The following is a 57,671-nucleotide window of genomic DNA, read 5'->3' as shown; positions in this document are numbered from 1 at the left end:
TTCCGGGCGTCGCCGAGGAGGCCCACACGACGGAGGCGGCGAGGTCGGCCGACAGATCCTCCGAGAAGGTCTGGACCTGCATCGCGACGAACGCGTTCTTCTGCTCGTCGTCACGCACGAGTGCGGCGACGGCACCGGGGAGCACTGTCGCGAGAGTGAAGGGACGGTCGCTTCCCGTCACCGGGAGGGATGCCGACGCGGAGGCGACGAACTCGCGCATCGCCACGATGTCGCACTCGAAGGCGAGGCCCTCGAACGGCCGCACCGGCGCGGACGACAGCGCCTCACGCTCGGCTCTGCGCTGCTCCAGCAGCTCCGCGCGTCGACTGTCGGGCTTCGGTCCGCTGTTTCTCTTGCTCTTCTTACCCACGAGCGTCGAACCTACCGGGTGATGCTGTCGTCCAACCACGCGAGCGCCTGACCCGGATGATCGGTGGCGAGCCAGCGCACCCCGAGGTCGTGGCACAGATGCACGTCCTCCTCGGTGTTCACGGTCCAGCAGTACGTCGCTCGACCGGCCGCCGCGGCGTGATCGACCAGGTTCGGATGATCACGCAACGTCTTGATCGAGGGCCCGACCGCCGTGGCGCCCACCGTGGTCGCGGCGCCGCCGCCGATGTAGCGCGACGCGGTGCCGAGCAGCACGGTCGGCAGCATCGGAGCCGATCGCCGCACCCGCCACACCGCCGAGGGCGCGAACGACATCACGACGGCGCGGGACAGGGACGCCGACCCGGGTCGGCCGATGCCGAATCGGTGCAGTTCCGCCAGCACGGCGTTCTCGATCAGGCCTCCGTAGCGCACCGGGTGCTTGGTCTCGATGAAGATCTTGGCGGGCTTCGCCTTCCACGCCATGACCATGTCGATGAGGTCGCTCAGCAGCAGCACGTTCGCCGGATCGTCGGCTGTCCCGTAGTCGTGGCCGGACAGTGCCTCGTAGGTGAGGGCACTGACGATCCCGGTTCCCGACGACGTCCGGTCGATCCGTCGGTCGTGGACGCACACCACCCGGCCGTCGCGCGTGAGCCGCACGTCGCACTCGACGCCGTCGGCCCCCTCGCGCAGTGCCTGTTCGTACGCCACCAGTGTGTGTTCCGGCCGCGTTCCCGACGAGCCACGATGCGCGACGACGAGGGGTGTGGCCTCGTGTGCGGAGTAGATCATCGGACGTCGGCGAGCTGGTCGGGTGCGGTGTCCTCCGGGGCCGGGGTCGTGTCGGACACGGGGGTGGTCGGCAGGACCGTCCATCGCGTGAGGGTGCGGGTGTCGCCGCGGACGGTGCGGCCGTCGGCTCGGCGGATCACGGTGAGCGTGAGGGCGGCCACCCCCGCGGCGACCAGGTCGGTGATCGCGGTGAGGACCACACCGTTCGCCTGCGCCTGGATGCCGTCGACGGTGCGCCACGCGACAGTTGCCGCGATCAGCAGCCAGTTGCCGACCCAGGCCGCCCACCACCACGGCACCAGACGCTCGAGTCGGAGCCGGTGCTCGCTCGTGCGGGCCAGCTCCGTGAGGAAGACCCCGGGCAACAGCAGGGTGACGATCGGCAGCAGCGATCCGAGGTACAGGGTCCGCGTGCGCCGCGGATCGGTGAGTCCGTGACGGGCGTAGGCGCTCCGGCGCAACCGGACCACGCGGGCGACCGTCGCCACCGCGGCGACCAGACCGACTCCGAGGGACAGGAACGACAGGCACCACACGGCGGCGTCCGACAGTGCGAGGACCGCGGCGGGCATCAGTCGGTCGCGACTGACGAGCAGCACGACGTACCGGGCCAGCTCGGCGACAGCCGCCGCGACGAACAGGGCGACGGTCGCCGTGAGCAGGGAGGTCGAGCGCCGGGCCAGCCGGTCCGTGGCGCTCTCCGGCGCACTCGGGTGCGGGCGCGGCGCGATCGGCAGACCCCAGGTGGGCATGACGTCGTAACGGGGGGTGGGGGTCGGCACCCGGCGGACACGGCGCCGCGGCGCGGATCCGGGCGCGGAGGCCACCCAGCGGAAGTTACGACGGACGGCCATCGGCAACTGCCCGACCGGGGCAGTCGACTGCCCGACCGGCACCGGGGAGAGCAGGACCCCGTGGCAGACGGGACACCACTGCCGCGGCGACGGCCCCACGTCGATGCGCCGTGTGCAGCGCGCACAGATCTGGAACCAGGCCACCGGCCGAGGAGCGGTCACGGCGTCAGTACACGGTGGCCGGGCGACCGGCGTCGTCGACGACCGGGAGGCCGGCCTGCTGCCACGCCACCATGCCGCCGTCCACGTTCACCGCGTCGACTCCCGCGTGCTGCAGGTACTCGACGACGCGGGCCGAACGCCCACCCTGGCGGCACACCACGTAGAGGGTGCCGTCCACACTGATGTCGGCCATCCGCGACGGGACGTCGCCCATCGGGACGTGCAGCGCGCCGGGAGCGTGCCCGGCGGTCCACTCGTCGTCCTCACGGACGTCGAGCAGGGCGGCGCTGGGACCGGGCTCCGGGACGTCGGAGACGGACACGGACGGTACGGATCCGAAGCTCACGCACTCGATCCTGTCACGCCCCTCGCCCCGGTGCCACCGTCGATCACCAGTCGTTCTCGAACCGCCCGCTCTCGAACCGTCGTGCGCCGCGGGCCACCACCCACGTGGTCCCCACCTTCGCCGCGGGCAGGGTGCCCGCCGCGATCTGCGCGAGCACGGCCTGTCGGGAGATCGCCCGCTCCGCCGCCACCTCGGACACCGACGACCACCCGTCGGTGGGCGGCAGTCCGGACACCGACTCGTGGTCTCGTGCCGAGCGGACGGACAGCGACACGAGGTCGCGACCGCCGACGAGATCTCGCAGCAGAGCCGAGGCGAGGGTGACGGCCTGCGGCAGGCCGTCGGCCGAGAGTGTGACCACCAGGCGCGCGCGGCCGAGATGGCTCCGGGTGAGGCGTCCGCGAAACGGCGCGACCGCCGAGGCCAGCGCGTCGATCTCCGCGGCGTGCAGGTCGTCGAGCGCGGCGAACAGTTCGGCCTCGGCGGTGAAGTCCATGGGGAGCAGTATTGTCGATCAGCATCTTCGAATCCCTATGGAGGTTGCTGATCGACAATCACCATCCCCATCATCCACAGAAACATCCACAGAAACGGGACTCGATCCCGTTTCCTCCGCGTGTGTCGCACCCACGGTCGCTCCCCGACTCCGGCACGCCCTTCTACTGTCGAACCATGGACCTCAGAATCTTCACCGAACCGCAGCAGGGCGCGACCTACGACGACCTGGTCCGCGTGGCGCGCGCCGCCGAGGACTTCGGGTACGACGCCTTCTTCCGCTCCGACCACTACCTGGCGATGAGCACGGATGGTCTCCCCGGACCCACGGACGCCTGGATCACCCTGGCCGGCATCGCCCGGGAGACCTCCACGATCCGCCTCGGCACCCTCGTCACCTCGGCCACCTTCCGGTACCCGGGTCCCCTGGCGATCTCGGTCGCGCAGGTCGACGCGATGAGCGCCGGCCGCGTCGAACTGGGGCTCGGAGCAGGCTGGTACGCCGACGAGCACGCGGCGTACGCGATCCCGTTCCCGTCGGTGGGCACGCGCTTCGATCGCTTCGAGGAGACCCTCGCGATCGTCACCGGTCTGTGGGGCACTCCCGCGGGTGAGACGTTCTCGTACCAGGGCGACCACTTCACCGTGACCGAGTCACCCGCTCTGCCGAAGCCGGTGCAGAGTCCGCCGCCCATCATCATCGGCGGCATGGGGAAGAAGCGGACGCCGGAACTCGCCGCGCGTCACGCGACGGAGTTCAACCTCCCGTTCGCGGACACCGACGCGACGGCAACACAGTTCGACCGGGTGCGCGCCGCGTGCTCGGACATCGGCCGTGATCCGTCGTCGATGACGTTCTCGAACGCGCTGGTGCTGTGCTGCGGCACCACCGAGGACGAGATCGCCCGCCGCGCCGCCGCGATCGGACGGGACGTGGAGGAACTCCGGGCGAACGGCGCGGCAGGGACGCCTGCCGAGATCGTCGACAAGCTCGGAACGTACGCCGAGCTCGGATCGACCCGGTTCTACCTGCAGATGCTGGACCTGTCCGATCTCGACCACATCGAGCTGGTCGCCGCCGAGGTGATGCGTCAGCTGGCCTGAGGGCCGGAGGTCGGGTCACTCGAGGTCGGCTCGTTCGCGGTCGGGGCAGGCGTCCGCGGGTGCCCCGACCAGTGGCGGGCGATCCACCGTGCCGCCGGCGTCTCGACGTAGCGGTACACCAGATCCGAGAGCACACCGGTGATCAGCGCGAAGACGAGCACCGCGACGGTCGCACCGAGATGCGGCTCGACGAGCGAGTAGATGCGGTAGAGCACCAGAGTGTGGACCAGGTAGATCGTGTAGCTCCGCGTCGCGAGCCAGTGGATCACGCGCGAGCGGCCGAACGCGGTGTCGGTGGGAGCCACCAGCACCACCGCGACGACGAGCACCAGCACCGTCCACAGGTGACCCTGCTGACCGACGTGGAAGGCGTCCACCGTCGTCGCGTACCGGATGACGGCGAACTGGGCGAGACCCGCGAGAAGAAGGGCCCGCCACGACGCGAGCCGGGCGAACGCGAGATACACGATCTGGCCCAGGAAGACGGTGGGCAACGTCGCCGCGACCTTGTCGACCATGGGGATCGTGTACTCGTACGGCACCAGATCGGTGTAGAGCAGGATCAGCCAGCACACGGCCGCACCGACGATCGGAACCAGCACGGGGCGGGACGCGAGCACCCGGCGCATGCTCACCGCGTACACGTAGAAGACCCCCTGGACCACGAGCGTCCAGGTGACCCCGAGGACCACGACCTCCGGGCGCACGAAGAAGCCGCCGAGCACGAAGCTCATGGCGGCCTCGGCGTTGCTGATGCCCACGGTCTGCGAGAACATCCCGTTCACCCCGAGGCGAACCAGCACGATCGCGGCGAGGACCGACAGCCAGAACACCGGGAGCAACCGCGCTGCCCGCCCCACGAGGAAGGCGCGCGGCGAGTTGCGGACGACGGACGCGGTCGCGACCAGTCCGGTGAGGATCATGAAGAACGCGACGCCCACGAACGAGAGATGGTGGTTCAGACCGCCGTGCTCGACGAACACGAGGGTGACGACGTCGATGAGCCACCACGGTGTTCCGAGATCATCGACCAGGAAGTACGAGATGTGCGAGTACACGACGGTCAGGACCGCCAGCGCACGCAGGATGTCGACTCCGCCGAACCGGATCCGCGGCGGATCGGCCGCCGTACGGACGGAGACCACTCCACCGTCCGAGTCGGGCGTCGAGGAGGTCATCACCCCCGATCTTAAGGTTCTGTTCACCTTTCGGTCGAGTTCGCCCACGTCATCGTTGCGCGCGGGCAAGGGGACCACGGTCCGCATCGGCGTGTCTGCGCTGCACTCCGACTGCGCCGAACTCTTGCGCGAGGTGTACGAATGACGTTGGCTGGGTAACGCCAGCAGTCAGCTACAACAGATGCAAGAGAAGGGAAACACGTGTCCGAGTACACACTGCCCGACCTCGACTACGACTATGCAGCTCTCGAGCCCCACATCTCCGGGGAGATCAACGAGCTGCATCACTCCAAGCACCACGCCACCTACGTCGCCGGCGTGAACACCGCACTGGAGAAGCTGGCCGACGCCCGTGACAAGGACGATCACGGCTCGATCTTCCTGCAGGAGAAGAACCTCGCGTTCCACCTCGGTGGCCACGTGAACCACTCCATCTGGTGGAAGAACCTCTCCCCCAACGGTGGAGACAAGCCCGAGGGCGAGCTCGCAGCCGCACTGGACGACCACTTCGGCTCGTTCGACAAGTTCCGCGCGCAGTTCACCGCCGCGGCCAACGGTCTGCAGGGCTCCGGCTGGGCAGTGCTCGGCTACGACACGCTGGGCAAGAAGCTCCTCACGTTCCAGCTGTACGACCAGCAGGCGAACGTGCCGCTCGGCATCATTCCCCTGCTGCAGGTCGACATGTGGGAGCACGCCTTCTACCTGCAGTACAAGAACGTCAAGGCCGACTACGTGAAGGCGTTCTGGAACGTCGTCAACTGGGCCGACGTGCAGCAGCGCTTCGCCGCAGCCACGTCGCAGACCTCGGGTCTCATCTTCCCGTAGTCCCGCCGCACAGTCGTACCGCGAATGCCGCGTCCCACGAGGGCGCGGCATTCGTCGTCTCACCCGCCACATCTGGCACTCGTGACCACTTGTGTGCCAGCGCGATGGTGGTGTTCTCTTCCTCTACCCGACGTTGTGTGCCGATGGTCCGCGCACGTTCCGCGCAGGCCGTCCCGCTCGATGCCGGCCAGTGCGAGGAGAACGTCATGACCAGTCCCGATCGTCGCATCATCGGTGTGGCCCCGTTCCACGCCTCGGGAACCCTGCGCGGCTTCGTCATCTCCGGCCGGTGGCCCGACACGACGAAGGAATGGGCGCAGCTTCTCGCCTTCACGGTGCGGGTCGCCTCGACCCCCGGCCTGCTGGACACCAGCACCGTCTTCTGTGTCCGCGAGGAACTGCCCGACGACCCACACGAGGGGACCGTGGGCATCGTGGTGTCCGAGGGCCCCGTCATCGGGGACCACGCGGTGACCCCGGAGCGCTTCGCGCTGCATCAGCCGGCCGCGCTGATGATGCTGCATCCGCCGTCGGAGACGATGCCGACGCTGCCGGAGTGCGCCGGGGCCGCGTCGGGGTGCGTGCTGTTGCCGGGTCTGCCGCACCTCGGGCTGGACCATCGTGCCGCCTGGGTCGAGGCCGAGGCCGACGGCACCGTGACGTCGATGATCAGCCGTGTGGGCCTCGATCCCATCAGCCATCCCGATACGGCCGTCCTCGCGATGTTGCTCGCTGCATGACACGACAAATTTCGGGTAGCCGAACAGGTTTGTCGAAGTTGCAGAAGCCTGACCAGGGCTTTAGCGTGGAGATCAGCGAAGGGGAGTAGCCCCCGATCATCCAGTCGACATACTGGCGCGCACCGGTTCGCCGGAGCGCTCCCGGCTCGGTGAACCGAGCTGCCACCCACGTGGCAGCAGGTGGGCGAGACCTTTCGTCGACCGGCCGGCCTCCGGCCTTCCCGCACCGGTCCCGATGACCGCACGGTGCGCTGCACCGAGCGTCGGCCAGGTTCTCCCCTCGTGTCGGCCGACGCGCCCTGTCCTGGAGGTTCGACGTGCTCGCCGCCCTGCTGCTCAGCTTCGGAGTCATCTTCGTCGCCGAACTCGGTGACAAATCCCAGCTGATGGCCATGACGTTCGCCCTGAAGTACCGCTGGTGGGTCGTCATCGGCGGCATCACGGTCGCCACGACGCTCGTCCACCTCGTCTCCGTCGCCGTGGGCCACTACCTCGGTGTCGCGTTGCCCACGCACCTGATCGGCATCGTCGGCGGCGTCGCGTTCCTGGTCTTCGGCCTGTGGACGCTACGCGGCGATTCGCTCGACGACGAGGAGAAGACGAAGGCCGACCGGGTGACGAAGTCCGCCTTCATCGCCGTCGCGTCCGCCTTCTTCCTCGCCGAGCTCGGCGACAAGACGATGTTGGCCACCGTCACGCTCGCCTCCGACAACGACTGGGTCGGCGTGTGGATCGGCTCGACGCTGGGCATGGTCGCCGCCGACGCTCTGGCCATCGTCATCGGCGCGACCCTGGGCAAGCACCTGCCCGAGCGGCTCATCACCCTCGGTGCCGCGACCCTGTTCTTCGTCTTCGGCGTGTGGCTGATCCTAGAGGGGCTGCTTCCCGGCACACCCGTCGGACTGATCGCCGCAGCCGTGGTCCTCGCTCTCGGTATCGCGGCGACGAGCTGGACTCTCACTCGTCCGACGGCAGACCGGCATTCCGACGATGAAGTGACCGCATCTCCGCGCTGACCTCCGGTACGGGCCCCCGCACCCGGATCCGCGGCGCCACGTCGCCGATGGGCAGCGCGGCGACAGGGCCCGGCTCCAGACCCCACTCCGACCGCCACGCGGTGAGCTGAGCACTCGTCACCGCGACGACGATGTCGCCGAGCCCCACCCACGCGTGCGCCGCCGAACACATCGGGCAGTGCTCCCCCGATGTGTACACCGTGGTCCGGGCGCGCTCGTCGGCCGTCAGGTTCCGCACGGCCCACTCCACGATCGTGAACTCGGGATGGCGCGTCGAGTCCCCGCCGCCCACGCGATTGCGGTCCTCGAAGAGCACCTGACCGTCCGCGTCGACCAACACCGACCCGAACGGCTCGTCACCGGCGTCGAGTGCCTCGCGCGCGAGCGCGACACAACGCCGGACATGGACCTCGTCTGCCGAACCGGGGAACGTCATGTCCCGAGTCTGCACCCACCGACTAGGGTTCGTTTCAGTGAGCGGCCGGTAACCGAGTCGGCCGTCCGACGAGAGGACACGGCAGTGGAGATCGCGGGAACAGCGGCATTGGTCACCGGCGGCGCATCGGGGCTCGGCGCGGCCACGGCGAAGCGGTTCGCCGACAACGGCGTCACCGTCTTCGGCCTCGACCTGCAGCAGTCCATCGACAAGGCCGGTGACTCCGTACCGGACGGCGTGACGCTCATCGCCGCCGACGTCACCAGCGACGAGGAGGTACGAGCCGCCCTCGCACAGATCGGCGAGGCCGGCGTCCCGCTGCGCATCGTCGTGAACTGCGCCGGCGTGGGCTGGGCGGGACGCATCCTGTCCAAGAAGGGCGTGCACGATCTCGAGCTCTTCCGCACGGTCATCACCATCAACCTGCTCGGCACCTTCAACGTCATGCGTCTGGCGGCCGATCACATGCAGACGCTGCCGACCGTCGACGAGGCCGGACAGCGCGGCGTCATCATCAACACCGCGTCGGTGGCCGCGTTCGAGGGCCAGATCGGTCAGATCGCCTACTCCGCGTCCAAGGGCGGCGTGCACGGCATGACCGTCCCCGCGGCGCGCGACCTCGCCCAGGTGGGCATCCGCGTCAACACCATCGCCCCCGGCATCGTCGACACCCCGATGCTCGCCGGCGTCACCCCGGAGTACCGCGCCGGCCTCGAGGCGGGCGTCCCGTTCCCGTCCCGACTCGCTCAGCCCACCGAGTACGCGCAGCTCGCACAGATGATCGTCGAGCACGACTACCTCAACGGCGAGACCATCCGCATGGACGGCGCACTCCGGATGGCACCGCGGTAACTGCTCGAAAAAAAGATCTTCGTCACCACCCATCCACACCGGGTACTGGGACGAATCACATCTCGAGACGCTCGTCGTCGCTGCCAACCCCCGACTGGTAGCGATGGCGAGCGTTTCACTTCGTTGCACGACGGGGCGAGCGTGTCACTTCGTTACACGACGGGGCGAGCGTGTCACTTCGTCACAGAGGAACTTCCGCCGAGCTCGTCCGCAGTCGGAATCTCCCGCGCGGCCGCCCCGTCCATCCAGACCCGCAGCGCGCGGGTGGCCTGCACGTCGTCCTCGTTGTACTCGAGCAACCGCGTGCGTTGCGACGCGTCGACGTCTCCGTCGTATCCCACCGCGCGGCGGTACCAGGCCATCGACGCCTCGCCGCCCGCCTCGTCGTCCCGCCAGTGGAAGCCCGCGACCGGTGCGACCTTCTTGAGGCCCTTGCCCGACGGACACACGAAGTTCTGGGACACCGCGATGTAGATGTCGACCCAGTCCGGCCCGTCGATGAACTCCCGCACCTCGGCCTCGGTGGGGACACCGGGCATGCCGGCGAACCGCCGCGCGGATCCCAGCAGCCATTTGTCCTCGGCGGCGCGCGAGTAGCAGTAGGCCGCGAACGTCAGGCCCTCCGCGTGCGCGTCCGCACGCACGCCCTGCATCCAGGACCAGAACTCGCCGAACGAGCGCGCCTCGTCCATCGTGGGGACCGGTTCCCACGTCACGAAGGCGCGGTACTGCGGCTCGGCACCGTCCCGCCGGTCGAGGAGCGTTCCCCACATGTAGGCGCCGTGCTCCTGGTAGCTCTCCATGTCGACGTCCACCTCGACGTCCGCCCGCTGGACCGTCACGGTGTCACGGCGCCGGACGAGCGGCAGGTCGGCGATCCATGCACGGGCGATGACGACCGTCTCGTCGAAGTCGCCGTGCGGCCACTCGTCGGGCACGCCGCCCGTCCAGTCCGCCAGGTCGTCGATGGTGACGATGCCCGCGGACCGCAGGGCGTCCGCTCGCGACCCCGCCGCCACCAGCGAGACGTCCCGCGTGCGCCGCAGGGTCTCCCCGCACTCGGACCACCACGGACAGGACCGACATTCCGACACCTTCGACGGCGACGTGACGACCGAGCCCGACGCGATGGCCAGTCGGTCACCGAAGCGCGTGTCGTACTCCGCCTCGACCGCCGTCAGATCGTGCACGAGCATCACCTCGGCACCGAAGCCGATGACACCGGCTCGCGCCGACGCACCGGCCTGACCGATGCGGCCCAGGAGCCGATGCACGTGCACGGCCGCCAACTGGTCCCGTAACTGCGGTCGCACCTTGCGCGTGGGATCGAGAGCGGGGGCCCACGACGTGAACGGCGTGGTCACCGCGCCGCTTCCCGGATCGGTGACCTTGTGGTTGACCACCAGTACCGGGATGTACCCGCCGTCCGGATCGCGCACCAGCATGTCGCACCGGCCACGCCGACCGGCGTCCTCGTCGTCGAGGAAGGTCGCGTTCCAGATGCGCTCGACACCGGACTCGCACGCCGCGCGGGTGGCGCGGACCTGCATCGAGCGGGACATCGACGGGGAGACCACCACCCACGACTGCGGATCCGCGGCGACCAGGGTGTCCCGGATCTCGGCTCGGTACGCGGCGGCCGCCTCCCGGCGCATCTGCACCCCCGCGTCCTCCGCGGTGTCGACGAGCAGAGAGCGGTAGGCGGTGTCGAGATACACGCGGTGGCGGCACCGGGTGAGCGACGACGCGTCGATCAGCACGGAGGGGCCGGACGCCGGAGCGGGGGGCGGCACGACGTGGGACATTCTCGCAGCGTAGATCCACGGGCCGACACCTCACGCGGATGCAGCGCACCCGGAGCGGACCGATAGGCTGGCGGCAGGCATTCAGGCGCTCGTCGGTCATCCGGTCGGAGCGTTCTGGCGACGTAGTCGGACACGATAGGGGCACGTACACCATGGCTCTGCGCAAGAAGCGTTCTCGCCGTGCGACCCGGAAGGCCGAGGCCAAGGCCCTGCGCCACAAGGCGGGCCTCGAGGCGAAGTACACCGCCCGGAACGAGCGCAAGCATCTGAAGAAGCTGGCGAAGAACGACGCCAAGGCGCTGACCAGCCAACAGAAGGTGGATCAGGCGCACATCAGGACCCTGGCCGCACGGGAGAAGGCCGCGCGCGAAGGCAAGATCAACGCGGCGAAGGTGCGCAAGTACGTCGGCATCGGTCGCGTCCTGGCCCCCGTCCTCGTGCCGATCGCGTACCGCGCGGCGACCCTCCTGCGGGGTCAGCTCGACCAGTACCGGGCCGGCCGCATCGGCGTCGACGTGAAGGAGCTCGGCCAGTACACCGGACACGGCGCGAAGCTCAGCGCTCGCATCGTCGGTGCCGAGCGTTCCGTCGCCGAGGTCGCCGCGTCGCACCAGGACGCCGAGACGGGCGCCTTCGCCGATGCGATCCGGTCGCGCCTGACCGAGCTCACCACCGCGGTGCACGCCGCCGAGCAGATGCCGCCGTCGCGCCGCAAGCTGGCTCACGGCGCCATCTCCGACGAGCTCGACGGCATCGAGGCCGACATCCTCGCGCGCCTCGGCGTGCGCTGATCCCTGCCTGAGTCGACGATGGGGACCGAGCGCACGCGCGTGTGGCGTGGTGGTGCCGTGGGAGCACTCACGGCCACGCTCGCCGTCGCCGCGCACGGTGTCGGCGGTGGTGGCGTGCCCACCTCGTCCGCTCTCTCCCTGCTGCTCGCCGTCGCGATCGGTGCGGGCGTGCTCGCCGCCGGTGTCGGGACCGCCCGGACCGGCCCCCTCCCGATCCTCCTGTGGCTCGTGGGCGGACAGGTCGTCGCGCACGAGGCACTGGCCGCCGTCGCGGAACACGCCCACCCGCTCGACGCGTCGATGCTCGCGGCGCACGCCGTCGCCGTCGGTGTCGGCGCAGTCCTGGTCGCCTCGTCGGAGCGGCTGTTCGCCGCGATCACGTCGGTGCTGCGCGCACCGCAGCTCACGTTCTCGCCGCCGCGTCGCCCCCGACCCGTCACCGCCACCGCGCCGCTCGATCGGCCCGTTCCCGTACCCGTTCTGTCCGCCGTCTCCAGGAGAGGACCACCGCAGGTGCTCGTGCAGCCACTCACACCGCGGTACTCCCTCACCTGAACGGAAGACATCTGTCATGACCAGCTTCTCCACGCGTGCCCTGGGCACGAGTGTCCTCACCGCCGCCGCCCTCCTCGCCTCCGCAGGACTGGCGTCCGCCCACGTCGTCGTGTCCGCTCCGGACGCGGCACAGGGTGGATACGGCGTTCTCACCTTCCGGGTGCCGACCGAGTCGGAGGCGGCGTCCACCACCTCCGTCACCGTCCAGCTGCCCGGCCTCACCTCGGCCCGCACGCAGCCCATGCCCGGCTGGACGGCCGTCGTCGAACGCTCGGCGGACGAACTGGCCACCTCGGTCACCTGGACGGCGGATCCCGGCAACCCCGGTGTCGGGCCCGGACAGTTCGAGCAGTTCCAGCTCTCGGCCGGCCCCCTGCCGGAGGAGGAGAGCGTGTCCTTCCCGGCCCGCCAGACCTACAGTGACGGCGAGGTCGTGAACTGGGACCAGCCGACACCGGAGGACGGTACCGAGCCCGAACTGCCGGCTCCCACACTGGAACTCGCGGCGAGCAGCGGCGATCATCACAGCAGCCCCACGGTGTCGTCAGCGTCCTCGACCACCGAGGCCGCCGCGTCGTCGTCCGACACCACGGCCCGGTGGCTCGGCGGGATCGGCCTGGTTCTCGGAGCACTCGGTGCCGCACTCGGGATCGGCGCCACGGTGCGGAGTCGACGCTCGTGAGCCGGTTCCTCGCTCTGCTGCTCGCCCTCGCCGCGACGCTGCTGCTCGGCACCTCGACGGCGTCCGCGCACTCGGTGGTGGTGTCCAGCTCCCCCGAGAACGAGAGTTCCGTCGATCAGGGTCCGGCGGAGGCGACGGTGACGTTCAACGAGGCAGTGCAGTCGCAGTTCGCCTCGCTGACCGTCGTCGGTCCCGACGGCAACCTCTGGTCCGACGGTGACCCGCGCGTGTCGGGTTCCACCGTCGCGGTGGACCTCCGAGAGCTCGGGCCGACGGGCACATACACCATCGCGTTCCGCGTCACGTCAGCCGACGGCCACCCCGTGAGCGGTACGCGGACATTCGAGCTGACGACGGCCGGCACCGGGACCCCCGGTCCCGCGGCCGACGCCGGCGCGTCCTCGACCGAGTCGGGGGGCGGTGTGCCGCTCTGGCCGTTCCTGGTCGCCGCCGCGGTGGTGTTCCTCGGCGGTCTCGCGTTCGCTCTGCGGAAGAAGAACTGAGTCGTGGCCGGAACGACGACGGCGCGGTGGTCACCGCTCGCCGTCGTTCCGGCTGCACTGCTCGGAGTGATCGCCGCCCTCGTACTGGCGCCCTCCGACCTTCCGCTCGACTCCCTCGTGCGGACCGGTGCCGACGTCGCCGGTGCCGTGGTGCTCGGGTTCGGTCTGCTGATCCTGTGGGCCCGCGATTCCCGGCACGTCGACGACCACCTCGCGTGGCGCGGCGCCCTCGTCGCGGCCGCGTGCTGGGCAGTCTCCGAGGTCACGCTGCTGGTGCTGGGGGCGGCGCGGTCCGATGCCGTCAGCGCCACCGCGGTGTCGCTCGGCACGTTCACCGACTACGTCCAGAACATCGCGAACGGCCGGATCGGCTCCGCGGTCGTGGTCGTCGCGCTCGCGACGGCCGTGCTGGCGGCCACTGCCCTCCGCACCGATCTGGAAGTCTCCGGCATCGTCGTCGTCGTACCCACCGCCGTCGCCCTCATCGCTCGCCCGATGACCGGCCACATGGCGCAGCACGCCGTCGGCGCGCTGCTCGTCGCCGTGCACGTCGTGGCGGCATCGGTGTGGCTCGGGCTGCTGGTCGCGATGGCGGTGACCCTGCGGTCACGGACCGCCTGGGCGGATCTGCTCCCGCGCTACTCGGCGGCCGCGCTGTGGTGTGTGGTCGCCGTCGCCGTCACCGGTGTCGTCAACGCCGCCGTGCGGCTCACCTCGGTGACCGCCCTGGTCGACACCGACTACGGGCGGCTGATCCTGCTCAAGTCGGTCCTGCTGGTCGCCCTGGTGATCGGCGGGTGGTGGCGACGGCGCACGTGGGTGAGCGTCATCGGTGCCCACACCACGCACGCCACGGTCTCGACGCGGCGTGCCGTCGTCGAGACCGCGGCGATGGCCGCGGCGTTCGGCGTGGCCGCCGCACTGGCGACCACGGCCTGATCACGCGGGCAGCGGGTCCGCGCTGGGCAGCAACCGGACGAGCACGTCCGACATGGTGATGACACCGACCACCGCACCGCCGTCGCGGACCACCGCGAGATGGTTGCGGGTCTCCCGCATCTCCGCGAGCGCGACGTACACGGGCGCGGCGGCGTCGAGCTCGAAGGCCGGTCGCACGAAGTCGTCCACCGAGCGGGAGTCCTCCGCCTGCAACGTGTCCCGCACGTGGACCAGACCGATCACGTCGGCGCCGTCCCGCACGAGGATGCGCAGATGGCCCGTGCGCAGCGACGCCGCCCGCACGTCGGCGACCGTCGCCGTCGTCGCCACCGCGGTGGGCTCGGAATCGATGCGCACGAGGTCCGCCACCGTGAGCTTCTGCAGTTCCAGCGCACTCGAGAGCTGATCCGAGTAGCCCTTGTCCAGCGATCCGACACTCACCGAGTGCGCGACCAGCTGCTCGAGATCGTCCGGGTTCTGGCCCGACATCACCTGATCGGCCGGCTCCACACCGGCCCGGCGCAGCAGTGCATTCGCCATCCCGTTGAGCGACACCAGGATCGGGCGGGTGAAGAACATGAAGACACGCATCGGGATCGCGAGCATCGTCGCCGACTTCTCGGGATGCGCGATGGCCCACGACTTCGGCGCCATCTCGCCGACGACCAGGTGCAGGAAGGTCACGATGATCAGGGCCAGGACGAAGCCGAGCACGTCGGATGCCCAGTAGGGCAGACCGAGTGACTCGAACAGCGGCCGGAGCCAGTAGTGCACGGCGGGCTTGGTGAACGCACCGAGTGCCAACGTGCACAACGTGATACCCAGCTGCGAGCCGGCGAGCAGCACCGTGAGCTCGGTGGAACTGCGGAGCGCGGCGCGCGCCGACCGCGAATCGGCCGCCGCGTCCTCGAGCCGGTGCCGCTTGGCGGCGAGGAGCGCGAACTCGACGGCGACGAAGAAGGCGCTGAGCGCGATCAGGCCGACGGTGACGACGAGGAACACCAGGGGGTTGCTCACAGCGCATCCTCCGTCTCACTCATGGCCGGGACGTCGTCGGGAGTGCGCTCGACGACCTCGAGCGTGACCGACGACGGCACGTGGTTGTCGATCTCCTGAATCCTCATGACGAGGAACCGTCGGGGCGGTTCGGCGTCGGTCGCGAGGTCACCGGGGTCGATGGGCAGCTCCAGTTCGATGACGTCGCCGACCTCGGGAAGCGATCCGTGGACGCTTATGGCCAGTCCGGCGATGGTCTCGATGTCACCCTCCGGAAGTTCGCGGTCCAGAGCACGTTCCACCTCGTCGAGGTGGACGTCGCCGGCCACCGTCCACACACCGTCGTCGCCGGGCACGGGTTCCGCGCCGTCGGCGTCGTCGTGCTCGTCGGTGATCTCGCCGACGAGCTCCTCGGCCAGGTCCTCGATGGTGACGACACCGGTGAAGGAGCCGTATTCGTCGATGACGCAGGCGAGTTGGTTCTTCGACGCGCGAAGCTCCCCCATGGCGTCGGGGAGCATCTGGGTCTCGGGGAGCACCAGTGCGTCGCGGGACAGCACGGCGACCGGTGTGTCGCCGGGCAGGTCGGTGGCGAGCACGTCGCGCAGGTGCACGACGCCCTCGATCGAGTCGTCGGCATGGAGCACCGGATACCGCGAGTGCTCGACGCTCATGAGGGCGCGCACCTCGGCGATGGTGGAGTCGGAGCGCACCGTCGCCACCTTCGCGCGGGGGATCATCGCGTGACCCGTGGTCTGGGTGGGGAAGTCGAGGATGCGGTCGAGCAGTGTGGACAGCTCCTCGGGCAGGTCACCGGTGCCCCGGCTCTCGGCCACGATGTGTTCGAGGTCGCGCGGGGTCGCCGAGTGCTCGACGTCGTGGACCGGCTCGATCTTCAGCGCCTTCAGCAGCGCGTTGGACGAGGCGTCGAAGATACGGATGAGCCAGCCGAACAGCTTCAGGTAGATCGTCGTCGACAGCGAGAGCCATCGCGCGACGGGTTCGGGGCGGGCGATGGCGAAGTTCTTGGGGAACAGCTCGCCGAAGAGCATCTGCACGAACGTCGACACCACCAGCGCCGTCACCGCACCGACGGCGAGTCCGACACCGCTCGGAATGCCGACGCCGCCGAGCAGAGTCCCGAGGGACTGTCCGATGAGGGGCTCGGCGAAGTTACCGACGAGCAGGCCGGTGACGGTGATGCCCAACTGAGCGCCCGAGAGCATGAAGGACGTGCGCTTCGTGACGGCCAGGGTGCGCGCGGCGACGGTGTCACCCGCCTTCGAGCGCGCTTCGAGCCTCGACCGGTCCACGGTCATGTAGGCGAATTCCTGGGCCACGAAATAGCCTGTGCCAGCGGTGATTCCGACGACGACGACGATACCGAGGAGAAGCGTCAACAACTCGCTCATCTGCCGGTCACCGCCCTGGTCGCATCGGTCGATACGAGGGGGGCCATGACCGGCCCGGGTTTGTCGCTGTCCATTCGTCCTCTAGTCGCTGCGGGTGTTTCGCCCGATTCTACGGGATGCGCGCCGCTACCGTCCCGGCACGTACTTCAGCGCCCGGATGAAGATCGGCAACGTCTTCGCCCAGAGCTTCGGAGGCAGCCGTCGTCCGCCGAGGTTGATCAGGCGCGTCGTGGAGACGGTCTGCGACTCGGTGTACTTCAGGACGCCGTCCGGTCCGTGTCGACGACCGACGCCCGAGACACCCATGCCGCCCATCGGCGCACCGGTGCTTCCCCAGGTCGGCGCGTACCCCTCGTCCACGTTCACGGTGCCGGCGTGCAGTCGCGCGGCGATGGCCTCGCCCTGCGCCTTCGTCTTCGCCCACACGCTGGCGTTCAGTCCGTACTCGGTGGCGTTGGCCCGCTCGACAGCCTCGTCGACACTGGCGACGGGGTAGATGGAGACGAGGGGACCGAACGTCTCGGCTCCCCAGCACTCCATGTCGTCGGTCACGCCGGTGAGCACGGTGGGCTCGTAGAACAGCGGGCCGATGTCGGGGCGTGCCTTGCCGCCGGCGACCACGGTCGCACCCTTCACCCTCGCATCGTCCACGTGGTTCGAGATGGCCTTGACCTGGTCCTCCGAGATGAGGCTGCCCATCTCGACCCCGAACTCGTACGTGGCGGCCAGCGTCATGCGGCGCACCCGCTCACCGAACGCGGCGGTGAACTTGTCGGCGATCGACTTCTCGACGTAGATGCGCTCGATGGAGATGCAGAGCTGACCGGAGTTGGAGAAGCAGGCACGGACGGCCGCGTCGACCACCTCGGGGATCTTGGCGCCGGCGGCGACGATCATGGCGTTCTTGCCGCCGAGCTCGGCGGAGAACCCGATGAGTCGCCGACCGGTCTGCTCGGCGAGAAGCTGGCCGGTGGCGGTGGAACCCGTGAACATCAGGTAGTCGGAGGTGTCGACGATGGCGGTGCCCACCACCGATCCGGGGCCGGGAACCACGGCGAAGAGGTCACGGGGCAGACCGGCCTGGTAGAGCAGTTCGACACATGCGAGCGCGCAGTACGGCGTCTGGCTGTCCGGCTTCAGCACGATGCCGTTGCCGGCCATCAGAGCCGGGATGGCATCGGACACCGCGAGGGTCATCGGGTAGTTCCACGGCGAGATGATGCCGACGATGCCTTTGGGCTGGTAGTTGACCTGCGTCTTGGTCAGCACGGGAAGCATGCCCTTGACGCGCTTGCTCTTCAGCAGTTCGCCGGAGACCCGCGCGTAGTGCCGCGCCGTCATCGCGATGTCGAGGACCTCCTCCTGGGCGGCGGACCGGGACTTCCCGGTCTCTGCCTGCGCCAGGTCGATGAGCGACGCCCGGTGCTTCAACACGAGGTCGCGATACTTGTGGAGGATCTTCGCTCGATCTGCGATGGACGTCGTCGCCCACCGCTTCTGGGCTGCGCGGACCTTGTCGTTCGCCGCCAGCACGTCGTCGCGGGTGCCGACGGGGATGGTCGCCATCTCGCGGCCGGTGAACACCTCGATGACGGGCTTGGTCTCCCGGCCCGGTGCGACCGAGGCGAGGGCGACGAGTCGTGTGAACGTGTCTGCGGTCGGCGCTGACATGCGTATCTCCCAGTGGCGGATGAGTGTGACGACGGTTGACGGATACACCGTCGGTATCGACACGGTACGCCAGGAGTGCGTTCGGACACAGCCCCCGACCGGACGCCTCGGCGGATCGGGCCAAGATTGTGCTTGACCCTCACGCAACGGGAGGCAGGACAGTGACCGGTGTGAACGATGCACTGACCGTGGGACAGGTCGCCGCGCTGGCAGACGTCAGCGTGCGCACCCTGCACCACTACGACGCGGTGGGGCTGGTGGTGCCCGGCGGCAGGTCTCCTGCGGGATACCGCACCTACTCCTCGCAGGACGTGGAGCGCCTGTACTCCGTGCTGACCTATCGCGAACTCGGGTTCCCGCTGACCGAGATCAAGGAGATACTCGACGATCCCGCCGCGGACGCGCTCGAGCATCTCCGACGGCAGCGCACCCTGCTCGACCGGCGCATCGCTCACCTGACAGCCATGGCGAACGCCGTGGACACCGTGATCGAGAGGAAGACGATGGGTACGAACCTGACCCCGGCCGAGCAGCGTGAGATCTGGGGCGACGACTGGGCCGGCGAGAAGTACGAGGACGAGGCCCGCGAGCGCTGGGGAACCACCGATGCGTGGGCCCAGAGCACGGAGCGCACCGCCGCGATGTCGGCCGACGACTGGCGTGCGATCAAGGCCGACACCGAACAACTCGAGGCTGATCTCGCTGCAGCGATGCTCCGCGGCGTGGAGCCCGGTTCGGACGAGGCCGACGTCCTCGCGGAACGCCACCGAGCGTCGATCGACCGTTTCTACGACTGCGATCACGCGATGCATGTCTGCGTGGCCGGGATGTACACCGCCGACGAGCGATTCCGCGCGCACTACGACGGGCGGGCCGCCGGGCTGGCGGAGTGGATCGTCGCCGTCGTCGGAGCGAACGCCCGCGAGAACGGGGCCTGACACACGGACGGAGCACGAGGCCGAGAGGCCACGTGCTCCGTCGTCAGTACTGTCGGGGGCTCTAGACGAGGCCCGCGATCCTGCCCACGACACCGAGGACGATCAGCACCACGACGACGCCGACCGCGACCAGGAACACGATCGCGGGTGTCCGAGTGCGCTGGGGCGGTTCATGATTGGGACCCGCGGCCGACGTGGAGTCCGGCGGCGTGTCACCCGGCACGATGCTGCCACCGGGTTCGAGTCCTGCAGTCTCTGCGGGATCGGGGTTCTGGCCGGACATGGGGTGGTCCTCTCGGGTGGCGTCGCGCGCAGTCTCGTCACCGGTGTGACCGTCGTTGCCGTCGTGACTTGTACTCATGACGTGCGGGTTCCCCCGACCTGCACCGTCCAATCGACCTCGAGGGACCGAACCGCCGACGCACCAACCGCCGCCCCGGCGGGTGTCCCCGACAGCGTGACCCGACGTGCCGCAGGACTGCCGCTAGCCTGTGACGCCATGAGCACCTTCATCGCGACCGCCGATCTCGCCGACACCATCGGGCCGGACATCCGGAGCTGCGACACGCAGTTCCGTCAGCTCGGGGCCGTGCGGGAGTTCTGCGGACCCATCACCACCATTCGCTGCTTTCAGGACAACTTGCTGGTCAAGCAGACATTGTCGGAGCCCGGCAACGGCGGAGTCCTGGTGGTCGACGGCGACGCGAGTGTCCACACCGCCCTCGTCGGCGACATCATCGCCGGGCGCGGTGTGGACAACGGGTGGGCGGGCGTCATCGTCAACGGTGCCGTGCGCGACTCGGCCATCCTGACGACTCTCGCCATCGGGGTGAAGGCGCTGGGAACCAACCCGCGCAAGAGCACGCAGACAGGGTCGGGTGAGAAGAACGTCACAGTCGAGTTCGGCGGAGTCACCTTCATCCCCGGCGAGTTCGTCTACAGCGACGACGACGGTGTCGTCGTCGCGGCGCAACCCCTCCCGCCTCAGGGCTGACCGGCAGCTCAGGCCTGAGCGACGCGGGCGGACACCCCGCCGACGGTGACGGTGTCGCCCGCACGGAGCTGACGTCCTCGGCGCAGTTCGGTCTCACCGTTGACTTCGACGAGACCGTCCGCGATGACGGCCTTCGCCTCGGACCCCGACTCGATGAGGTCGGCCAGCTTGAGGAACTGCCCCAGCCTGATCACCTCGTCGCGGATCTCGACCGTTCGATCGCGGCTGTGATCCCGGCCGTCCTCCGGCCTTCCCGCATGACCCCGGCCGGCCTCCGGCCTTCCCGCAGTCACAGGAACGTCACCCCCTGGGCGAGCGGCAGCTCCGAGCTGTAGTTGACCGTGTTGGTGGTGCGTCGCATGTAGGACTTCCAGGCGTCACTGCCCGATTCGCGCCCGCCACCGGTTTCCTTCTCGCCGCCGAACGCGCCGCCGATCTCCGCGCCCGACGGGCCGATGTTCACGTTCGCGATGCCGCAGTCCGATCCTGCCGCCGACAGGAAGCGTTCCGCCTCGCGCAGGTCGGTCGTGAAGATCGACGACGACAGCCCCTGCGGTACGTCGTTGTGGAGGGCGATGGCCTCGTCCAGGTCGCTGTAGGTCATGACGTACAGAATGGGCGCGAACGTCTCACGGCGCACCACGTCGGTCTGCGCGGGCATCCGCACGATGGCCGGCTGGACGTAGACACCGTCCTCGGCGCCCGCCACTCGCACCCGCTCACCACCCGCGACGACGGTGCCGCCGTCCTTCCGCGCGAGCTCCAACGCGTCGGCGTACCCGTCGTGCGCGGCCTCGTCGATCAGCGGTCCGACCAGCGTCGACGAGTCGAGCGGCGACCCGACGGGCAACGACGAGTACGCGGTACCCAGTCGGTCGACGAGGGTGTCGGCGACGGACTCGTGCACGATGACGCGGCGCAGGGACGTGCACCGTTGACCGGCCGTGCCGGCCGCGGAGAACACCAGGCCGCGGACGGTGAGGTCGAGATCGGCGCTCGGACAGACGATCGCGGCGTTGTTGCCGCCGAGTTCGAGGAGCACGCGGCCGAACCGTGCCGCAACGCGGGGGCCCACCTCGCGGCCCATGCGGGTCGATCCGGTGGCGGAGACCAGGGCGATGCGCGGATCGTCGACGAGGGTCTCACCGACGGCACGGTCACCGACGACGAGTTGCGCCACCGCCGGCGACACCCCGGCACGGCGTGCGGCTTCCTCGAACAGCGCCTGCACGGCCACCGCGGTGACGGGCGTCTTCTCCGACGGCTTCCACACCACCGTGTCGCCGGCGACGAGGGCGAGCACGGTGTTCCACGACCACACCGCGACCGGGAAGTTGAAGGCCGTGATCACGGCGACGACTCCGAGTGGGTGCCACTGCTCCATCATCCGGTGGCCGGGCCGCTCGGTGGCGATGGTGTTGCCGTAGAGCTGGCGGGACAGTCCGACGCCGAAGTCGCAGATGTCGATCATCTCCTGGACTTCGCCGAGGCCCTCGCTGACGATCTTGCCGGCCTCGATGGACACCAGCTCACCGAGTGCGTCCTTGTGTTCGCGGAGCAGTTCACCCAGCTCACGCACCAGACCGCCGCGTACCGGCGCGGGAACGAGAGACCACGACCGGTAGGCGTCCGCGGCTGCGGCGATCACCGCGTCCACGTCGCTCGTGAGCGGCACGTGGCCCAGCACCGCACCGGTGATCGGGCTGGTCGCGGCCAGGCCGGAGTCGTGGTCGAGCGGCGCGGCCCCGACTGCGGCGAGCAGCTCGGACGTACGGGCGGACAGGTCGACGGTCGATGTCATGGATTCATTGTCTCCGATGGTCGTGACAGGATTTATTCCGGCCCAGCTGTTGTTTGACAGTATTTTATCGCGTACTTTCGCCTTCATGACGCAGGTACTGCCATCGCGGCCCACCACCCCCGTTCCCGCCGGTGCGCCGGAGTCGGTCCACGACGTGCTGTCGCGCCACATCCTGGCCGACGGCTTCGACATGGTTCTCGACCTCGAGCGGTCGCACGGCTCCACACTCGTCGATGCGCGGACCGGTGCGTCCTATCTCGACATGTTCACGTTCTTCGCCTCGAACGCGCTCGGGATGAACCATCCGTCGCTCGCCCGCGACGACGAGTTCCGGGCGGATCTGCTGACGGCCGCGCTGCACAAGCCGAGCAACTCCGACCTCTACTCCGAGCCGATGGCCCGCTTCGTCGCGACCTTCGCGCGCGTGCTCGGCATCCCCGAACTACCCCACCTCTTCTTCGTCGAGGGCGGTGCGCTCGCCGTCGAGAACGCCCTGAAGGTGGCCTTCGACTGGAAGAGCCGCTTGAACGAGTCCCGCGGTCTCGACCCTGCACTGGGCGGACGGATCCTGCACCTCGAGCACGCCTTCCACGGCCGGTCGGGCTACACCATGTCGCTCACCAACACGGATCCGATCAAGGTCGCGCGTTTCCCGAAGTTCGACTGGCCCCGCATCCCGTCGCCGTACCTGCGCGAGGGCGCGGACATGGACGCTCTCGAGGCGCGCTCACTGGCCGCTGCGCGGGCCGCGTTCGAGTCGTTCCCCGACGACATCGCCGCCGCCATCGTCGAGCCGATCCAGGGCGAGGGCGGCGACCATCACTTCCGACCGTCGTTCCTCCTCGGGCTGCAGGCTCTGTGCCACGAGTTCGACGCGTTGTTCGTCGTCGACGAGGTCCAGTCCGGGGCGGGCATCACCGGCACCGCGTGGGCGCACCAGCAGCTGGGCGTCGAACCCGATGTCCTCGCCTTCGGCAAGAAGACCCAGGTGTGCGGCATCATGGCGGGCCGCCGCGTGGACATGGTGCGCGACAACGTCTTCGAGGTCGGATCACGGATCAACTCGACGTGGGGCGGCGGCCTGGCCGACATGGTGCGAGCACGGCGGATCCTCGAGGTGATCGAACGCGACGGCCTCATCGCCCGCGCCGCGGAGAGGGGCGCGATCCTCGGCGCCGCTCTCGACGCACTCGCGGTGCGTCACCCGTCGATCTCCGACGTGCGGGGACGCGGCCTGTTCCGGGCGTTCTCACTGCCGGACACCGCGACTCGCGATCGACTGATCACGCGGCTCCTCGTCGACGAGCGGGTGATCATGCTGGGGTGCGGCTCGCGCAGCGTCCGGTTCCGTCCCGCGCTGACCGTGACCGAGGAGGCGCTGGCCGACGCCGTCGCGGCGATCGACCGGGTTCTCAGCTCATGAACGGATTGTCTGTGTACGCCGAGTGACAGGCACTGCGCCGGGCTCCGCTACCATCCGCCCATGACACTGCGCTACGACGTCGACGGTCACGGTCCCACCCTCGTACTGGTGCACGGAGTCGTTCACCGCCGCCAGGCGTGGGACGCGGTGCTGGACCTGCTCACGCCCTATCGGCGGGTCGTGACCGTGGACCTGCCCGGGCACGGGGAGTCGGAGCCGCTGCACGAGTCCGGTGAGAACGTGCTGCTCACGCTCCAGAACGAGGTCACCGAGTTCGTCCGCGAGATCGAGGAGCCGGACCACCAGGTGCACATCGCCGGCAACTCGCTCGGCGGCTACGTCGCGCTGTGTCTCGCCGCGCAGGGCGAGGTGGCGTCGGCCACCGCGCTGTCCCCCGCCGGCTTCTTCCTCAACCACACCGACCAGGCTCGGACCATGGTGACGTTCCGCGCGATGCGGACCGTCGCGCGCACGTTCGGCAAGGCCACACCGACGGCGCTCAAGATGCGGGCGGTGCGGTACCCCACGCTGCTGCCGTTCTTCGCGCATCCGAGCAGGGTGTCGTACGAGGCCGCCGTCGTCGACGCCTCGTCACTCACCACCAACGCGATGATCGACGCGGGCATCGACGCGCCGTTCGAGTTCCCGCCACTCACCGAGCCGCTGGTGCCGGTGACGGTGGCGTGGGGCACGCGAGACCTGATCCTGCCGCACTACCAGGTGCGGGGCGTCCGTCGCCGCTTCCCGCACGCCCGCGTCATCTCGGTCCCCGGGGTCGGCCATGTGCCGATGACGGACAATCCCGAGCTGATCGCGTCGATCCTCCTCGCGGGAAGTCAGGACCGGTCCCCGACCGCAGACCCGTCCTGAGGTTCTAGGCGGTCTCCATCTCGGCGACGATCCGCGCGACGATGTCCGCGGCCGGCGCGGCGGTCACCGAACGCCACCCGGTACCGGCCCACAGGTTGGGCACGTCCGCTCGGCCGGCAGCCGTCGCCGCGGTGCGGATCGGGCCCGTGATCGCGTTGACATCGGGATAGCCGGCCGGTGCGGAGGCCGTGAACTGCGCCGCGAACTCGTTCTCGAGTCCCCGAGCCGGTCGTCCCGAGAACGCACGCGTCACCACGGTGCGCCGGTAGCGACGGTCCAGCAGTGCGGCGCGGTGCACCGCCGAGGTACCGGCCTCGTCGGAGCACAGGAACGCGGTGCCCATCTGCGCAGCGACGGCGCCGAGTCCGAGAGCGGCCACCACGCCGGACCCGTCCATGATCCCGCCGGCCGCGATCAAGGGCACGTCGACCGACAGTCCGACGGCGAGCAGCAGGGACGGCAGCGACATCGCGTCACCGCCTCGAGGAGACGACGCATCGTCCGTGAAGACGCCCCGGTGTCCGCCGGCCTCGCTGCCCTGGACGACGAGCATGTCGGCCCCGTCCTCGACGGCCTCGCGGGCCTCGTCGACGGAGGTGACCGTCCCGATCATCAGGGCGCCGATCTCGTGCACGCGGGCGGTGAGCTCGGCGCCGGGTCGACCGAACGTGACCGACACGGCCGCCGGGCGGTGGGCGAGCACCACGTCGATCACCGCGTCGATGTCGTCGGGGCCGGGTGTCGCCGGGCCGGCTTCGACCCCGAACTCAGCGGCGATCGGGGCCAGCGCGGCGCGGTACGTCTCCATCTCGTCGGCGACCGCGATGTGCGCTGACGGGAGGAAGAGATTGACGCCGTACGGCGCCGACGTGAGGGACTCGATCTCGGAGAGCCGGCCGTCGAGCGCCTCCGGGCTCAGCAGCGCTCCGGCCAGGAACCCCAGGCCACCGGCATCGCTCACGGCGGCGGTCAGGGCGGGGGTGGACGGGCCTCCGGCCATCGGCGCGCACACGACGGGAAGCCTGGCAGGGAACACAGCGGTCATGCGGCCGATCGTACGTCGAGGGATGATCTCGGCTACCTACCACGAATACCCGATGTTTCACCGGTTTCGGGCCGACCAAACCGACTACACGTACACTACACTGGTCACCAGCAGGGACACACGCCGCGTCGGGGGTCGCATCGAGTTCGAAGGGATTCTCCACGCATGTCGCACCCGACCCGTCCGCCGGTCACGCAGCGCGTCCGCGCGTCCCGCGATCGCGCTCACCCGGGTCGACACAGCGGATCCCGGCGCATCCGCAACGCGCAACGCAGACCCCTCACCCACCGGCCTCGGGACAGCGCACTCGACGTCGTGCGTCGGTGGCTGACCACGCCGCACGATTTCGACTGGATCTTCGTCCATCACTCCACCCGGTCCATCCACGGCATCATCCGGCTGGTCTTCGCCGGCGCGGTGCTGCTCAACGCGACCGTGTCCATGTTGATGCTCGCCTCGCCCAACGGCCCCTCCGGCACGCCGGCGATCGTCTACGTCTTCCTCGTGCTGGCACTGCAGATCGCCGCGATGATCTGGGTGCTCACGGGACCGACGCCGGACACGAAGGCGCAGTTCCTCGGGTTCCTGATCTTCGGCGACGTCGGCATCACGTCCGTGATCCTGCTGGACACCCCGACGTCGGCACTGATCGGCACCTTCCTGTTCGCGATCAACGGCGCTCTCTGCACGTTCTTCCTCAGCCCACGAGTGCTGCTCGCCCATCTCGCGTTCACCAATGCCGTCATCGTCCTCATCGGCGCCCTGGCGTACGTCCAGAACCTGTGGGGGCCGTGGGACGCGATCGCCGCGGTGCTGGTGGCCAGCGGCGCGAGCAGTGGGGTGCCGGTCTTCGCGTCCATCGCGTGGTCACTCGTCTCGACGGACGCGAAAGCCTCGGACCTCGATTCGCTGACCGGCGTCAGGAACCGCCGCGGTCTGCAGAACTCGGTCGAGGATCTGTGGGAGACGGCACTCGCGACCACATCGCCCGTGGTGGTCGTGATGATCGACATCGATCGTTTCAAGAGCGTCAACGACCGCTTCGGACACGATCAGGGCGACACCGTGATCGTCCTGGTCGCGACCCGGCTCGCCGAGCTCTTCGACGGCCACGGGGTGCTCGCGCGTACCGGCGGCGAGGAGTTCGTGGCGGTCCTCACCGATGTGGACGGAGACGTCGAGTCGGTGGTCGCCCGTGTCACCGAGACGGTCCACGATCGACAGGACACCATTCCCGTGACCGCCAGCGTCGGCGTCGCCGTGTTGACTCCCGACTCGTCGCTGTGGAGTTCCGGACCCGGGGCGATCGACCGCGCGACGCGGGGTGCGGACTCGATGATGTACCGAGCCAAGGCCGCCGGCGGGCATCGGCTGCTCTCGACCTTCCTGTGACACCCGCCCTGCACCGGACCCAGACGAGGAAACCCACCCCGTGATCGACATCTTCCACGCACTCGTGGTCATGAACTCGCTGTTCGCCGCGTCGGCGTGGTGCCTGGCGCGGCCGAACGCCTGGTCGATCTCCGCGGTGGTGCTCGCGTCGATCGGCTGGCTGCTCTTCAACGCGCCGCTCGAGGGCCGTGTGCTGGTGGTGTTCTCACTCCAGCACGGATTCACCGAGTCGGACGTGCTGTCCATCGTGGGCATGATCATCGGGGCGGTCGGCGTCGTGCGCGCGAGGCGACGAGCCGACCGCCCCGAGATCAGGCGTCGAGACTGATCAGACGCTGATGCCGAAGTCGCGGGCGATGCCGGCGAGTCCGGAGGCGTAGCCCTGGCCGACGGCGCGGAACTTCCACTCCGCACCGTTGCGGTACAGCTCGCCGAAGACCATGGCGGTCTCCGTCGAGGCGTCCTCGGTGAGGTCGTAACGGGCGAGCTCGGTGCCGTTCGACTTGTCGATCACGCGGATGTAGGCGCCGCGGACCTGGCCGAACGACTGCGAGCGCGCGTCGGCCTCGTAGATCGAGACGGGGAACGTGACGATGTCGACGGTGGACGGGACCGCTGCGAGATCGACGTCGATGACCTCGTCGTCGCCGTCGCCCTCACCGGTCTTGTTGTCACCCGTGTGCTGGATCGAGCCGTCCGGAGTCTTCAGATTGTTGAAGAAGACGAAGTACTCGTTGCCGGGCGCCTTCTTGTCCGGGCCGAGCGCGATGGCGCTGGCGTCGAGATCGAAATCCGTTCCGGTCGTCGTGCGCAGATCCCATCCGAGTCCGACGGACACCGCGGTCAGATTCGGTGCGGCCTTCGTGAGAGACACGTTGCCACCCTTGGTCAGGCTGACGCCCATGTGAGAGATCCCTTCTCGTTTCGCCCGATTCATCCGTATTCGGATCGGTGCTGCCCGGCCAACGAACCCGACGTCGTTCCGGTTCCCGGCCCTTCGTGACGACCCGCCGCGCAGCACAGGGCGCGCGGCGGCATCGAACGCTGCATAGTTGTCTGTCACAGCCTGTGTCCTGCGGAGCACGGGCTCGTCCCGTCATCCACGGTCCCGGCAGGAGGCGCTCGATCATGGCCACACAGGCGACCCCGGCGGCATCCGCCGCGGGCACTGCATCACCGTCCCCGTCAGGCTTGTCCGACGCGTCCCGCGTCGCCCGCGCCGATCGCCGGTCGCGCCACAAGGGGCGCCTGCGGCAGGTGCCGCACCACGTCGGCCTCGTGCTCGGTGTCTACGCGACGCTGGTCCTCCTGTGGAGCCTGTCACCCGCGCTCCGAGCCCTCGTCCACGTACCCCGCGAGTGGCTCGACTCGTACGTCATCGACGCTCCCGACACGAGCCTGTCCTACGGCTTCGTGGTCGCGCTGGTCGCCGCGGCGCTGTCGACGCGCAAACGCGTCGCGTGGTGGATCGCTCTTCTCTACACGGCCGGATCCGCGGTGGTGAACGTATCGACCCTGGTGGACGATCCCGGCAGCGTCGGGTCCTGGATCGGACTCGTCCTGCAGGTCGCGGTGCTCGCACTGCTGCTCGCCTCCCGCACCGAGTTCGACACCAAGGTCCGACGCGGCGCCGGATGGAAGGCACTCGGTGTTCTCGTCACCGGTCTGATCGTCGGCATCCTCGCCGGCTGGGCGCTGCTCGAGGCCTTCCCGGGTTCGCTGCCGCGGAACGAGACCTTCCTGTGGTCACTCAACCGAGTGGCCGGCCTGGCACTGGTGGACAACGAGCAGTTCAGCGGCCGACCACACGGATTCCTCAACTTTCTTCTGGGACTGCTCGCCTTCGTCGCCCTCGCCGCGGCGGTGGTGACACTGTTCCGCTCGCAGCGTGCGAGCAATGCCCTCACCGGCACGGACGAGTCGGCGCTACGCGGACTCATCGCCCGCTCCGGCCACGACGACTCGTTGGCCTACTTCGCCACCCGCCGCGACAAGGCGGTGGTCTTCGCACCGAACGGCAAGGCCGCCATCACCTATCGCGTCGAGGTCGGAGTGTGCCTCGCCAGCGGCGATCCCATCGGCCTCGAGGAGTCCTGGCCTCACGCGATCGAGGCGTGGCTCGAGATGTCGTCTCGGTACGGGTGGGCCCCGGCGGTGATGGGAGCGAGCGAGACCGGTGCCGCCGCGTTCCGGCGGGCGGGACTCGCCGTGCTCGAACTCGGCGACGAGGCGATCTTGCAGACCCGCTCGTTCAGCCTGAACGGACCCGACATGCGCCCGGTGCGCCAAGCGGTCAATCGGGCGCGCGGCAAGGGCGTGACGGTGCGCATCCGACGGCATCGCGACATCCCCGAGGACGAGTGGCCGGGCATCGTCGAGCGTGCCGACCGCTGGCGTGACACCGAGACCGAACGCGGGTTCTCCATGGCACTCGGGCGCCTCGGCGACCCTCTCGACGGCGACTGCCTGCTCGTCGAGGCCGTGCTCGATGCGGACGACCGCGTCGTCGGCACCCTCTCCCTCGTGCCCTGGGGCGCGAGCGGAGCATCGCTCGACCTCATGCGCCGTGATCCCGCCTCACCCAACGGCACCGTCGAGCTCATGGTCTCCGAGCTCGCGTCCCGCTCGGACACCGTGGGCATCACCAAGGTGTCCCTGAACTTCGCCGTCTTCCGCTCCGTGTTCGAGGCGGGCGGCCGCATCGGTGCGGGACCTGTTCTGCGCCTGTGGCGTTCGACGCTCGTGTTCTTCTCGCGATGGTGGCAGCTCGAGGCGCTGTACCGATCGAACCTCAAGTACCAGCCCGAGTGGGTACCGCGGTACCTGTGCTTCGAGGACAACCGCGATCTGCCGAAGGTGGGTACCGCATCGGCCATCGCGGAGGGCTTCCTCACGCTGCCGGGCCTCGGTGCACGCACTCACACCGGCACCCGACAGGCTGTTCCCGCCGCGCTGCTGGCCGACGGCACGCTGCACGCCGACGGGAGCGAGCCCGACGACACACCCGTCGACACGCTGCCCGGCCGGCGACGGCCGGAACAGGTCCGGGTGCGGATGTCCAAGCTGGACAGGCTCTCCGCGGACGGCGTCGACGCCTACCCCGTCGCGCATCCGCCCACCCACACCGTGGACGCCGCGGCGAACGCCCCGGAGGGCACCACCGTGCGCGTGTCCGGTCGCCTGCTGCGCATCCGCGACTACGGCGGCGTCGTCTTCGGCCTCGTGCGCGACTGGAGCGGGGACCTGCAGATCCTCCTCGACAGCGAGCGCATCGATCGAGATCGGTTGCGACGCTTCACCTCCGATTTCGACCTGGGCGACCTGATCTCCTGCACGGGAGTGGTCGGTCGCAGTCGCACCGGAGCGCTCGCGCTGCTGGTGAGCGACTGGCGCATGAACGCGAAATCGCTGCACCCGCTGCCCGACAAGTTCCGCGGGCTCACCGATCCCGAGGCGCGGGTGCGTCAGCGCTACGTCGACATGGAGATCAATCCGCAGGCGCGCGCCCTCATGCGTGCCCGCAGCGCGGTGGTGAAGTCGCTGCGCGACACGTTGGGCGACCGCGGATACATGGAGGTGGAAACGCCGATCCTGCAACAGATTCACGGCGGCGCGAACGCGGCACCCTTCCTCACGCACATCAATGCCTACAACCTCGATCTCTACCTCCGTATCGCGCCGGAGCTGTACCTCAAGCGGCTGTGCGTCGGCGGCATGGAGCGGGTCTTCGAGATCGGTCGCGTGTTCCGCAACGAGGGCGCCGACTTCAAGCACAATCCGGAGTTCACGATCCTCGAGGCCTACGAGGCGCACAGCGACTACGAGCGCGCGATGGTGTTGTGCCGGGAGCTGATCCAGCGCGCCGCCGTGGCCGCGCACGGCCGCGAGGTGATCTACCGGCCGGCCGAGGACGGCACCATGACGGAGATCGACATCTCCGGCGAGTGGCCGGTGAAGACCATGCACGGCGCCGTCGCGGAGAAGATCGGTGCCGACGTCCGGCCCGACACACCGCTCGCGGAGCTGCAGCGGCTGTGCGATCTGCACGACGTCCCGTATCAGTCGACCTGGGACGAGGGGGCCGTGGCGCAGGAGATGTACGAGCACCTCGTCGAGGACTTCACCGAGTTCCCGACGTTCTACACCAATTTTCCCACGTCGATGTCCCCGTTGACCCGGCCCCACCGCAGCATCGCGGGCGTCGCCGAGAAGTGGGATCTGGTGGCGTGGGGGGTCGAGTTGGGCACCGCGTACAGCGAGTTGACCGACCCCGTGGACCAACGCGCTCGTCTCACCGCGCAGTCGATGCTCGCCGCGGGCGGTGATCCCGAGGCGATGGAACTGGACGAGGACTTCCTCCAGGCGCTCGAGCACGGCATGCCGCCGACCGGTGGCCTCGGAATGGGTGTCGACCGGGTGGTCATGCTCATCACGGGCGGGTCGATCCGCGAGACCCTCGCGTTCCCGTTGGCCAAGCCGCGGAGCTGAATGTTTCACATGAAACCGAACGGCGAGGTGGTCGTCGACGTACTGGGGACCGCCGTGCACGTGGTGGTCTCCCGTCCTGACGCGGCGGCGGCGCCCGCCCCGGTCGTCGTGCTGTGCGGGGGGCTCGCCTCGACGTGGCACGACTGGATCGACGTGTCCGCGCTGCTGGTGGCGGCCGGCCACACGACGGTGGCCATCGATCGACCGGGCTTCGGCGACAGTGAACCGCTGCCTCCGGACCGGGTGCCGACGGTGCACGAGGAGGCCGATCGCATCCTCGCCGTCCTGGACGCCCTCGCGATGACGGACCCCGTGGTCCTGGTGGGGCACTCGATGGCCGGCTTCTACGTCGAGGGCTTCGCGCGGTCGTACCCCGCGCGCACGGCGGCGCTCGTGCTGCTCGACTCGAGCGTCGAGAAGTCGCCGTCGGCCCTGGTGCCGCCGCGCATCCGCATTCCGGTGACCCGCGTGATCGCCCGCATCGTCTCGGCCGCCGGTCTGCAACGGTTGCTCGCCGATCCGGTGCGCCACGTCCTGACGCAGGCCGTTCCCCCGGACGGGTACGCGCCCGACCGGGTCGACGATCTCCGCCGCATCTACCGCGATCCCTCCTATCTGGAGGCCGCCGCGATCGAGTACGCGGTGTACGCCGACATGGCCCTCGAATTGAACCGCCTGCGCCGCGCGACGCCCGTTCCGTCCGTCCCCGTCATCGTGGCCGCCGCGCACACGGGACGACGGACCCCGTGGGGAGCGCAGTGGTTGCGGCGCCAGCAGCGTCTGGCCCGCTACCTCGGCGGCCGCTTCGCCGTGGTGTCCCCGTCGCACCACCACGCCATGATCGATCAGCCCCGGCGAGTCGCGGCGCTGGTGAGAACTGTCTCCACCGGCTGAACGCCGCGCGAGCGCACACTGGAGAGATGAATCCTCTGCGCACGGTCCAGACCCGAGTGGGCGAGACCATCTTCGCGCGGGTCGCGGGCGACGAGGGCCCCGCTCGACGCGACCGGATCCACCTGGCCGAGGGGCCGCGTCGGTACGGCCCCGATTCGGCGATCCAGCGCGTCCACGCCGATGCGTCGATGTTCGTCGGCGGAATGCGCGCCCTGCTCCTGCAGTCGTTGCACCCGCTGGCGATGGCTGCCGTGGACGAGTACTCCGGCTACCGCGGCGACCCGTGGGGCCGTCTGCAACGCACCAGCACGTTCCTCGCCGAGACCACGTTCGGCACCATCGAGGACGCGGAGCGCGCCGTGCGAATCGTGCGCGCCGTGCACAAGCGCATCACGGGAGTCGCGCCGGACGGGCGGCCGTACGCCGCGTCGGATCCGCACCTGCTGCGGTGGGTCCACGTCGCGGAGATCGACAGCTTCCTGCGCGCGCACGATCGTTACGGTGCCCGACCTCTCGATGCCGGCGGCCGCGACGCCTACGTCCGGGAGTCGGCCTGGGTCGCTCGCGGGCTCGGCGCCGAGGACGTGCCCGAGACGGTCGACGAGCTGAACGAGATGCTGGCGATGTACCGGCCCGAACTGCGCGGCACTCCCGCAGCACGTCGCACCGCCCGCTTCATCCTGCTCAACCCACCGATCCCGTTGGCAGTACGCCCCGCCTACGGTCTGCTGTCGTCGGTGGCGGTGTCGATGATGCCGCGGTGGACCCGCTTCCCCCTCCGGTTGCCCTACCTGCCGATCACCGAGGCCACCGCCGTGCGCGCGAGCGGCATCGCCGTCACCACCGCCATCCGGTGGGCACTGGGCGCGGGCCCGACGGCGCAGGACGAGCTGACTCGCACCACGGCGTGACGCAGCGTCCGAACCGTGTGCATCTCAGCGGTCGATCCGACCTGACCGCGACAGACCGGCCAGCGCTGGTACCGCGGCCTTCATCGACTGCTGGTCGTGGCGTGACGGGACTTCACCGGCGTCACGAACGCGCTCGTGTCTCAGGGTCATGACACTTCTCCTGGTAGCGGGAGAAGTGGCAGCTCGGGGAGCGGCGTGTGAGCGGGGCCGACGGCCTCACTTTCACTTCAGGTGCCGCCAGGCCAGCAGCCGGCGGACAGAGAAGGATTCCGCGACGTTTTCCTCACTCATCCTCGGGTATGCGCCCGCCACGCAGACCTGAGGAGTGGTGGACGTGAGCATCGTCGAGACAGCGCGCAACGCGGTGAAGGCGGCAGCCGAGACTGCGCTGCAGAACCCCGCAGTGCAGAAGGTGACCGGCCGCGGTGAGACCGAGTCCGCCGGGCCCGTGACCCTGACCATCGCCGTGGACGTTCCCACCGCGCGCGCCTTCTGGACGGACACCCCGCAGTTGTCCCGCGTCCTGGGCGACATCGCCTCGGTGTCGGACGACGGCGGGGACGTGGTCACGTGGACCGTCTCCGACGGGAACGACGTCGCCGTCGCGGTGGAGACCACGCGGTCGGCCGACGACCACGGAGTGCGGTTCACCCGCCGCGACGACAGCGGCGACCTCGCTGTCGTGCGCTTCGCCGAGGCTCCGCTCGACCTCGGGACCGAGGTGACGCTGGAGCTCGGTCTCCCCCTCCCCGACGTCGCGGCACGGGTCGCGGCCTTCAAGGTGCTCTATCGAGCCCGAGCCCTGCTGCAGACCGGCGAGATACCCACGCTGGTTCCCACCCCGTCCGCCCGACCGGGCGAGAAGTAGGAGACCGACGTGCGTGCACTCTGCTGGACCGGCGTGAACACCCTGTCCGTCGAGACCGTGGACGATCCTGTGATCGTCAATCCCCACGACGCCGTTCTGGAGGTGTCGGTGACGACGACGTGCGGGTCCGACCTGCACTTCCTGAGCGGCTACCTCCCCGGCATGCGGGAGGGCGACGTCATCGGCCACGAGTTCATGGGCCGTGTCGTCGAGGTCGGCGCGGAGGTGACGGCCACGAGTGTGGGATCCCGCGTGGTGGTGCCGTCGTTCATCGCGTGCAACAACTGCTGGTACTGCGACCACGACCAGTACTCGCTGTGCGACACCACCAACCCGAACGCGGATCTGCAGCGACCGATCATGGGCTATCCCACCGGCGGCATCTACGGCTATACGCATCCGTTCGGCGGCTACCAGGGGTCGCACGCGCAGTACATTCGCGTGCCGTTCGCCGATCAGAACTGCTTCGCCGTTCCCGACGGCGTCACCGACGAGCAGGCGCTGTTCGCCTCGGACGCGATTCCCACCGGGTACATGGGTGCGGACTTCTGCTCGATCACCGGCGGGGAGACGATCGCCGTGTGGGGAGCGGGAGGCGTCGGCCTGATGGCGGCGCGCAGTGCACAGCTGATGGGGGCCGGCCGCGTGATCGTCGTCGACCGGATTCCGGAGCGACTGGCCATGGCGCGCGACGAGATCGGTGCCGAGACCGTCGACTACACCGCCTCGGACAGCGTCACCGACGAGATCCGCGAGATGACCGGCGGCCGCGGACCCGACGCGGTGATCGAGGCCGTCGGCATGGAGGGCCACGGCACCGGTGTCGGCCAGATCTACGACAAGGCGAAGCAGGCGCTGCGCCTCGAGAGCGACCGCGCGACGGCGCTGCGGGAGGCGATCCGGACGGTCCGCAAGGGCGGCGTCGTCTCGGTGCTCGGCGTCTACGGTGTCACCGACAAGTTCCCCATGGGTCTGGTCATGAACAAGGGCCTCACGCTGCGCTCCGCACAGCAGCACGGACAGCGGTACGTCCCGCGCCTTCTGGACCACCTGCAGTCCGGCGAGCTGGACCCGACATTCCTGATCACGCACGACATGTCGCTCGAGGAATCACCCGCGGGGTACGCGATCTTCAAGGAGAAGGCGGACAACTGCGTCCGGGCGATCTTCCGGCCGTGACCGGTGGCATCATGCGGGAGTGACGCGTGACGTATCTGCCCACCTCGACGTGACCGTCGTCGACCCCAGCAACCTCGAGTTCCAGATCGCGGTCGCCGAACTACCGGGGACGACGGTCACCGAGTCGCTGTCGTTCCGGCTCGACGGCGAGGAGATCACGCCCACGGTGATCCGCGCGGAGACCGGCGGGCGCATCCACCGATTCGATTGTGGGCGTGGGCAACTCGTCGTCGACTACCGCGCCCGCGTGGAAGGCGAGGCGGATCCCGCCCCGGTGGTCGAGCGGGACCTGTCGGTCTACCTGCGGCCGAGCCGCTACAGCGAGTCGGACAAGTTCCTGGGCTTCGCCGAGACCGAGTTCGGGCGCTACACCTCCGACGCCGACGTGCTCGAGCGCGTCTCCGCCTGGGTCGGCCGCCGTCTGCGCTACGTTCCCGGCAGCAGTGACCCCATCGACGGCGCCACCGACACCCTCCTCGCGGGTAGCGGAGTCTGCCGCGACTACACGCATCTCGTCGTCGCGTTGCTGCGGGCGATGACGGTGCCGGCCCGCCTCGTCGCGGTCTACGCGCCCGGCTGCGACCCGATGGACTTCCACGCGGTCGCGGAGGCCTACGTCGACGGCGTCTGGCGCGTCGTCGACGCGACCCGGCTGGCCCCACGGCAGAGCCTCGTGCGCATCGCCACCGGGCGGGACGCGTCCGACACCGCGTTCCTCGACAACCACGACGGGTACATCGTTCTGGACCGCATGCAGGTCATGGCCACGGTGGACGGGATGCTCCCCTACGACGACGTGCACGAACTCGTGTCCATGCGCTGATCGTGATCACCTTCCGGCGGGTCACCGAGGACGACTTCCCGCTGCTCGCGCGCTGGTTGTCGCACCCGCACGTGGCGCGGTGGTGGAACCACGAGGTCACCGCCGAGGCCGTCGCCCGCGACTTCGGAGCGTCCGCCCGCGGCGAGGAGCCGTCCGAGGACGTGCTGGCTCTCGACGACGGAACCCCCGTCGGCCTGCTCCAGCGCGCCCGGTGGCACGACTACCCGGAGTACGTCGACGAGCTGGCGCCGTTCTGGGCGGTGCCCGCGGAGGCCGTCACCATCGACTACCTCATCGGCGAGGAGCACCTCGTCGGGCACGGCCTCGGCACCCGCGTGCTGATCGAGTTCACGGCCGACACGTGGCGGCGGTACCCGAGCGCGACGTGCGTCGTCGTGCCGGTGGCCACGGGCAACGTCGCGTCGTGGCGGGCGCTCGAGAAGGCCGGGTACCGACGTGTCGCCGAGGCCCACCTCACCCCGGACAATCCGATCGACCCCACCGACCACGTGGTGATGGCGATCGACCGCCCGGCTCGATGACGAGGGCCTAGTCTCCTCGGTCATGGAGCATCCTGTGCGATTCCGCGACAACGATCCGTTGTTGGTCAGGGTGCGGGAGCGAGCCCTACGCCTGCCCGGTGCCTCCGAGAAGGTCTCCCACGGCCGGCCGAACTTCCGCACCACGAAGGTCTTCGCGATCTACGGCGCCACGGTGAAGGGGGATCACCCCTCCACCCGCTGGGATCGGTCGCTGCAGGTCCTGCCCGACACCGACGAGCGAGCGGCGCTGCTGGACGACGAGCGATTCTTCGAGCCCGCGTACACCGCGGCGAGCGGCTGGGTGGGACTCGACCTGACGATCGGGACCCCCGACTGGACCGAGGTCGACGAACTGCTCGACATGTCGTTCCGGCGGACGGCGCCGGCACGGCTGGTGGCAGAACTCGGAACGCTCTCGTGACCGTGAGACAGTGGCCGCTGTGCAACTGCTGCTGATTCGCCACGCTCTCCCGCTGCGTTCCGACGCGGATGCCGATCCCGCCCTCGCACCGCTGGGACTCGAGCAGGCCGCGCGCGTGCCCGACGGGCTGCGCGCCCATCGGCTCGCGCGCATCGTCAGCAGTCCACAACTGCGCGCCCGGCAGACCGCGGAACCGCTCGCCGCGGACACCGGACTCCCGGTGGACGTGCTCGATGGTCTGGCCGAGTACGACCGCGACTTCCCGGGTTACCTCCCCATCGAGGAGGCGCGCGAGAAGTTCCCCGTCGAGTTCGAGCGCATCAAGGCCGGGCATCTGCCGAGCGCGGTGGACGCCGACGCCTTCCGCCGACGGGTGTTCGACGACATCGCCTCGGTGGTGCGGGACGCGGAGCCGGAGGACACGGTCGCGGTCTTCGCCCACGGCGGGGTGATCAACGTCCACCTGCAGGATCTGCTCGGCACCGCCATGCCTCTGACCTTCCCGATCGACTACGTCTCGGTCACGCGAATACTGTTCTCGCGCAGCGGCAGACGTACGGTAGCGTCGGTGAACGAGACGCAGCACGTGTGGGATCTGCTCCCCCGGAACCGTGCACGATCCTCACCGACTTCTTAATCGCGCAGGTCACCGGGCATTACGGGCGCGATCGGCGCTCGGCACGGTCCGTCGAGCGCGTCGGCACCGGTTAGCCTGAGCAGTATCATGACTTCTCCCTCAGCACACGGTGCCCCGCGTTCGGGTCTCGTCGCCACGTTGTCGCGGCCCGTGATCGTCGTTCTCGTGATCGCCCTCCCCCTGCTCCTGGCCGGCCTCTACGCGTCGTTCAGCGGGAACGACGTCGTTCCCCTGGCCTCGCAGAGCAGTTCCGAGACCACCACCTCGGCAGACGGTTCCGAGGCCACGGACGGCGGCACCCCCGCTGCGGGAGACCCGCTGGCGAAGACGCGCTCGGCTCTCACCCAGACGCAGTTGCCCCTGAGCCTGCTCAGCGGTGGACTCACTCAGCTGACCGACGCGGCGCCGCAGCTCACCGACGGAGTCACCCAGCTCTCCGACGGCCTCGGGCAGGCGCGCTCCGGGTCGCAGCAGCTCGCGGACGGCAACTCCCAGCTGGCAGGCGGACTCGTGCAGCTGCAGGGCGGAGTGGGCCAGCTCGGTGACGGCGCCGTGCAGATCAGCGGCGGCGTGAACCAGCTGACGACACCCCTGCTGGCGCTCGGCGAGAAGCAGGCTCAGGTCACCTCGTCCATCGCGGACGTCGCGAACCGCATCGAGGTGCTGAACAACCCGATCACCACCGACGCGGCACGGCAGCTGCGTGAGCTCATCGACACGCTGAACGCGCAAGGCATCGGCCCCGATACCGTCTCCCAGATCAACCAGCTGCGCGACGGCGCCGCCCTGCTCGCGTTCCAGCTCGACGATCCGTCCAGTGAGTTCGTCACCGGCGTGAACACCGCCGTCGACGGCAGCGCGCTGCTCTCCACGGGCGCCGGCCAGCTGAACGACGGCATCATCCAGCTCGACGACGGTGGCAAGCAGCTGAAGGCGGGCACCGACCAGATCACGACCGGCATCGAGCCGATCGGCGGCGTCGTCAGCAGCCTGCAGACCAACGTGAAGACCGCGCAGACCTCGCTGCCCGCGGCCAACGCAGTAGCGGCGACCACGACAACCGACGAGAACGGTCAGACGCAGACCACCCTCGTCGTGCAGGGAAGCACCCCGTCGAACTACTACCTGATCGCGGCACTGGTGGCCGTGGCCGCGGCTGCCGCGGTGAGCCTGATGCGCCTGCTGACGCGTCGGGACCGCGTGGCGCGCATCGCACCCGTCCTCGGGGCCCTCGCGGTCACCGCAGCTGCGGGTATCGCCTACTGGTTCGTCGGCGACGGTCTCAGCTTCGGCTCGCTCCTCGGCGGCATCGTCTTCCTGTTCCTGGGTTCTGCGGCGTTCCTCGCCGCGGCGGGCGCCGTGCAGATGGCGTTCGGCCGTGCCGTCGGCCAGTCGATCAACCTGGTGCTGCTGCTCGTCCAGCTGGTCCTGGCAGGCGGAGCCCTGGTGGGGTCGCCCGACAGCTCCGTCTTCGGCAAGGCCGCGTCCTTCACGCCCGTCGGGTGGCTCGCCGCCGGGCTCGAGCGCATCGCGGCGGACGCCATGGACTCGACCGGCTGGCTCGCCGTCCTCGTGATGGTCGCCCTGCTCGCGGTGTCCGGTCTCGTCTACTCGCTCGTCGCCCGGTCCGACCCGGAGGACGACCGCGCGGCCTACCGGGACGAACCGCGCCTCGCCTGACTCAGGCGGGCGTCAACGGGTGGATCGCCAGGGCGCCCAGCTTGGCGCCGTGGCGACCCATGACGTCGGCCATGTGCGGTGACGCCATGTGCCCGTCGAGGGCCGCCTGGTCCCGCCACACCTCGACGGTGACGATGGTGTCGGGCGCCGCGTTCGAGGTGTAGACGTCGTACTCCAGGCAGCCGTCCTCCTCGCGCGTGAGAACGGCGAACTGCCGCATCGCCTCCAGCACCTCGTCGAAGCCGTCCGTCACCGGAATGGTGGCCACCACGTGCAGATCACTCATCGTCGTTCTCGTCTCGCTCGTTCGTCATCGGTCCACCCGAACGTACGGCGAGGAGCGGCGGCGGGCGTCGGTTATCGCCCGACTGCCCGCTGACGACTCAGCCCTGGAACCCCTCGTCGTTCTCGAAGGCCGTGACGACGGCCGCCAGATCGTCGGCGCCGTGTCCCGCGACGCTCGCGTCCACGTACGCACTGCGCACGGCCTGCAGCAGGCGGGAGGTGCGCGGATCCACCGCATCGATCATCAGGTCGACGTCCTTGACCACGCCGTCGATCCCGAACGACGGGGTGAAGTCGCGCTCGATCATCGAGCGGCCCTTCATCTGTGTGTACGGCGCGTTGATCGGACCACCGTCGAGCGCCTCGAGGACGAGCGAGGGCTCCAGGCCCAGTTCCGACGCCATCGCGAGGGACTGCGCCGTGGCCGCCGTGAGCGTGGACACCATCGCGTTGCACGCCAGTTTGAGCGCACTCGCCCGGCCGGGTTCCGTCCCCGCGTTCACGATCTTCACCGTCATCGACTCGAGCACCGGGCGCACCGACTCGAGCGCCTCGGCGCGTCCGGAGGCCAGCGCCGTGAGCTTTCCCGACTCCGCCGGCTCCTTGGTCCCCAGCATCGGGCAGTCGAGAAAGGCGACCCCGTGGTGCTGCGCCAGATCGGCCAGCCGTCGGGCGCCGGCCGGACCGACGGTCGCGGACTGGACCCACACGGCGCCGTCCTTCACCGCTGACAGGAAGGTGGTGGCCGTGTCCGCGGTGGCCGACTCGTCGTAGAGCATCGTGACGATCACGTCGGCGTCGGCGACGCAGGCCGCCGGATCGTCCGCGACGGTCGCCCCCTGGTCCTTCAGCGGCGCCGCGCGATCGGCGTTGCGGTTCCACACCGTCACCTCGTGGTCGTCACGGAGCAAAGACCCCGCCATGCCCGCGCCCATCGTTCCGGTTCCCAGTACTGCCACCCGCATGTTCGTTCCCTCTCACCGGCTGGAGCGGATTCTTTTCCGACCCGCTCCGTGTGTTGCAATGCAGGGTGTTCCCCTCACGGAGCACCACCACACGCACTCTCGAACGGATCACGCATGACCAGCACCGACACGCCCGCCACCGAACGGGCGGGGCGTCGCGAGTGGTGGGGTCTCGCCGTCCTCGTCGTCCCCATCGTCCTCGTCTCGATGGACATGTCGGTCCTGTACCTCGCCCTGCCCTCGCTGACCGAGGATCTCCAGCCGAGCAGCTCGCAGCAGCTGTGGATCCTCGACATCTACAGCTTCATGCTCGCCGGCCTACTGGTCACGATGGGCTCGCTCGGCGACCGCATCGGCACCCGTCGGCTGCTCATGATCGGGTCGCTCGTCTTCGGCATCGCGTCCGTCGCCGCCGCCTTCTCGCACACCCCGGAGGCCCTCATCGCCTCGCGGGTGCTTCTCGGAATCGGCGGCGCCACCCTCGCGCCGTCGACACTGTCGTTGCTGCGCAAGCTCTTCGTCGACCCCGTGCAGCGCGGTGTCGCCATCGGAATCTGGACGGCCGGATTCGCCGGCGGTGGCTCGTTCGGCCCGGTCATCGCGGGCGCGTTGCTCGAGTACTTCTGGTGGGGCTCGGTGTTCCTCATCAACATCCCGATCATGGTGGTCCTGCTGATCGCCGCGCCGGTGATGCTGCCCGAGGCGAAGAACCCGAACCCCGGCCGCTTCGACCTGCCCGCCGTCGGCGCCTCGATCGTCGCGATGCTCGGTATCGTCTACGCGCTCAAGCACGCCGCGCAGAACGGCCTCGACTGGCAGGTGGCCGCCGCGCTCGCGGTGGGGCTCCTGGTCGGCTGGTGGTTCGTGCGACGTCAACGCGCGAGCACGCACCCCGTCATCGAGTTCGATCTGTTCCGCACCCCGGCGTTCTCCGTCGCGGTGATCGTCATCCTCGTGTCGGTCTTCATCATCACGGGCTTCAATCTGATGCTGTCGCAGTATCTTCAGCTCGTCATGGGGCTCGGAACCCTCGAGGCGGGACTGTGGTCGCTGATCCCGGCGATCGCGACGGCCACCGCCTCACTGACGGCCCCCCTGATCATGAAGCGCCGCCCGCCGGCCGTCATCCTCGTCGGCGCCATCTCCGTGATGTTCGTCGGTGCCGTCGTGATCGGTGCGGTGGCCCTCCCCTCGGACGTCGGGTCGGGCGCCACGCTCGCGATCCTGCTGTGCGGCATGGTGATCGCTGCGTTCGGTGTGGGTACCGGCACGACGTTCGGCTCGGATCGGGTGCTCGCCACCGCGGCACCGGAGAAGGCGGGCGCGGCCGGTGCCGTGTCGGAGACGGGCGCGGAACTCGGTGGGGCACTGGGCATCGCCGTGCTCGGCTCCATCAGCGTGGCCACGTACCGCCTGGTGCTGGGGCCCGCCGACACGTCCGGAGACGGCACGCTCGCCGGCACCCTGGCCGAAGCCGGCCGGATGTCACCCGACGTCGGGCCCGACCTCGCGTCCCGCGCCCGCGAGGCGTACGTGGACGGCATCGTCGCCGCGTCCGGGGCCACGCTCGTCACGCTGCTGATCGCCGGCAGCGCGGCCGCCGTCCTGTTCCGTCGAGCGCGCTGACGCACCGACTCCCGACACAGAACACCCCCTGCAGCAGGCTGCAGGGGGTGTTCTGTTCGTACCGGGGGTGTGGGCTCGCTACCGCTGGGGTGCCTGGGTGGGCACGATCGGCGCGGGCAGCGCCGTCTTTCCCATGAGGAACGAATCGACCGCGGACGCGCAGGAGCGGCCCTCGGCGATGGCCCACACGATGAGCGACTGACCGCGGCCCATGTCGCCGGCCACGAAGACGCCATCGACGTTGGTGTTCCACTTGTCGGTCCGCGACACGTTGCCGCGCTCGTTGAGGTTCACCCCGAGATCGGTGAGCAGGCCCGGCTTCTCGGGTCCGGTGAAGCCCATCGCGAGGAACACGATGTCGGCCTCGAGGTGGAAGTCCGACCCCTCGACCTTGGCGAAGCGACCGTCCTTGAACTCGACCTCGTGCGCGTCGAGTCCGGTGACCATGCCGTTCTCGCCCGTGAAGCGCTCCGTGTTGACGGAGAAGACGCGCTCGCCGCCCTCCTCGTGAGCCGAGGACACGCGGTAGACCAGCGGGTACGTCGGCCACGGGGTGGATCCGGCGCGCTCCTCCGGCGGGCGGGGCATGATCTCGAACTGGTGGACGCTGACCGCGCCCTGACGGTGCGACGTGCCGAGGCAGTCCGCGCCGGTGTCGCCGCCGCCGATGATGACGACCTTCTTGCCCTTCGCCGTGATGGGCGGCTGGCCGTACTGGTCGACGACGTCGTCGCCGAGCTGAACACGGTTGGCCCAGGGCAGGAACTCCATCGCCTGATGGATGCCGCCGTACTCGCGGCCGGGGACCTCGAGGTCGCGGGCCTTGGTGGCACCACCCGACAGGACGACCGAGTCGAACTCCTCGCGGAGCTCGTCCGCGGTGATGTCGACACCGACATCGACACCGGTGCGGAAGATGGTGCCCTCGGCCTCCATCTGCGCCAACCGGCGATCGATGTGGCGCTTCTCCATCTTGAACTCGGGGATGCCGTAGCGCAGGAGTCCGCCGATGCGATCCGCTCGCTCGAACACGGTGACGGTGTGGCCGGCACGCGTGAGCTGCTGCGCTGCAGCGAGACCCGCGGGACCGGAACCGACGACGGCCACCTTCTTGCCGGTGAGGTACGTCGGGTAGACGGGCTGGACCCATCCCTCGTCGAAGGCGCGATCGATGATCTCGACCTCGACCTGCTTGATGGTCACGGGGTCCTGGTTGATGCCCAGGACGCACGACGCCTCACACGGGGCCGGGCACAGCCGGCCCGTGAACTCCGGGAAGTTGTTGGTGGCGTGCAACCGGTCGATGCTCTCGCGCCACCGGTCCTTGTACACCAGGTCGTTCCACTCGGGAATCAAATTCCCGAGCGGGCACCCGTTGTGGCAGAACGGAATGCCACAGTCCATGCACCGGCTGGCCTGGGTGCGGAGGGTGTCCGTGGAGAAGTCCTCGTACACCTCCTTCCAGTCCATCAGGCGCAGGTCGACGGGACGCCGCGACGGGAGCTCCCGCGACGTGTTCTTCAGAAATCCTTGTGGATCACCCACGAGCTGCCTCCATGATCGCCTCGTCCACGTCCGCGCCGTTCTTCTCGGCCTCGGAGATCGCGAGCAGTACCTTCTTGTAGTCGCGGGGCATCACCTTCACGAAGTGATTGACCTGCTGCGACCAGTCCGCGAGGATGCGCTCGGCGACCTCGGACCCGGTCTCGTCACGATGCCGCGTGATCGCATCCTTGAGCCACGCGAACTCGTCACCCTGGAGCTCCTCGATGTCGACGAGCTCGGTGTTCAGGTTGTCCTCGAACGTCGAGTTCGGGTCGAAGACGAACGCCACACCGCCGGACATGCCGGCACCGAAGTTGCGGCCGGTCTCGCCGAGAATGACGACCTTGCCACCGGTCATGTACTCACACCCGTGGTCACCGACACCCTCGACCACCGCGACGGCGCCCGAGTTACGGACGGCGAACCGCTCACCGACGACACCGCGGATGAGCGCCTCACCCTCGGTGGCACCGAAGAGGATCACGTTGCCGGCGATGATGTTGTTCTCGGCGACGAAGCTCGAGTTGGCCTGGAGCGACGGGCGTACGACGATCCGCCCACCGGACAGACCCTTGCCGACGAAGTCGTTGGCGTCGCCCTGCAGTCGCAGCGTCATGCCCTTGGGCACGAACGCTCCGAAGCTGTTACCGGCCGATCCGGTGAAGGTGATGTCGATCGTGCCTTCCGGCAGACCGTCCTCGCCGTACGCCTTGGTGACCTCGTGACCGAGCATCGTGCCCACGGTGCGGTTCACGTTGGTGATCCGCGTCGAGAACTCGACCTTCTCGCCCTTGTCCAGTGCCTCGCGGCTCTGCGCGATGAGTTGCTGGTCGAGAGCCTTGTCCAGTGCGTGGTCCTGCGTGCCGGTGCAGTAGAGATCCTGGTTCATGAACGCCGACTCCGCGACGTCCAGGATCGGCGACAGATCGAGCTTCGACGCCTTCCAGTGATCCTTCGCCGCGGTGGTGTCCAGCAGCGCGACCTGGCCGATGGCCTCGTCGAGCGTGCGGAAACCGAACTCGGCGAGGTACTCGCGGACCTCCTCGGCGATGTACAGGAAGAAGTTCTCGACGAACTCCGGCTGACCGGCGAACCGCTTGCGCAGCAGTGGGTTCTGCGTCGCCACGCCCACCGGGCAGGTGTCGAGGTGGCAGACGCGCATCATGATGCAGCCCGAGACCACCAGCGGCGCGGTGGCGAAGCCGAACTCCTCACCACCGAGCAGCGCGGCGACCATGACGTCGCGACCGGTCTTGAGCTGACCGTCGACCTGCACGACGATGCGATCGCGAAGACCGTTGAGCAGCAACGTCTGCTGGGTCTCGGCCAGGCCGAGCTCCCACGGTGCGCCGGCGTGCTTGACCGACGTCAACGGGGTGGCGCCCGTGCCGCCGTCGTGGCCCGAGATGAGCACCACGTCCGCGTGCGCCTTGGAGACACCGGCGGCGACCGTACCGACACCGACCTCGGAGACGAGCTTCACGTGGATGCGCGCCGACGGGTTGGCGTTCTTCAGGTCGTGGATCAGCTGAGCCAGATCCTCGATCGAGTAGATGTCGTGGTGCGGGGGCGGCGAGATGAGGCCGACACCCGGCGTCGAGTGACGCACCTCGGCCACCCACGGGTACACCTTGTGCGCCGGAAGCTGGCCACCCTCACCGGGCTTGGCGCCCTGCGCCATCTTGATCTGGATGTCGGTGCAGTTGGTCAGGTAGTTCGACGTGACACCGAAACGACCCGACGCGACCTGTTTGATGGCCGACCGACGCCAGTCACCGTTCTCGTCGGGGAGGAAGCGTGCGGTGTCCTCGCCGCCCTCACCCGAGTTCGAGCGACCACCGAGGCGGTTCATCGCGATGGCCAGCGTCTCGTGCGCCTCTGCCGAGATGGAGCCGTAGCTCATCGCACCCGTGGAGAAGCGCTTGACGATGTCGCGTGCCGACTCGACCTCGTCGATCGGGATCGGGGTGCGACCCTCGGTCTTGAAGCGGAACAGGCCGCGCAGCGACGCGAGCCGCTCGGACTGGTCGTCCACCATGCGGGTGTACTCCTTGAACACGGAGTACTGACCGGTGCGGGTCGCGTGCTGGAGCTTGAACACCGTGTCCGGGTTGAACAGGTGGTACTCGCCCTCGCGGCGCCACTGGTACTCTCCGCCCGTCTCGAGCTCGCGGTGCGCGCGCTCGAACTTGTTGTCCAGGTAGGCGACTCCGTGACGCACCGCGACGTCGGCCGCGATCTGGTCGAGGTCGATGCCGCCGAGCGGCGACTGCACGCCGTAGAAGTACTCGTCGACCAGTGCCTGCGACAGGCCGATGACCTGGAACAGCTGGGCGCCGGTGTACGAGGCGAGCGTCGAGATACCCATCTTCGACATCACCTTCAGCACACCCTTGCCGGCGGCCTTGATGTAGTTCTTGACGGCGCTGTCGTAGTCGATGCCCTGCAGGGTGTCGCGATCGATCATGTCCTCGATCGACTCGAACGCCATGTACGGGTTGACCGCTGCGGCACCGAAGCCGACGAGGGTGGCCATGTGGTGGACCTCGCGGGCGTCACCGGCCTCGACGATCAGCCCCACCTTGGTGCGGGTCTTCTCTCGGACGAGGTGGTGATGCACGGCCGAGGTCAGCAGCAGCGACGGAATCGGTGCCAGCCGCTCGCTCGACTCGCGGTCGGACAGGATGACGATGCGCGCGCCGCCGTCGATCGCCGCGGAGACCTGCGAACGAATGATCTCGAGCGAACGACGTAGTCCCTCACCGCCTTCGGCGACCGGGTAGAGGCCGCGGACCACCACGGAGCGCAGTCCGTCCTGGGTGCCGTCGTCGTTGATGTGGACCAGCTTCGCCAGCTCGTCGTTGTGCAGGATCGGCGACTTCAGCACGATCTGCCGGCATGCTTCGGCACTGGGCTGCAGGAGATCCCGCTCGGGTCCGATGGTGCCGCCGAGGCTGGTGACCACCTCTTCCCGGATGGCGTCCAGGGGCGGATTCGTCACCTGGGCGAACAGCTGGGAGAAGTAGTCGAACAGCATGCGCGGGCGGTTCGAGAGCACGGCGACGGGCGTGTCGGTGCCCATGGACCCGATGGCCTCGGCGCCGGCCTTGGCCATGGGAGCGACCAGCATGGTCAGTTCCTCGGTGGTGTAGCCGAAGATCTGCTGACGGATCAGCACACGGTCGTGCGTCATGTGGACGTGCGGGCGCTCGGGCAGGTCGTCGATCTCGACGAGACCCTCGTCGAGCCACTCCTGGTAGGGGTGCTCGGCGGCGAGCTCGTCCTTGATCTCGTCGTCGCTGACGATGCGGCCCTGCGCGGTGTCCACCAGGAACATGCGGCCGGGCTGCAGGCGAACCTTACGCACGATCTTCGACGGCTCGATGTCGAGGACGCCGACCTCGGACGCCATGATGACCAGGCCGTCCTCGGTGACCCAGAGACGGCTCGGACGCAGGCCGTTGCGGTCGAGGACCGCGCCGATGACGGTGCCGTCGGTGAAGCACACCGACGCCGGTCCGTCCCACGGCTCCATCAGAGTCGAGTGGTACTGGTAGAACGCCCGGCGAGCCGGATCCATCTTGTCGTGGTGCTCCCACGCCTCGGGGATCATCATCAGCACGGCGTGCGGCAGGCTGCGACCGCCGAGGTGCAGGAACTCCAGCACCTCGTCGAAGCGCGCGGTGTCCGACGCTCCGTGCGTGTTCACCGGGAAGATCTTCTCGAGCTTCTCCGGGCCACCGAAGACGTCCGACTCGATGAGGGCCTCGCGGGCACGCATCCAGTTCTCGTTGCCGGTGACGGTGTTGATCTCACCGTTGTGCGCGACCCGGCGGAACGGGTGTGCCAGCGGCCAGGAGGGGAACGTGTTGGTGGAGAAGCGCGAGTGCACCAGACCGAGGGCACTGACGACGCGCTCGTCCTGCAGATCGAGGTAGAAGCCTCGCAGCTGCGGCGTCGTGAGCATGCCCTTGTAGACGATGGTCGACGGCGACAGCGACGGGAAGTACACGGACTCGCGTCCGGGACCGTCCTTGCCGGGGCCTTCGAGGCCGAGTTCGTGCTCGACGCGCTTGCGCACGACGAACGCGCGGCGCTCGAGATCGATGCCGGACAGTGCACGGTCGGGAGCGGCGACGAACAGCTGGCGGAACGTCGGCATGGCGTCGCGCGCCAGCGCGCCCAGGGAGGCGTCGTCCGTCTCGATGTCGCGCCAGCCGAGAACCTCGAGGCCCTCCTCGGTCACGACACGCTCGACCCCGGCGACAGCCTCGGCGGACGCGGCGCGCGCCTGCGGGAGGAACGCGATACCGGTGGCATAGGAACCCTCGGGCGGCAGATCGAAGTCGACCACGGCGCGGTAGAACGCGTCGGGGACCTGGATCAGGATGCCGGCACCGTCACCCGTGTTGGGCTCGGCACCCGCAGCGCCGCGGTGTTCGAGATTGATCAGCGCCGTGATCGCCTTGTCGACGATGTCGCGGCTCCGTCGGCCGTGCATGTCGACCACGAACGCGACACCGCAGGAGTCGTGTTCGTTGGCGGGATCGTAGAGGCCGCGCGCTGATGGGTACCGGTGTCCGGGAAGCTGCATGTGTCTTGCCTAACTGACGAGTCGAGCCAAGATCCGCGAGAGCGCGGCCACGTCCGAGATTCGACGCGAGCCACCGCGGGGCGATGCGAGAGCGGGTTCACCGTTGAACACGCACTCCGATGGGGCTCCGGCCACTCTCGGACAACGATCCGTTCCGAGGTGGTGACCGAGTGTTTTCGGGCAGGGGCGATCCTTGTGGGTCGACCCCGCAGCTGAACGATAAGTCAGGAACCGGTCGAATTCACAAATCAGGGCATCCTCATTCGGGCCTGACCTGGTCGTTCCCCCGGTGGTGTGGGTGTGTGCGCGACGTTGCGCGGTACCTCGGCGTTCGTTCACGAGAATACTCCGGGAGCGCACGAGCTCGACGTCGGAGATCTCACACCGAGACGTACGTCCGATGAAAGACTACTGGCCGTAGCGATTTCTCGGCTACGGCCAGTGTGGTGGGCGAAGGGGGACTTGAACCCCCACGTCCCGAAGGACACTGGCACCTGAAGCCAGCGCGTCTGCCATTCCGCCACTCGCCCGAGCGACGGGACGAGATTAACACGACCCGTCACTCGGGCAGAAATCCATACCGTCGGTCCGGGTTTCCGGTCCCGAGGCGGGGCCGGGAACCGGTTCCGGGCGTATAGCATGGATCGGTAGTCGCACGACGGAAGGACACGCGAGGCCGCACGGCCTGCGCGGACGTCGGCGGCGTGGACGCCTCGGGGACGGTTCCAGCATCATGAGTCTCCGACGCACGGACGCAGTACCGATGTGAGACGCAGTACCGACGAAGACGGAGAAGGAGGGTGTCGTGGGAGTGGTTCAGCGATTCGAGAGAAAGCTGCAGAGTGCTGTCGGTGACGCCTTCGCTCGCGTCTTCGGTGGCGGTGTGGTGCCGCAGGAGGTCGAGGCGGCCCTCCAGCAGGAGGCCACCATGTCGGTCCGCACGCTGGACGGCGGACATCTGCTGGCACCCAACGCCTACGTCATCACCATCAGCCCGTCGGATCACGACAGGCTCGCGTCCGACCACGACCTCACCACTCGCGCCTTCTCACGCCATCTCCTGGACTTCATCACCGACCAGGGATGGCAGACGTACGGGCGCGTGGTGGTCCGCTTCGAACCGTCCACCACACTGCACACGGGACAGTTCCGCACGTCGGGAACAGTCGATCCCGACGCGTCACCCCAGCAGAGCGCTCCACCTCACCAGTCCACTGCACAAGACCGACCGTCGTCGACATCAGGAGCCGGCCCCATGACCCAGAACTCAGGGACTCAGAACCAGGGCGACGAGCCCGACCGCGACAACGATCGGCCCGCATCGGGCGTCGCCGCCCGTTCCCCTCGCAACGGCAGCGCGTACCCGTCCGAGGCGTACGACCCCGAGGCGTCGGGCCGCGTCGACCCGGCGGCGGAGAACCGGGTGCGCCCGCCCCGCGCGTACGGCGACTCCGAGCAGGACGCCCGCGGCTACGGCCGCCCGCCCGCCGGTCAGGAGCAGGGCGGATACGGACGCGCACCGTACGGACAGGGTCACGATCAGCAGGGCTACGGCCAGGCCGGGTACGACCAGCAGGGCTACGGCCAGGCCGGGTACGACCAGCAGGGTCACGAGCAGGGCGGCTACGACCAGGGATACGGACGCCAGCCGCAGAACCGCGCCCCCTACGACTCGCGTGCCTACGGCCAGCAGCCTCCCGCTCAGCAGCCGTACGACCGCCAGGCCTACGGACAGCCGGCGGCGGATCCGCGCGGTCACGGCCGTCCTCAGTACGACCAGGGTGGACCCGATCCCCGCGCCTACGGCCAGCAGGGCTATGACCAGCGCGGGTACGACCAGGGTGGTTACGACCAGCGCGGCTACGACCAGGGCGGGTACGACCAGGGTGGTTACGACCAGGGCGGCTACGACCAGGGCGGGTACGACCAGCGCGGCTACGACCAGGGCGGCTACGACCGGTCGGGCTACGACCAGCACGGTCAGGACCGTCAGCAGGCGTACGGCGACTACGACCAGCGCGGCTACGCCGACGGTGGCCAGGCCGCACAGCCGCGGGCGTACGGCGCTGCGGCGGCGTACGACCAGCCGGCCACACAGGGCTACCAGCAGGTCGCGGACGGGGACGACTACGACCGCCCGGCCGCGTCTCGCGGGCTCGCCGCCACCCTGCAGCTCGAGGACGGCAGCGGCCGTCACTACCAGCTGCGCGAGGGCGGCAACGTCGTCGGTCGCGGCCAGGAGGCCCAGTTCCGGCTCCCCGACACCGGCGTCTCGCGTCGGCACTTCGAGATCCGCTGGGACGGCCGGGTGGCCATGCTGTCCGACCTGGGTTCCACCAACGGCACGACCGTGAACGGTGCACCGGTCCAGGACTGGCAGCTGGCCGACGGCGACATCGTCCGCGCCGGGCATTCGGAGATCCTCGTCCGCATCGTCTGACACGACCGGACCGGCGACGGGTGCGGCGGCCGACACCGGCCGTCGGCGCCTGCCCTTATGATGCTCCGAGACGGGACGTCCCCGGGCGACCGAGAAAGCCGTGACCCGGCTTCTGGTGACACGAGGAGGTGACACGCTGTGCAGGGATTGATTCTGCAGCTCACTCGAGCTGGCTTCCTCCTGATCCTGTGGTTGTTCGTCTGGGCAGTGCTGCGCACCCTGCGGTCGGACATCTATGCGGCCTCCGGGCTGCGCGTGGCACCGCGCTCCCGCACGTCACCGGTGTCGCTGCAGGGCCGCAAGGCGAAGGTGGCCAAGCAGCTGGTGGTCACGCAGGGTTCGCTGGCCGGTACCCGCATCACGCTCGGGTCGCAGCCGGTCCTCATGGGTCGGGCGGACGACTCGACGTTGGTCCTCACCGACGACTACGCGTCCACGCGCCACGCACGGCTGTCTCCTCGCGGGGGTGACTGGTACGTCGAGGATCTCGGTTCGACCAACGGCACCTACCTCGACCGGGCCAAGGTCACGACGGCGGTGCGCGTCCCGCTGGGCACGCCCGTCCGCGTCGGCAAGACCGTGATCGAGCTGCGCCCGTGACACTGGTTCTCCGCTACGCCGCGCGCAGCGATCGCGGTCTCGTGCGATCCAACAACGAGGACTCGGTCTACGCCGGTGCGCGCCTGCTCGCTCTCGCCGACGGCATGGGAGGGCACGCCGCCGGTGAGGTCGCGTCCCAGCTCATGATCGCGGCGCTCGCCCACCTCGACGACGACGAGCCGGGAGACGATCTCCTGGGCAAGCTCGAACGGGCGACGCGCGAGGGCAACTCCACCATCGCCGAGCAGGTCGAGGAGGATCCCGAGCTCGACGGCATGGGCACGACCCTGACGGCGATCCTGTTCGGCGGCAGAAAGATCGGGCTCGTCCACATCGGCGACTCGCGTGCCTACCTGCTGCGCGACGACGAGCTGACGCAGATCACGCGAGACGACACGTTCGTCCAGTCCCTGGTCGACGAGGGCCGGATCACGGCCGAGCAGGCGCACTCGCACCCGCAGCGGTCGCTCATCATGCGCGCGCTCACCGGTAACGAGATCGAGCCGACGCTCACGGTGCGTGAGGCCCGCGCCGGGGATCGGTATCTCCTGTGCTCGGACGGCCTGTCCGACGTCGTCAGCAGCGAGACCATCGCCGACACGCTCCGCGAGGGCGAGAACGACGAGTGCGCCGATCGGCTCATCGAGCTGGCGCTGCGCAGCGGTGGCCCCGACAACGTCACCGTCGTCGTCGCCGACGTCATCGATCTGGACTACGGCCAGTCGCACCCCATTCTCGCCGGAGCCGCGTCGATGTCCGACGAGGAGGACGCGCCGCCGCCGAACACGGCAGCCGGCCGCGCCGCCGCCATGCGGCCGCCCCGCACCACCCCGAAACGTGTCGTGACACCACCGCCCGTGCCGGAGAAGAAGTCGCACAAGCTCCGGTGGTCACTCGCCGGCCTCGGCGTGGTCGCCCTTCTCGTCGTCGGCCTCGTCGTGGGATGGCAATTGCTGCAACGTAACTACTACGTCGGAACCGACGACGGTCGCGTGGTGGTGATGCGCGGAGTCTCCGGTTCGGTGCTCGGCTTCTCGCTGCAGGAGGTCGATCTGGTCGGCTGCGTCCGCGACGGGGCCACGGCCACCGAGGACGCGACGGTCGAGCTGCGCGCTCCCGGCGACGCCGACTGCACGATCCTGGGTGTCGACGATCTCCAGCCCTCGGCACGCGAACAGGTGCGCTCGGGTCTGCCGTCGGGCACCCTCGACGACGCGCGCACCCAGGTGGCGCGACTTGCGTCCGGTGACCTGCTGCCCCCGTGCACGCCGCCGGCGAGCACCACCACCACGCCGAGCGCCACTCCTGAGGCCACGCCTGCTCCCACGGCCGCACCGCCCGCTCCGGACCCGGCGGTGCCCGTCGATCCGGCGGCTCCCGTGACCACCACGATCGAGCCCACCCCGGCACCGACGCCGACGCTGGTGGCGGGCCAGACCTGCAGGACGGGTTCGTGATGTCCGCTCCGAACCTGCCGACCCCGAACCGGCCCACCCCCAGCCAGTCGTCCGCCTCGTTCCCCAGCCCGCCCGGTGGGTTCGCCCCCGCCCCGCCGCAGTCGACGAGACGCGGTGTCGAGGCGGCACTGCTCGGCGCGGCCGCGGTCATCACGACGGTGTCGCTGGTGCTCGTCGAGGCGAGCCAGGAGCAGGCCATCACCTGGGACCTGGCGAAGTACGGCCTCGCCTACCTCGCGATGTTCGCGGTCGCCCACGCCGCGGTCCGTCGATTCGCCACCCACGCGGATCCGCTGCTGCTCCCGGTCGTCGCCATGCTGAACGGGCTCGGACTGGTGCTCATCCACCGGCTCGACCTCGCGGCGCAGCAGTCGGCGGTGTACCTCGGCATCGAGGAGCCGTCGGCCGACGCCACGCAGCAGGTGCTGTGGACGGCCCTGGGCATCGCCGGGTTCATCGCTGTCCTCGTGCTGATCCGCGACTACCGCACCCTCGCGCGGTACGGCTACACCCTGGGCCTCGGCGGTCTGGTGTTCCTGGCCCTGCCGGCCGTCCTGCCCTCCTCGTTGTCCGAGGTCAACGGCTCGAAGATCTGGATCCGGTTGCCCGGCTTCAGCATCCAACCCGGTGAGTTCTCGAAGATCCTGCTGCTCATCTTCTTCGCCTCGGTGCTCGTGGCGAAGCGCGAGCTCTTCACCACCGCGGGCAAGCACGTGCTCGGCATGGACTTCCCGCGCGCCCGCGATCTCGGCCCCATCGTCGTCGCGTGGATCGTGTCCATCGGCGTCCTGGTGTTCGAGAAGGATCTCGGCACGTCGCTGCTGATCTACTGCACGGTCCTGGTGATGATCTACGTCGCCACCGAGCGCGTCGGCTGGATCGTCGTGGGTGTGGCGCTGCTCCTGCTCGGCTTCCTGCTCGCGTATCAGTTCTTCGGGCACGTGAAGATCCGCACCGACACATGGCTGGATCCGTTCGCGGACTACAACGACACCGGCTATCAGATCTCGCAGTCGCTCTTCGGTCTGGCGACCGGCGGCATGGGCGGTACCGGGCTCGGCAGTGGCCGGCCGTCGCAGGTGCCGTTCGCGAGCACCGACTTCATCATCGCGACCATCGGCGAGGAGCTCGGCCTCATCGGCCTGGCCGCCGTGTTGATGCTCTATCTGGTCTTCGTGTTGCGTGGGCTGCGCACCGCCCTCGCGGTGCGCGACAGCTTCGGCAAGCTGCTCGCCGCCGGACTGTCCGTCACCATCGCGGTGCAGCTGTTCGTCGTCGTCGGCGGCGTCACCAAGCTCATCCCGCTCACCGGTCTCACCACACCGTTCATGTCCTACGGAGGATCCTCGCTGCTCGCGAACTACGCTCTGGTCGCCCTGCTCATCAAGATCTCGGACGCCGCACGGGCGCCCGTCGTGCCGCAGAAACGCGGACCGGCGGCTCCGATCGGTGACGCTCCCACCGAGGTGGTGAAGCGACCGTGAACACACCTCTGCGCAGAGTCGCCATCGGCGTCATGGCGATGATCGTCGTCCTGCTCGCGAACGCGACGTACGTCCAGGTCATCAAGGCGGACGACCTCCGAACGGATCCGCGGAACTCGCGGGTGCTGCTCGACGAGTACGCACGCCAGCGTGGGCAGATCTCGAGCGGCGGCCAGGTGCTCGCGGCCTCCGTCGCGACGGACGATCGCTACAAGTACCTGCGGACGTACCCCGCCAACCCCGCGGCACCGTCCAGCCCGGCCGCCAACGCACCGGTCACCGGCTTCTACTCGATGCTGTACTCGAGCACCGCTCTCGAACGGTCCGAGGACGCAGTGTTGAACGGCTCGGACAACCGACTGTTCGGCAAGCGGTTCTTCGACCTGCTCTCCGGTCGCGACCCCCGCGGCGGCAACGTCGTCACCACGATCGATCCGGTGATGCAGCAGGTCGCCTACGACCAGTTGACGTCGAAGGGCTACACCGGCTCCGTCGTGGCCATCGAGCCGTCCACCGGCAAGATCCTGACGATGGTGAGCACGCCGAGCTACGACCCCAACGAGCTCGCGACGCACGACGGCGAGACGTCGACGCAGGCGTGGGAGCGACTGAGCATCGATCCGGGCGAGCCCCTGGTCAACCGCGCGGTCTCCCAGACCTACCCGCCCGGTTCGACGTTCAAGGTGGTCGTCACCGCGGCGGCGCTGGCGGCCGGCTCCACCCCGGACACCCAGCTCACGGCGGCGCCGACCATCACGCTGCCCGACACGTCGACGACGCTCGAGAACTACAACGGCTCCACGTGCGGCGGCGGCGCCACCGCGTCGTTGCGCGAGGCGTTCGCGCGCTCGTGCAACACCGCCTTCGTGGAACTCGGTATCGACGCCGGCACCCAGAACGTCAAGGACACCGCGTCCGCGTTCGGCATCGGCGAGGCGAACCAGGCCGTGCCGATCCCGGTCGCCGACAGCACCGTCGGGGAGATCCCCGACGACGCCGCCCTCGGTCAGAGCAGCATCGGCCAACGCGACGTCGCACTGACACCGCTGCAGAACGCCGAGATCGCCGCCACCATCGCGAACGGTGGCGTGCGCATGGCGCCGCACATGGTGGCCCAGCTGCAGGGTCCGGATCTGTCGACCCTCGACACCACCGAGCCCACGTCACTGGGCCAGTCGATCTCTCCCGAGGTCGCGTCCACGCTCACCGATCTGATGGTCGGCTCGGAGAACAACTCCGGCGGCGAGGGCAAGATCGCGGGGGTGCAGATCGCATCCAAGACCGGCACCGCCGAGCACGGCAGCGATCCGCGCAACACCCCTCCGCACGCCTGGTACATCGCGTTCGCGCCGGCACAGGACCCGAAGATCGCCATCGCGGTCATCGTCGAGAACGGTGGTGACCGCGCACTCGCCGCCACCGGTGGGTCCGTCGCGGCACCAGTGGCGAGAGCAGTGCTCGGCGCCGGATTGCAGGGGAGGTGAGCCCCGCATGAGTGGAGGCCTGGGTAACGGAGCAGTGGTCGCCGACCGCTATCGACTGCTCCGACTGATCGCGACCGGTGGAATGGGACAGGTCTGGGAAGCGACGGACAACCGGCTCGATCGCCGCGTCGCCGTCAAGATCCTCAAGCCGGAGTTCTCGGACGACCCCGAGTTCGTCGAACGGTTCCGTGTCGAGGCGCGCACGACCGCGCTGTTGAACCATCCCGGCATCGCCAACATCTACGACTACGGCGAGGTGCGGGACGCCAACGGGCAGTCGCTCGCGTATCTCGTCATGGAGCTCGTCATCGGCGAGCCCCTCAACACGGTGCTCACGCGCATGGGTCGGCTTCCGCTGGTCCACGCACTGGACATGCTCGAGCAGACCGGCCGCGCCCTGCAGGCCGCACACCGCGCAGGCATCGTGCACCGTGACGTGAAGCCGGGCAACATCATGATCACGCCCGACGGGACGGTGAAGATCACCGACTTCGGCATCGCGAAGGCCGTGGACGCCTCGCCCGTCACGCGCACCGGCATGGTCATGGGCACCGCGCAGTACATCGCCCCGGAACAGGCGCTGGGTCAGGACGCGACGTCCGCGTCCGACGTGTACTCGCTCGGCGTCGTGGGCTACGAGGCCATCAGCGGGACCCGTCCGTTCGTCGGCGACGGCGCGCTGACGGTCGCGATGAAGCACGTGCGGGACGCCGCGCCGCCGCTTCCCGGCGATCTGCCGCAGCCGGTGCGGGAACTCATCGAGATCACCATGACCAAGGACCCGGCCGCACGGTACGAGAACGGCGGGGAGTTCGCCGACGCGGTCGCTGCCGTGCGCGCCGGCCGGCGCCCGCCCGCCCCGGGCACGGCGTCCGGTACCGGTCGGGTCGCCCCGCCCGTCGGCGCCGTCGGTGGGCCGTCCAGCACCCGCATGATGACCACGTCCGCCACCGGCTACGCCGCCGCGGCAGCGGCCACACCACGATCACCGGAACCCGATCGTGACCGCGAATCGGGTATGACCCCCGGGCAGAAGGCCCTGGCCTGGGCTGCCGGTGGACTGCTCCTGCTCGCCGCCGTCGTCGCGTTCGGGCTCTTCGTCTTCACCGAGAGCAACGGTTCGACGCCCGTCGTCACCTCGACCACCACGGCGGCGACCACCACGGAGCCGACCACCACCACGACGCGGCCGACGACCACCACCACCGAGCCCACGACGACGACCACCACCACCACGACCACCACGACGACGACGGAACCGACGACGACCACCACCGAGCCCACGACCACCGAGCCGACGACCACCACCACGACCACGACCGACGGGGGACTGTTCACCATCCCCGGTCTCGGCGGCGGGAACGGCAACGGCAACGGGGACGGCAACCCCTTCAACTACGCACCGGGAGGATCGCGATGACCACACCGCGCAAGCTCTCGTCCCGGTACGACCTCGGGGAGATCCTCGGTTTCGGTGGCATGTCGGAGGTCCACCTCGCGAAGGACGGCCGTCTCGATCGCGACGTGGCCATCAAGGTGCTGCGTCAGGATCTGGCACGCGATCCCACGTTCTACCTGCGGTTCCGCCGCGAGGCGCAGAACGCTGCGGCACTGAACCATCCGGCGATCGTGGCGGTGTACGACACGGGTGAGGCGGAGACCGAGACGGGTCCGCTGCCCTACATCGTCATGGAGTACGTCGACGGCGACACGCTGCGCGACATCGTCCGCGCCGAGGGGCCGATGGCTCCCAAGCGTG

Annotated in this window: 54 protein-coding genes and 1 tRNA gene (2 of these 55 running past the window's edge); 34 read left to right on the top strand and 21 right to left on the bottom strand. The window is 69.1% G+C overall.

Annotated features, from left to right (window positions below; genetic code table 11):
• The 5 genes in view from HQ306_RS16165 to HQ306_RS16145 are tightly spaced (at most 43 nt apart) and all read right to left on the bottom strand, a layout consistent with a single transcriptional unit that may run on beyond the window.
• Positions 1-370, bottom strand: the 5' portion of a protein-coding gene (locus HQ306_RS16165; protein ID WP_027507323.1) for a DUF5926 family protein. The gene continues 542 nt to the left of window position 1, outside the view; 370 of the gene's 912 nt are visible here — the first part of the coding sequence; it begins with the start codon at positions 368-370; its stop codon lies beyond the left edge, outside the window.
• Between the two features lie 11 nt (positions 371-381).
• The gene (locus HQ306_RS16160) at positions 382-1,164 is read right to left on the bottom strand and encodes a glycerophosphodiester phosphodiesterase family protein (protein ID WP_204869492.1); all 783 of its coding nucleotides are present in this window, start codon (positions 1,162-1,164) and stop codon (positions 382-384) included.
• Positions 1,161-2,180: a DUF4328 domain-containing protein gene (locus HQ306_RS22650; protein WP_051613718.1), complete on the bottom strand. Its 1,020-nt coding sequence runs from the start codon at positions 2,178-2,180 to the stop codon at positions 1,161-1,163. Before HQ306_RS22650 ends, HQ306_RS16160 begins: the two co-directional genes overlap by 4 nt.
• Before the next feature lie 4 nt (positions 2,181-2,184).
• Entirely contained in the window at positions 2,185-2,526 is a 342-nt protein-coding gene (locus HQ306_RS16150; RefSeq protein ID WP_204869490.1) for a rhodanese-like domain-containing protein, read from the bottom strand.
• A 43-nt stretch (positions 2,527-2,569) separates the two neighbouring features.
• Positions 2,570-3,022, bottom strand: a complete 453-nt coding sequence (locus HQ306_RS16145; protein ID WP_222632552.1) for a hypothetical protein — start codon at positions 3,020-3,022, stop codon at positions 2,570-2,572.
• Positions 3,023-3,198: 176 nt separating this feature from the next.
• Here HQ306_RS16145 and HQ306_RS16140 point away from each other — a divergent pair, with 176 nt between their 5' ends.
• Positions 3,199-4,125 (top strand): LLM class F420-dependent oxidoreductase, encoded by a 927-nt coding sequence (locus tag HQ306_RS16140; protein ID WP_222632543.1) that lies wholly within the window; start codon positions 3,199-3,201, stop codon positions 4,123-4,125.
• On the opposite strand, the gene HQ306_RS16135 is transcribed toward HQ306_RS16140, so the two are convergent.
• Entirely contained in the window at positions 4,113-5,303 is a 1,191-nt protein-coding gene (locus tag HQ306_RS16135) for an acyltransferase (protein ID WP_082544258.1), read from the bottom strand. The two genes, HQ306_RS16140 and HQ306_RS16135, sit on opposite strands and share 13 nt — an antisense overlap.
• 201 nt (positions 5,304-5,504) lie before the next feature.
• Between HQ306_RS16135 and HQ306_RS16130 the strand changes: the two genes are divergently transcribed.
• From HQ306_RS16130 to HQ306_RS16120, 3 genes are all read left to right on the top strand, one after another.
• Entirely contained in the window at positions 5,505-6,128 is a 624-nt protein-coding gene (locus HQ306_RS16130; protein WP_027507329.1) for a superoxide dismutase, read from the top strand.
• 206 nt (positions 6,129-6,334) lie between these two features.
• The gene (locus HQ306_RS16125) at positions 6,335-6,868 is read left to right on the top strand and encodes a hypothetical protein (RefSeq protein ID WP_027507330.1); all 534 of its coding nucleotides are present in this window, start codon (positions 6,335-6,337) and stop codon (positions 6,866-6,868) included.
• 317 nt (positions 6,869-7,185) lie between these two features.
• Positions 7,186-7,884, top strand: a complete 699-nt coding sequence (locus HQ306_RS16120; RefSeq protein ID WP_222632541.1) for a TMEM165/GDT1 family protein — start codon at positions 7,186-7,188, stop codon at positions 7,882-7,884.
• On the opposite strand, the gene HQ306_RS16115 is transcribed toward HQ306_RS16120, so the two are convergent.
• Positions 7,826-8,320 (bottom strand): nucleoside deaminase, encoded by a 495-nt coding sequence (locus tag HQ306_RS16115; protein ID WP_222632539.1) that lies wholly within the window; start codon positions 8,318-8,320, stop codon positions 7,826-7,828. The two genes, HQ306_RS16120 and HQ306_RS16115, sit on opposite strands and share 59 nt — an antisense overlap.
• Positions 8,321-8,404: 84 nt before the next feature.
• Between HQ306_RS16115 and HQ306_RS16110 the strand changes: the two genes are divergently transcribed.
• A complete protein-coding gene (locus HQ306_RS16110) occupies positions 8,405-9,172 on the top strand; it encodes an SDR family NAD(P)-dependent oxidoreductase (RefSeq protein ID WP_222629296.1) in 768 nt (255 codons plus the stop codon).
• Positions 9,173-9,345: 173 nt separating this feature from the next.
• Here the strand turns inward: HQ306_RS16110 and HQ306_RS16105 are convergent, their stop codons facing one another.
• Positions 9,346-10,977 carry a TM0106 family RecB-like putative nuclease gene (locus HQ306_RS16105; protein WP_222632537.1) on the bottom strand — a complete coding sequence of 544 codons (1,632 nt, stop codon included), beginning with the start codon at positions 10,975-10,977 and terminating at the stop codon, positions 9,346-9,348.
• 152 nt (positions 10,978-11,129) lie between these two features.
• Between HQ306_RS16105 and HQ306_RS16100 the strand changes: the two genes are divergently transcribed.
• The 5 genes from HQ306_RS16100 to HQ306_RS22645 are packed head-to-tail and all read left to right on the top strand — an operon-like array spanning position 11,130 to position 14,447.
• Positions 11,130-11,768, top strand: coding sequence for a DUF6474 family protein (locus tag HQ306_RS16100; RefSeq protein ID WP_027505892.1), 639 nt, complete (start codon positions 11,130-11,132; stop codon positions 11,766-11,768).
• A gap of 57 nt (positions 11,769-11,825) precedes the next feature.
• Positions 11,826-12,323 carry a hypothetical protein gene (locus tag HQ306_RS16095; RefSeq protein WP_222632535.1) on the top strand — a complete coding sequence of 166 codons (498 nt, stop codon included), beginning with the start codon at positions 11,826-11,828 and terminating at the stop codon, positions 12,321-12,323.
• A 16-nt stretch (positions 12,324-12,339) separates the two neighbouring features.
• On the top strand, positions 12,340-13,005 hold the full coding sequence (locus HQ306_RS16090) for a YcnI family protein (protein WP_027505893.1): 666 nt from the start codon (positions 12,340-12,342) through the stop codon (positions 13,003-13,005).
• Positions 13,002-13,508, top strand: a complete 507-nt coding sequence (locus HQ306_RS16085) for a copper resistance CopC family protein (RefSeq protein WP_222632533.1) — start codon at positions 13,002-13,004, stop codon at positions 13,506-13,508. Before HQ306_RS16090 ends, HQ306_RS16085 begins: the two co-directional genes overlap by 4 nt.
• Positions 13,509-13,511: 3 nt before the next feature.
• Positions 13,512-14,447: a CopD family protein gene (locus HQ306_RS22645; RefSeq protein ID WP_222632531.1), complete on the top strand. Its 936-nt coding sequence runs from the start codon at positions 13,512-13,514 to the stop codon at positions 14,445-14,447.
• Here HQ306_RS22645 and HQ306_RS16075 read toward each other — a convergent pair whose 3' ends face one another.
• The 3 genes from HQ306_RS16075 to HQ306_RS16065 all read right to left on the bottom strand — a co-directional run bounded on the left by HQ306_RS16075 (position 14,448) and on the right by HQ306_RS16065 (position 18,526).
• Positions 14,448-15,464, bottom strand: a complete 1,017-nt coding sequence (locus HQ306_RS16075) for a CNNM domain-containing protein (protein ID WP_027505896.1) — start codon at positions 15,462-15,464, stop codon at positions 14,448-14,450.
• Positions 15,461-16,855, bottom strand: a complete 1,395-nt coding sequence (locus tag HQ306_RS16070; RefSeq protein ID WP_222632529.1) for a hemolysin family protein — start codon at positions 16,853-16,855, stop codon at positions 15,461-15,463. The genes HQ306_RS16075 and HQ306_RS16070 overlap by 4 nt, the downstream gene beginning before the upstream one ends.
• 126 nt (positions 16,856-16,981) lie before the next feature.
• On the bottom strand, positions 16,982-18,526 hold the full coding sequence (locus HQ306_RS16065) for a succinic semialdehyde dehydrogenase (RefSeq protein WP_056442105.1): 1,545 nt from the start codon (positions 18,524-18,526) through the stop codon (positions 16,982-16,984).
• A gap of 170 nt (positions 18,527-18,696) precedes the next feature.
• Here HQ306_RS16065 and HQ306_RS16060 point away from each other — a divergent pair, with 170 nt between their 5' ends.
• Positions 18,697-19,464: a MerR family transcriptional regulator gene (locus HQ306_RS16060; protein WP_027505899.1), complete on the top strand. Its 768-nt coding sequence runs from the start codon at positions 18,697-18,699 to the stop codon at positions 19,462-19,464.
• 61 nt (positions 19,465-19,525) lie between these two features.
• Here the strand turns inward: HQ306_RS16060 and HQ306_RS16055 are convergent, their stop codons facing one another.
• On the bottom strand, positions 19,526-19,825 hold the full coding sequence (locus HQ306_RS16055) for a DUF6480 family protein (RefSeq protein ID WP_231476342.1): 300 nt from the start codon (positions 19,823-19,825) through the stop codon (positions 19,526-19,528).
• Positions 19,826-19,963: 138 nt separating this feature from the next.
• On the opposite strand from HQ306_RS16055, the gene rraA reads away from it, so the two are divergent.
• The gene (gene rraA, locus HQ306_RS16050) at positions 19,964-20,458 is read left to right on the top strand and encodes a ribonuclease E activity regulator RraA (RefSeq protein ID WP_056440786.1); all 495 of its coding nucleotides are present in this window, start codon (positions 19,964-19,966) and stop codon (positions 20,456-20,458) included.
• Between the two features lie 8 nt (positions 20,459-20,466).
• Here rraA and HQ306_RS16045 read toward each other — a convergent pair whose 3' ends face one another.
• Both HQ306_RS16045 and HQ306_RS16040 read right to left on the bottom strand, forming a co-directional pair.
• Entirely contained in the window at positions 20,467-20,664 is a 198-nt protein-coding gene (locus HQ306_RS16045) for an RNA-binding S4 domain-containing protein (protein WP_027505902.1), read from the bottom strand.
• An 83-nt stretch (positions 20,665-20,747) separates the two neighbouring features.
• Positions 20,748-22,259 carry an aldehyde dehydrogenase family protein gene (locus HQ306_RS16040; protein WP_222632527.1) on the bottom strand — a complete coding sequence of 504 codons (1,512 nt, stop codon included), beginning with the start codon at positions 22,257-22,259 and terminating at the stop codon, positions 20,748-20,750.
• Positions 22,260-22,344: 85 nt separating this feature from the next.
• Between HQ306_RS16040 and lat the strand changes: the two genes are divergently transcribed.
• A complete protein-coding gene (gene lat / locus HQ306_RS16035) occupies positions 22,345-23,682 on the top strand; it encodes an L-lysine 6-transaminase (RefSeq protein WP_056440791.1) in 1,338 nt (445 codons plus the stop codon).
• A gap of 60 nt (positions 23,683-23,742) precedes the next feature.
• Positions 23,743-24,552, top strand: coding sequence for an alpha/beta fold hydrolase (locus tag HQ306_RS16030; protein WP_027505905.1), 810 nt, complete (start codon positions 23,743-23,745; stop codon positions 24,550-24,552).
• A 4-nt stretch (positions 24,553-24,556) separates the two neighbouring features.
• Here HQ306_RS16030 and HQ306_RS16025 read toward each other — a convergent pair whose 3' ends face one another.
• Complete coding sequence (locus HQ306_RS16025) at positions 24,557-25,597, bottom strand: nitronate monooxygenase family protein (protein ID WP_222632525.1); 1,041 nt, start codon at positions 25,595-25,597, stop codon at positions 24,557-24,559.
• Between the two features lie 165 nt (positions 25,598-25,762).
• On the opposite strand from HQ306_RS16025, the gene HQ306_RS16020 reads away from it, so the two are divergent.
• Positions 25,763-26,989: a diguanylate cyclase gene (locus tag HQ306_RS16020; protein WP_222632523.1), complete on the top strand. Its 1,227-nt coding sequence runs from the start codon at positions 25,763-25,765 to the stop codon at positions 26,987-26,989.
• A 40-nt stretch (positions 26,990-27,029) separates the two neighbouring features.
• Positions 27,030-27,317 carry a hypothetical protein gene (locus HQ306_RS16015; RefSeq protein ID WP_285186306.1) on the top strand — a complete coding sequence of 96 codons (288 nt, stop codon included), beginning with the start codon at positions 27,030-27,032 and terminating at the stop codon, positions 27,315-27,317.
• On the opposite strand, the gene HQ306_RS16010 is transcribed toward HQ306_RS16015, so the two are convergent.
• On the bottom strand, positions 27,318-27,893 hold the full coding sequence (locus HQ306_RS16010) for a TerD family protein (RefSeq protein ID WP_027505908.1): 576 nt from the start codon (positions 27,891-27,893) through the stop codon (positions 27,318-27,320).
• A gap of 224 nt (positions 27,894-28,117) precedes the next feature.
• Here HQ306_RS16010 and lysX point away from each other — a divergent pair, with 224 nt between their 5' ends.
• From lysX to HQ306_RS15960, 10 genes are all read left to right on the top strand, one after another.
• Entirely contained in the window at positions 28,118-31,477 is a 3,360-nt protein-coding gene (gene lysX, locus HQ306_RS16005) for a bifunctional lysylphosphatidylglycerol synthetase/lysine--tRNA ligase LysX (protein WP_222632521.1), read from the top strand.
• A gap of 9 nt (positions 31,478-31,486) precedes the next feature.
• Positions 31,487-32,371 (top strand): alpha/beta fold hydrolase, encoded by an 885-nt coding sequence (locus HQ306_RS16000; RefSeq protein WP_261770429.1) that lies wholly within the window; start codon positions 31,487-31,489, stop codon positions 32,369-32,371.
• Positions 32,372-32,397: 26 nt separating this feature from the next.
• Complete coding sequence (locus HQ306_RS15995; RefSeq protein ID WP_222632517.1) at positions 32,398-33,282, top strand: oxygenase MpaB family protein; 885 nt, start codon at positions 32,398-32,400, stop codon at positions 33,280-33,282.
• Positions 33,283-33,616: 334 nt separating this feature from the next.
• The gene (locus HQ306_RS15990; protein ID WP_222632515.1) at positions 33,617-34,150 is read left to right on the top strand and encodes a hypothetical protein; all 534 of its coding nucleotides are present in this window, start codon (positions 33,617-33,619) and stop codon (positions 34,148-34,150) included.
• Positions 34,151-34,159: 9 nt separating this feature from the next.
• Complete coding sequence (locus HQ306_RS15985) at positions 34,160-35,329, top strand: zinc-dependent alcohol dehydrogenase (RefSeq protein WP_222632513.1); 1,170 nt, start codon at positions 34,160-34,162, stop codon at positions 35,327-35,329.
• Between the two features lie 19 nt (positions 35,330-35,348).
• A complete protein-coding gene (locus tag HQ306_RS15980) occupies positions 35,349-36,152 on the top strand; it encodes a transglutaminase family protein (protein WP_027505913.1) in 804 nt (267 codons plus the stop codon).
• Between the two features lie 2 nt (positions 36,153-36,154).
• Positions 36,155-36,694 carry a GNAT family N-acetyltransferase gene (locus HQ306_RS15975; protein ID WP_222632511.1) on the top strand — a complete coding sequence of 180 codons (540 nt, stop codon included), beginning with the start codon at positions 36,155-36,157 and terminating at the stop codon, positions 36,692-36,694.
• A gap of 22 nt (positions 36,695-36,716) precedes the next feature.
• Positions 36,717-37,115, top strand: coding sequence for an MmcQ/YjbR family DNA-binding protein (locus tag HQ306_RS15970; RefSeq protein WP_222632507.1), 399 nt, complete (start codon positions 36,717-36,719; stop codon positions 37,113-37,115).
• Positions 37,116-37,134: 19 nt separating this feature from the next.
• Complete coding sequence (locus tag HQ306_RS15965; protein ID WP_222632505.1) at positions 37,135-37,752, top strand: histidine phosphatase family protein; 618 nt, start codon at positions 37,135-37,137, stop codon at positions 37,750-37,752.
• A gap of 87 nt (positions 37,753-37,839) precedes the next feature.
• Positions 37,840-39,432 (top strand): phage infection protein, encoded by a 1,593-nt coding sequence (locus tag HQ306_RS15960; protein WP_222632503.1) that lies wholly within the window; start codon positions 37,840-37,842, stop codon positions 39,430-39,432.
• A gap of 1 nt (position 39,433) precedes the next feature.
• On the opposite strand, the gene HQ306_RS15955 is transcribed toward HQ306_RS15960, so the two are convergent.
• Both HQ306_RS15955 and HQ306_RS15950 read right to left on the bottom strand, forming a co-directional pair.
• Positions 39,434-39,718, bottom strand: coding sequence for a putative quinol monooxygenase (locus tag HQ306_RS15955; RefSeq protein WP_027505918.1), 285 nt, complete (start codon positions 39,716-39,718; stop codon positions 39,434-39,436).
• Between the two features lie 97 nt (positions 39,719-39,815).
• Entirely contained in the window at positions 39,816-40,682 is an 867-nt protein-coding gene (locus HQ306_RS15950) for an NAD(P)-dependent oxidoreductase (RefSeq protein WP_222632501.1), read from the bottom strand.
• A gap of 114 nt (positions 40,683-40,796) precedes the next feature.
• On the opposite strand from HQ306_RS15950, the gene HQ306_RS15945 reads away from it, so the two are divergent.
• Positions 40,797-42,308, top strand: coding sequence for an MFS transporter (locus tag HQ306_RS15945; RefSeq protein WP_027505920.1), 1,512 nt, complete (start codon positions 40,797-40,799; stop codon positions 42,306-42,308).
• 78 nt (positions 42,309-42,386) lie between these two features.
• Here the strand turns inward: HQ306_RS15945 and HQ306_RS15940 are convergent, their stop codons facing one another.
• The 3 genes from HQ306_RS15940 to HQ306_RS15930 all read right to left on the bottom strand — a co-directional run bounded on the left by HQ306_RS15940 (position 42,387) and on the right by HQ306_RS15930 (position 48,977).
• Positions 42,387-43,853 (bottom strand): glutamate synthase subunit beta, encoded by a 1,467-nt coding sequence (locus HQ306_RS15940; protein ID WP_222632499.1) that lies wholly within the window; start codon positions 43,851-43,853, stop codon positions 42,387-42,389.
• Positions 43,846-48,447, bottom strand: a complete 4,602-nt coding sequence (gene gltB, locus HQ306_RS15935) for a glutamate synthase large subunit (protein WP_222632497.1) — start codon at positions 48,445-48,447, stop codon at positions 43,846-43,848. Before gltB ends, HQ306_RS15940 begins: the two co-directional genes overlap by 8 nt.
• A gap of 444 nt (positions 48,448-48,891) precedes the next feature.
• Positions 48,892-48,977: transfer RNA gene (locus tag HQ306_RS15930), tRNA-Leu, on the bottom strand.
• Between the two features lie 275 nt (positions 48,978-49,252).
• Between HQ306_RS15930 and HQ306_RS15925 the strand changes: the two genes are divergently transcribed.
• The 7 genes from HQ306_RS15925 to pknB all read left to right on the top strand — a co-directional run.
• Complete coding sequence (locus tag HQ306_RS15925) at positions 49,253-50,887, top strand: DUF3662 and FHA domain-containing protein (protein WP_222632495.1); 1,635 nt, start codon at positions 49,253-49,255, stop codon at positions 50,885-50,887.
• A 138-nt stretch (positions 50,888-51,025) separates the two neighbouring features.
• Positions 51,026-51,487 carry an FHA domain-containing protein gene (locus tag HQ306_RS15920; RefSeq protein WP_027505924.1) on the top strand — a complete coding sequence of 154 codons (462 nt, stop codon included), beginning with the start codon at positions 51,026-51,028 and terminating at the stop codon, positions 51,485-51,487.
• Positions 51,484-52,944, top strand: coding sequence for a PP2C family serine/threonine-protein phosphatase (locus HQ306_RS15915; protein WP_222632487.1), 1,461 nt, complete (start codon positions 51,484-51,486; stop codon positions 52,942-52,944). The genes HQ306_RS15920 and HQ306_RS15915 overlap by 4 nt, the downstream gene beginning before the upstream one ends.
• A complete protein-coding gene (locus tag HQ306_RS15910; protein ID WP_222632699.1) occupies positions 52,944-54,428 on the top strand; it encodes an FtsW/RodA/SpoVE family cell cycle protein in 1,485 nt (494 codons plus the stop codon). The genes HQ306_RS15915 and HQ306_RS15910 overlap by 1 nt, the downstream gene beginning before the upstream one ends.
• The gene (locus HQ306_RS15905) at positions 54,425-55,912 is read left to right on the top strand and encodes a penicillin-binding transpeptidase domain-containing protein (protein WP_222632485.1); all 1,488 of its coding nucleotides are present in this window, start codon (positions 54,425-54,427) and stop codon (positions 55,910-55,912) included. The genes HQ306_RS15910 and HQ306_RS15905 overlap by 4 nt, the downstream gene beginning before the upstream one ends.
• A gap of 7 nt (positions 55,913-55,919) precedes the next feature.
• A complete protein-coding gene (locus tag HQ306_RS15900) occupies positions 55,920-57,332 on the top strand; it encodes a serine/threonine-protein kinase (RefSeq protein WP_222632483.1) in 1,413 nt (470 codons plus the stop codon).
• On the top strand, positions 57,329-57,671 hold the beginning of the coding sequence (gene pknB, locus HQ306_RS15895; RefSeq protein ID WP_222632481.1) for a Stk1 family PASTA domain-containing Ser/Thr kinase. The gene runs 1,592 nt beyond the window's last position; only the first 343 of its 1,935 coding nucleotides appear in the window; it begins with the start codon at positions 57,329-57,331; the stop codon falls past the right edge of the window. Before HQ306_RS15900 ends, pknB begins: the two co-directional genes overlap by 4 nt.

The sequence above is a fragment of the Rhodococcus sp. BP-160 genome (genome assembly GCF_019836205.1).
GTDB lineage: Bacteria > Actinomycetota > Actinomycetes > Mycobacteriales > Mycobacteriaceae > Rhodococcoides.
This window is presented reverse-complemented; position numbering and strand designations above follow the sequence as displayed.

Bases quoted from the DNA above. Each gene is read 5' to 3' on its own strand.
- HQ306_RS16065 (WP_056442105.1), bottom strand. From the start codon at position 18,526: ATGTCAGCGCCGACCGCAGACACGTTCACACGACTCGTCGCCCTCGCC.
- HQ306_RS16115 (WP_222632539.1), bottom strand. From the start codon at position 8,320: ATGACGTTCCCCGGTTCGGCAGACGAGGTCCATGTCCGGCGTTGTGTC.
- HQ306_RS15900 (WP_222632483.1), top strand. From the start codon at position 55,920: ATGAGTGGAGGCCTGGGTAACGGAGCAGTGGTCGCCGACCGCTATCGA.
- HQ306_RS16055 (WP_231476342.1), bottom strand. From the start codon at position 19,825: ATGAGTACAAGTCACGACGGCAACGACGGTCACACCGGTGACGAGACT.
- HQ306_RS16010 (WP_027505908.1), bottom strand. From the start codon at position 27,893: ATGGGCGTCAGCCTGACCAAGGGTGGCAACGTGTCTCTCACGAAGGCC.
- HQ306_RS16125 (WP_027507330.1), top strand. From the start codon at position 6,335: ATGACCAGTCCCGATCGTCGCATCATCGGTGTGGCCCCGTTCCACGCC.
- HQ306_RS16025 (WP_222632525.1), bottom strand. From the start codon at position 25,597: ATGACCGCTGTGTTCCCTGCCAGGCTTCCCGTCGTGTGCGCGCCGATG.
- gltB (WP_222632497.1), bottom strand. From the start codon at position 48,447: ATGCAGCTTCCCGGACACCGGTACCCATCAGCGCGCGGCCTCTACGAT.
- HQ306_RS15945 (WP_027505920.1), top strand. From the start codon at position 40,797: ATGACCAGCACCGACACGCCCGCCACCGAACGGGCGGGGCGTCGCGAG.
- HQ306_RS16140 (WP_222632543.1), top strand. From the start codon at position 3,199: ATGGACCTCAGAATCTTCACCGAACCGCAGCAGGGCGCGACCTACGAC.
- HQ306_RS16100 (WP_027505892.1), top strand. From the start codon at position 11,130: ATGGCTCTGCGCAAGAAGCGTTCTCGCCGTGCGACCCGGAAGGCCGAG.
- lat (WP_056440791.1), top strand. From the start codon at position 22,345: ATGACGCAGGTACTGCCATCGCGGCCCACCACCCCCGTTCCCGCCGGT.
- HQ306_RS16030 (WP_027505905.1), top strand. From the start codon at position 23,743: ATGACACTGCGCTACGACGTCGACGGTCACGGTCCCACCCTCGTACTG.
- HQ306_RS16000 (WP_261770429.1), top strand. From the start codon at position 31,487: ATGAAACCGAACGGCGAGGTGGTCGTCGACGTACTGGGGACCGCCGTG.
- HQ306_RS16040 (WP_222632527.1), bottom strand. From the start codon at position 22,259: ATGACATCGACCGTCGACCTGTCCGCCCGTACGTCCGAGCTGCTCGCC.
- rraA (WP_056440786.1), top strand. From the start codon at position 19,964: ATGAGCACCTTCATCGCGACCGCCGATCTCGCCGACACCATCGGGCCG.
- lysX (WP_222632521.1), top strand. From the start codon at position 28,118: ATGGCCACACAGGCGACCCCGGCGGCATCCGCCGCGGGCACTGCATCA.
- HQ306_RS16070 (WP_222632529.1), bottom strand. From the start codon at position 16,855: ATGAGCGAGTTGTTGACGCTTCTCCTCGGTATCGTCGTCGTCGTCGGA.
- HQ306_RS16090 (WP_027505893.1), top strand. From the start codon at position 12,340: ATGACCAGCTTCTCCACGCGTGCCCTGGGCACGAGTGTCCTCACCGCC.
- HQ306_RS16020 (WP_222632523.1), top strand. From the start codon at position 25,763: ATGTCGCACCCGACCCGTCCGCCGGTCACGCAGCGCGTCCGCGCGTCC.
- HQ306_RS15950 (WP_222632501.1), bottom strand. From the start codon at position 40,682: ATGCGGGTGGCAGTACTGGGAACCGGAACGATGGGCGCGGGCATGGCG.
- HQ306_RS16145 (WP_222632552.1), bottom strand. From the start codon at position 3,022: ATGGACTTCACCGCCGAGGCCGAACTGTTCGCCGCGCTCGACGACCTG.
- HQ306_RS16105 (WP_222632537.1), bottom strand. From the start codon at position 10,977: ATGTCCCACGTCGTGCCGCCCCCCGCTCCGGCGTCCGGCCCCTCCGTG.
- HQ306_RS16135 (WP_082544258.1), bottom strand. From the start codon at position 5,303: ATGACCTCCTCGACGCCCGACTCGGACGGTGGAGTGGTCTCCGTCCGT.
- HQ306_RS15960 (WP_222632503.1), top strand. From the start codon at position 37,840: ATGACTTCTCCCTCAGCACACGGTGCCCCGCGTTCGGGTCTCGTCGCC.
- HQ306_RS15995 (WP_222632517.1), top strand. From the start codon at position 32,398: ATGAATCCTCTGCGCACGGTCCAGACCCGAGTGGGCGAGACCATCTTC.
- HQ306_RS15970 (WP_222632507.1), top strand. From the start codon at position 36,717: ATGGAGCATCCTGTGCGATTCCGCGACAACGATCCGTTGTTGGTCAGG.
- HQ306_RS15910 (WP_222632699.1), top strand. From the start codon at position 52,944: ATGTCCGCTCCGAACCTGCCGACCCCGAACCGGCCCACCCCCAGCCAG.
- HQ306_RS16160 (WP_204869492.1), bottom strand. From the start codon at position 1,164: ATGATCTACTCCGCACACGAGGCCACACCCCTCGTCGTCGCGCATCGT.
- HQ306_RS15955 (WP_027505918.1), bottom strand. From the start codon at position 39,718: ATGAGTGATCTGCACGTGGTGGCCACCATTCCGGTGACGGACGGCTTC.